Source organism: Actinomadura craniellae, assembly GCF_003289645.1.
Taxonomy (GTDB): domain Bacteria; phylum Actinomycetota; class Actinomycetes; order Streptosporangiales; family Streptosporangiaceae; genus Actinomadura_D; species Actinomadura_D craniellae.
This window is the reverse complement of sequence record NZ_QLYX01000008.1, coordinates 1-55,901: the sequence shown is the minus strand read 5'-3', so window position 1 is coordinate 55,901 and position 55,901 is coordinate 1. Positions and strand designations below refer to the sequence as shown.

General features: G+C 71.4%; 59 protein-coding genes (1 of these 59 running past the window's edge). 37 read left to right on the top strand and 22 right to left on the bottom strand.

Annotation, left to right across the window (positions count from 1 at the left end; translation table 11 throughout):
* The 4 genes from DPM19_RS18235 to DPM19_RS18220 form a co-directional block, all read right to left on the bottom strand.
* Positions 1-978, bottom strand: partial view of an SRPBCC family protein gene (locus DPM19_RS18235; protein WP_111869157.1) — the 5' portion only. Its footprint begins 294 nt before the window's first position; only the first 978 of its 1,272 coding nucleotides appear in the window; the start codon lies at positions 976-978; the stop codon falls past the left edge of the window.
* 3 nt (positions 979-981) lie between these two features.
* Positions 982-1,596, bottom strand: a complete 615-nt coding sequence (locus DPM19_RS18230; protein WP_146778907.1) for a hypothetical protein — start codon at positions 1,594-1,596, stop codon at positions 982-984.
* 233 nt (positions 1,597-1,829) lie between these two features.
* The gene (locus DPM19_RS18225; protein WP_111869155.1) at positions 1,830-2,438 is read right to left on the bottom strand and encodes a rhomboid family intramembrane serine protease; all 609 of its coding nucleotides are present in this window, start codon (positions 2,436-2,438) and stop codon (positions 1,830-1,832) included.
* A 215-nt stretch (positions 2,439-2,653) separates the two neighbouring features.
* Positions 2,654-2,914 (bottom strand): WhiB family transcriptional regulator, encoded by a 261-nt coding sequence (locus tag DPM19_RS18220; protein ID WP_111869154.1) that lies wholly within the window; start codon positions 2,912-2,914, stop codon positions 2,654-2,656.
* Positions 2,915-3,041: 127 nt separating this feature from the next.
* Between DPM19_RS18220 and DPM19_RS18215 the strand changes: the two genes are divergently transcribed.
* The gene (locus DPM19_RS18215; protein WP_111869153.1) at positions 3,042-3,500 is read left to right on the top strand and encodes a GNAT family N-acetyltransferase; all 459 of its coding nucleotides are present in this window, start codon (positions 3,042-3,044) and stop codon (positions 3,498-3,500) included.
* A gap of 42 nt (positions 3,501-3,542) precedes the next feature.
* Here DPM19_RS18215 and DPM19_RS18210 read toward each other — a convergent pair whose 3' ends face one another.
* Positions 3,543-4,943 (bottom strand): tyrosine-type recombinase/integrase, encoded by a 1,401-nt coding sequence (locus DPM19_RS18210; protein ID WP_111869152.1) that lies wholly within the window; start codon positions 4,941-4,943, stop codon positions 3,543-3,545.
* Positions 4,943-5,389, bottom strand: coding sequence for a helix-turn-helix transcriptional regulator (locus DPM19_RS18205; protein WP_111869151.1), 447 nt, complete (start codon positions 5,387-5,389; stop codon positions 4,943-4,945). The genes DPM19_RS18210 and DPM19_RS18205 overlap by 1 nt, the downstream gene beginning before the upstream one ends.
* Before the next feature lie 177 nt (positions 5,390-5,566).
* On the opposite strand from DPM19_RS18205, the gene DPM19_RS18200 reads away from it, so the two are divergent.
* The 10 genes from DPM19_RS18200 (at position 5,567) to DPM19_RS18155 (ending at position 14,735) form a co-directional block, all read left to right on the top strand.
* Positions 5,567-5,797: a helix-turn-helix transcriptional regulator gene (locus DPM19_RS18200; protein WP_233510380.1), complete on the top strand. Its 231-nt coding sequence runs from the start codon at positions 5,567-5,569 to the stop codon at positions 5,795-5,797.
* Positions 5,798-5,948: 151 nt separating this feature from the next.
* Positions 5,949-6,314, top strand: a complete 366-nt coding sequence (locus tag DPM19_RS18195) for a hypothetical protein (protein ID WP_111869149.1) — start codon at positions 5,949-5,951, stop codon at positions 6,312-6,314.
* A complete protein-coding gene (locus DPM19_RS18190) occupies positions 6,311-8,959 on the top strand; it encodes a YfjI family protein (protein ID WP_111869148.1) in 2,649 nt (882 codons plus the stop codon). Before DPM19_RS18195 ends, DPM19_RS18190 begins: the two co-directional genes overlap by 4 nt.
* A gap of 439 nt (positions 8,960-9,398) precedes the next feature.
* Positions 9,399-9,851, top strand: coding sequence for a hypothetical protein (locus DPM19_RS18185; RefSeq protein WP_111869147.1), 453 nt, complete (start codon positions 9,399-9,401; stop codon positions 9,849-9,851).
* A 94-nt stretch (positions 9,852-9,945) separates the two neighbouring features.
* A complete protein-coding gene (locus tag DPM19_RS18180) occupies positions 9,946-10,317 on the top strand; it encodes a hypothetical protein (protein ID WP_111869146.1) in 372 nt (123 codons plus the stop codon).
* A gap of 232 nt (positions 10,318-10,549) precedes the next feature.
* Positions 10,550-10,897: a MerR family transcriptional regulator gene (locus DPM19_RS18175; protein WP_111869145.1), complete on the top strand. Its 348-nt coding sequence runs from the start codon at positions 10,550-10,552 to the stop codon at positions 10,895-10,897.
* A gap of 6 nt (positions 10,898-10,903) precedes the next feature.
* Positions 10,904-11,833, top strand: coding sequence for a hypothetical protein (locus DPM19_RS18170; protein ID WP_111869144.1), 930 nt, complete (start codon positions 10,904-10,906; stop codon positions 11,831-11,833).
* A complete protein-coding gene (locus DPM19_RS18165; protein WP_111869143.1) occupies positions 11,830-12,225 on the top strand; it encodes a hypothetical protein in 396 nt (131 codons plus the stop codon). Before DPM19_RS18170 ends, DPM19_RS18165 begins: the two co-directional genes overlap by 4 nt.
* Positions 12,225-12,581: a hypothetical protein gene (locus DPM19_RS18160; protein WP_111869142.1), complete on the top strand. Its 357-nt coding sequence runs from the start codon at positions 12,225-12,227 to the stop codon at positions 12,579-12,581. Before DPM19_RS18165 ends, DPM19_RS18160 begins: the two co-directional genes overlap by 1 nt.
* A 3-nt stretch (positions 12,582-12,584) precedes the next feature.
* On the top strand, positions 12,585-14,735 hold the full coding sequence (locus DPM19_RS18155; protein ID WP_111869141.1) for a phage tail protein: 2,151 nt from the start codon (positions 12,585-12,587) through the stop codon (positions 14,733-14,735).
* A 181-nt stretch (positions 14,736-14,916) separates the two neighbouring features.
* On the opposite strand, the gene DPM19_RS18150 is transcribed toward DPM19_RS18155, so the two are convergent.
* Together DPM19_RS18150 and DPM19_RS18145 are read right to left on the bottom strand one after the other, a co-directional pair.
* Positions 14,917-15,111, bottom strand: coding sequence for a hypothetical protein (locus DPM19_RS18150; protein WP_146778905.1), 195 nt, complete (start codon positions 15,109-15,111; stop codon positions 14,917-14,919).
* On the bottom strand, positions 15,108-15,377 hold the full coding sequence (locus DPM19_RS18145; protein WP_111869139.1) for a hypothetical protein: 270 nt from the start codon (positions 15,375-15,377) through the stop codon (positions 15,108-15,110). Before DPM19_RS18145 ends, DPM19_RS18150 begins: the two co-directional genes overlap by 4 nt.
* A gap of 144 nt (positions 15,378-15,521) precedes the next feature.
* On the opposite strand from DPM19_RS18145, the gene DPM19_RS18140 reads away from it, so the two are divergent.
* On the top strand, positions 15,522-16,745 hold the full coding sequence (locus DPM19_RS18140) for a helix-turn-helix transcriptional regulator (RefSeq protein ID WP_111869138.1): 1,224 nt from the start codon (positions 15,522-15,524) through the stop codon (positions 16,743-16,745).
* Positions 16,746-16,813: 68 nt separating this feature from the next.
* Here DPM19_RS18140 and DPM19_RS18135 read toward each other — a convergent pair whose 3' ends face one another.
* The gene (locus DPM19_RS18135; protein ID WP_158566812.1) at positions 16,814-17,200 is read right to left on the bottom strand and encodes a hypothetical protein; all 387 of its coding nucleotides are present in this window, start codon (positions 17,198-17,200) and stop codon (positions 16,814-16,816) included.
* Positions 17,197-18,144: a hypothetical protein gene (locus DPM19_RS18130; protein ID WP_111869136.1), complete on the bottom strand. Its 948-nt coding sequence runs from the start codon at positions 18,142-18,144 to the stop codon at positions 17,197-17,199. The genes DPM19_RS18135 and DPM19_RS18130 overlap by 4 nt, the downstream gene beginning before the upstream one ends.
* 191 nt (positions 18,145-18,335) lie before the next feature.
* On the opposite strand from DPM19_RS18130, the gene DPM19_RS35300 reads away from it, so the two are divergent.
* Positions 18,336-18,503, top strand: coding sequence for a hypothetical protein (locus DPM19_RS35300; RefSeq protein WP_158566811.1), 168 nt, complete (start codon positions 18,336-18,338; stop codon positions 18,501-18,503).
* Positions 18,504-18,573: 70 nt separating this feature from the next.
* Here DPM19_RS35300 and DPM19_RS18125 read toward each other — a convergent pair whose 3' ends face one another.
* From DPM19_RS18125 to DPM19_RS18115, 3 genes are all read right to left on the bottom strand, one after another.
* Entirely contained in the window at positions 18,574-19,419 is an 846-nt protein-coding gene (locus tag DPM19_RS18125; RefSeq protein WP_111869135.1) for a DUF2637 domain-containing protein, read from the bottom strand.
* Between the two features lie 270 nt (positions 19,420-19,689).
* Entirely contained in the window at positions 19,690-20,718 is a 1,029-nt protein-coding gene (locus DPM19_RS18120; RefSeq protein ID WP_111869134.1) for a hypothetical protein, read from the bottom strand.
* 3 nt (positions 20,719-20,721) lie between these two features.
* Positions 20,722-21,957 carry a hypothetical protein gene (locus tag DPM19_RS18115; RefSeq protein WP_111869133.1) on the bottom strand — a complete coding sequence of 412 codons (1,236 nt, stop codon included), beginning with the start codon at positions 21,955-21,957 and terminating at the stop codon, positions 20,722-20,724.
* A 233-nt stretch (positions 21,958-22,190) separates the two neighbouring features.
* Here DPM19_RS18115 and DPM19_RS18110 point away from each other — a divergent pair, with 233 nt between their 5' ends.
* Positions 22,191-22,574 carry a hypothetical protein gene (locus DPM19_RS18110; protein ID WP_111869132.1) on the top strand — a complete coding sequence of 128 codons (384 nt, stop codon included), beginning with the start codon at positions 22,191-22,193 and terminating at the stop codon, positions 22,572-22,574.
* Positions 22,575-22,787: 213 nt separating this feature from the next.
* The gene (locus DPM19_RS18105) at positions 22,788-24,266 is read left to right on the top strand and encodes a CYTH and CHAD domain-containing protein (protein WP_146778904.1); all 1,479 of its coding nucleotides are present in this window, start codon (positions 22,788-22,790) and stop codon (positions 24,264-24,266) included.
* Here DPM19_RS18105 and DPM19_RS18100 read toward each other — a convergent pair.
* Both DPM19_RS18100 and DPM19_RS18095 read right to left on the bottom strand, forming a co-directional pair.
* The gene (locus DPM19_RS18100; protein ID WP_111869130.1) at positions 24,253-24,513 is read right to left on the bottom strand and encodes a Rossmann-fold NAD(P)-binding domain-containing protein; all 261 of its coding nucleotides are present in this window, start codon (positions 24,511-24,513) and stop codon (positions 24,253-24,255) included. The genes DPM19_RS18105 and DPM19_RS18100 overlap by 14 nt on opposite strands.
* A 52-nt stretch (positions 24,514-24,565) precedes the next feature.
* On the bottom strand, positions 24,566-25,042 hold the full coding sequence (locus DPM19_RS18095) for an ATP-binding protein (RefSeq protein ID WP_111869129.1): 477 nt from the start codon (positions 25,040-25,042) through the stop codon (positions 24,566-24,568).
* A gap of 183 nt (positions 25,043-25,225) precedes the next feature.
* Here DPM19_RS18095 and DPM19_RS18090 point away from each other — a divergent pair, with 183 nt between their 5' ends.
* Together DPM19_RS18090 and DPM19_RS18085 are read left to right on the top strand one after the other, a co-directional pair.
* Positions 25,226-26,011 carry a helix-turn-helix domain-containing protein gene (locus tag DPM19_RS18090; RefSeq protein WP_111869128.1) on the top strand — a complete coding sequence of 262 codons (786 nt, stop codon included), beginning with the start codon at positions 25,226-25,228 and terminating at the stop codon, positions 26,009-26,011.
* Positions 26,002-26,280 carry a DUF397 domain-containing protein gene (locus DPM19_RS18085; protein WP_111869127.1) on the top strand — a complete coding sequence of 93 codons (279 nt, stop codon included), beginning with the start codon at positions 26,002-26,004 and terminating at the stop codon, positions 26,278-26,280. The genes DPM19_RS18090 and DPM19_RS18085 overlap by 10 nt, the downstream gene beginning before the upstream one ends.
* Before the next feature lie 249 nt (positions 26,281-26,529).
* Here the strand turns inward: DPM19_RS18085 and DPM19_RS18080 are convergent, their stop codons facing one another.
* Positions 26,530-27,252: a hypothetical protein gene (locus DPM19_RS18080; RefSeq protein ID WP_233510363.1), complete on the bottom strand. Its 723-nt coding sequence runs from the start codon at positions 27,250-27,252 to the stop codon at positions 26,530-26,532.
* A gap of 331 nt (positions 27,253-27,583) precedes the next feature.
* On the opposite strand from DPM19_RS18080, the gene DPM19_RS18075 reads away from it, so the two are divergent.
* From DPM19_RS18075 to DPM19_RS18055, 5 genes are all read left to right on the top strand, one after another.
* Positions 27,584-28,246, top strand: coding sequence for a hypothetical protein (locus DPM19_RS18075; RefSeq protein ID WP_111869126.1), 663 nt, complete (start codon positions 27,584-27,586; stop codon positions 28,244-28,246).
* Positions 28,247-28,460: 214 nt separating this feature from the next.
* Positions 28,461-29,060 (top strand): Uma2 family endonuclease, encoded by a 600-nt coding sequence (locus DPM19_RS18070; protein ID WP_111869125.1) that lies wholly within the window; start codon positions 28,461-28,463, stop codon positions 29,058-29,060.
* A gap of 63 nt (positions 29,061-29,123) precedes the next feature.
* Positions 29,124-29,837, top strand: coding sequence for a hypothetical protein (locus DPM19_RS18065; RefSeq protein ID WP_146778903.1), 714 nt, complete (start codon positions 29,124-29,126; stop codon positions 29,835-29,837).
* 221 nt (positions 29,838-30,058) lie between these two features.
* On the top strand, positions 30,059-30,421 hold the full coding sequence (locus DPM19_RS18060) for a DUF488 domain-containing protein (RefSeq protein ID WP_111869123.1): 363 nt from the start codon (positions 30,059-30,061) through the stop codon (positions 30,419-30,421).
* 110 nt (positions 30,422-30,531) lie between these two features.
* Positions 30,532-31,446, top strand: coding sequence for an SDR family oxidoreductase (locus DPM19_RS18055; RefSeq protein WP_111869122.1), 915 nt, complete (start codon positions 30,532-30,534; stop codon positions 31,444-31,446).
* A gap of 277 nt (positions 31,447-31,723) precedes the next feature.
* On the opposite strand, the gene DPM19_RS18050 is transcribed toward DPM19_RS18055, so the two are convergent.
* On the bottom strand, positions 31,724-32,695 hold the full coding sequence (locus tag DPM19_RS18050; RefSeq protein ID WP_111869121.1) for a helix-turn-helix transcriptional regulator: 972 nt from the start codon (positions 32,693-32,695) through the stop codon (positions 31,724-31,726).
* Between the two features lie 29 nt (positions 32,696-32,724).
* Between DPM19_RS18050 and DPM19_RS18045 the strand changes: the two genes are divergently transcribed.
* The 5 genes from DPM19_RS18045 to DPM19_RS18025 all read left to right on the top strand — a co-directional run bounded on the left by DPM19_RS18045 (position 32,725) and on the right by DPM19_RS18025 (position 39,500).
* Entirely contained in the window at positions 32,725-33,843 is a 1,119-nt protein-coding gene (locus DPM19_RS18045; RefSeq protein WP_111869120.1) for an epoxide hydrolase family protein, read from the top strand.
* A 574-nt stretch (positions 33,844-34,417) separates the two neighbouring features.
* A complete protein-coding gene (locus tag DPM19_RS18040) occupies positions 34,418-35,485 on the top strand; it encodes an RNA ligase (ATP) (protein WP_111869119.1) in 1,068 nt (355 codons plus the stop codon).
* Positions 35,486-35,544: 59 nt separating this feature from the next.
* On the top strand, positions 35,545-37,137 hold the full coding sequence (locus DPM19_RS18035) for an alkaline phosphatase D family protein (RefSeq protein ID WP_111869118.1): 1,593 nt from the start codon (positions 35,545-35,547) through the stop codon (positions 37,135-37,137).
* A 415-nt stretch (positions 37,138-37,552) separates the two neighbouring features.
* Positions 37,553-38,869 carry an NYN domain-containing protein gene (locus DPM19_RS18030; protein WP_111869117.1) on the top strand — a complete coding sequence of 439 codons (1,317 nt, stop codon included), beginning with the start codon at positions 37,553-37,555 and terminating at the stop codon, positions 38,867-38,869.
* A 58-nt stretch (positions 38,870-38,927) separates the two neighbouring features.
* Positions 38,928-39,500 carry a tetratricopeptide repeat protein gene (locus DPM19_RS18025; RefSeq protein WP_233510335.1) on the top strand — a complete coding sequence of 191 codons (573 nt, stop codon included), beginning with the start codon at positions 38,928-38,930 and terminating at the stop codon, positions 39,498-39,500.
* Positions 39,501-39,507: 7 nt separating this feature from the next.
* Here the strand turns inward: DPM19_RS18025 and DPM19_RS18020 are convergent, their stop codons facing one another.
* The gene (locus DPM19_RS18020; RefSeq protein ID WP_111869115.1) at positions 39,508-40,032 is read right to left on the bottom strand and encodes a hypothetical protein; all 525 of its coding nucleotides are present in this window, start codon (positions 40,030-40,032) and stop codon (positions 39,508-39,510) included.
* Between the two features lie 83 nt (positions 40,033-40,115).
* Here DPM19_RS18020 and pyrE point away from each other — a divergent pair, with 83 nt between their 5' ends.
* Positions 40,116-40,649, top strand: coding sequence for an orotate phosphoribosyltransferase (gene pyrE, locus DPM19_RS18015; RefSeq protein ID WP_111869114.1), 534 nt, complete (start codon positions 40,116-40,118; stop codon positions 40,647-40,649).
* Between the two features lie 53 nt (positions 40,650-40,702).
* On the opposite strand, the gene DPM19_RS18010 is transcribed toward pyrE, so the two are convergent.
* Together DPM19_RS18010 and DPM19_RS18005 are read right to left on the bottom strand one after the other, a co-directional pair.
* A complete protein-coding gene (locus tag DPM19_RS18010) occupies positions 40,703-41,101 on the bottom strand; it encodes a RodZ domain-containing protein (RefSeq protein WP_233510334.1) in 399 nt (132 codons plus the stop codon).
* A 78-nt stretch (positions 41,102-41,179) separates the two neighbouring features.
* On the bottom strand, positions 41,180-41,902 hold the full coding sequence (locus DPM19_RS18005) for a DedA family protein (RefSeq protein WP_111869112.1): 723 nt from the start codon (positions 41,900-41,902) through the stop codon (positions 41,180-41,182).
* A 220-nt stretch (positions 41,903-42,122) separates the two neighbouring features.
* Between DPM19_RS18005 and fbaA the strand changes: the two genes are divergently transcribed.
* The 4 genes from fbaA (at position 42,123) to DPM19_RS17985 (ending at position 46,212) form a co-directional block, all read left to right on the top strand.
* Positions 42,123-43,145, top strand: a complete 1,023-nt coding sequence (gene fbaA / locus DPM19_RS18000; protein WP_111869111.1) for a class II fructose-bisphosphate aldolase — start codon at positions 42,123-42,125, stop codon at positions 43,143-43,145.
* A gap of 80 nt (positions 43,146-43,225) precedes the next feature.
* Positions 43,226-43,636: a DUF3151 domain-containing protein gene (locus DPM19_RS17995; RefSeq protein ID WP_111869110.1), complete on the top strand. Its 411-nt coding sequence runs from the start codon at positions 43,226-43,228 to the stop codon at positions 43,634-43,636.
* A 180-nt stretch (positions 43,637-43,816) separates the two neighbouring features.
* Positions 43,817-45,100, top strand: a complete 1,284-nt coding sequence (locus tag DPM19_RS17990; RefSeq protein ID WP_111869109.1) for an adenylosuccinate synthase — start codon at positions 43,817-43,819, stop codon at positions 45,098-45,100.
* 182 nt (positions 45,101-45,282) lie between these two features.
* Positions 45,283-46,212, top strand: coding sequence for a glycerophosphodiester phosphodiesterase family protein (locus DPM19_RS17985; RefSeq protein ID WP_111869108.1), 930 nt, complete (start codon positions 45,283-45,285; stop codon positions 46,210-46,212).
* A 97-nt stretch (positions 46,213-46,309) separates the two neighbouring features.
* Here DPM19_RS17985 and DPM19_RS17980 read toward each other — a convergent pair whose 3' ends face one another.
* Positions 46,310-47,968, bottom strand: coding sequence for a penicillin-binding transpeptidase domain-containing protein (locus DPM19_RS17980; protein ID WP_233510326.1), 1,659 nt, complete (start codon positions 47,966-47,968; stop codon positions 46,310-46,312).
* A 139-nt stretch (positions 47,969-48,107) separates the two neighbouring features.
* Positions 48,108-49,244, bottom strand: coding sequence for a magnesium and cobalt transport protein CorA (locus DPM19_RS17975; RefSeq protein ID WP_111869107.1), 1,137 nt, complete (start codon positions 49,242-49,244; stop codon positions 48,108-48,110).
* A gap of 357 nt (positions 49,245-49,601) precedes the next feature.
* On the opposite strand from DPM19_RS17975, the gene purD reads away from it, so the two are divergent.
* From purD to murA, 5 genes are all read left to right on the top strand, one after another.
* On the top strand, positions 49,602-50,861 hold the full coding sequence (gene purD, locus DPM19_RS17970; RefSeq protein WP_111869106.1) for a phosphoribosylamine--glycine ligase: 1,260 nt from the start codon (positions 49,602-49,604) through the stop codon (positions 50,859-50,861).
* Between the two features lie 41 nt (positions 50,862-50,902).
* On the top strand, positions 50,903-52,213 hold the full coding sequence (gene purB, locus DPM19_RS17965; protein WP_111869105.1) for an adenylosuccinate lyase: 1,311 nt from the start codon (positions 50,903-50,905) through the stop codon (positions 52,211-52,213).
* Positions 52,210-52,992, top strand: a complete 783-nt coding sequence (locus DPM19_RS17960) for an MOSC domain-containing protein (RefSeq protein ID WP_111869104.1) — start codon at positions 52,210-52,212, stop codon at positions 52,990-52,992. The genes purB and DPM19_RS17960 overlap by 4 nt, the downstream gene beginning before the upstream one ends.
* Positions 52,989-53,846 carry a phosphoribosylaminoimidazolesuccinocarboxamide synthase gene (locus DPM19_RS17955; protein ID WP_111869103.1) on the top strand — a complete coding sequence of 286 codons (858 nt, stop codon included), beginning with the start codon at positions 52,989-52,991 and terminating at the stop codon, positions 53,844-53,846. The genes DPM19_RS17960 and DPM19_RS17955 overlap by 4 nt, the downstream gene beginning before the upstream one ends.
* 300 nt (positions 53,847-54,146) lie before the next feature.
* Positions 54,147-55,439 carry a UDP-N-acetylglucosamine 1-carboxyvinyltransferase gene (murA, locus tag DPM19_RS17950; RefSeq protein ID WP_111869102.1) on the top strand — a complete coding sequence of 431 codons (1,293 nt, stop codon included), beginning with the start codon at positions 54,147-54,149 and terminating at the stop codon, positions 55,437-55,439.
* Positions 55,440-55,901 lie beyond the last annotated feature (462 nt).

The window sequence follows — 55,901 nt, the reverse complement described above, 5'->3', positions numbered from 1 at the left end:
AGCGGCGGCCTCGCGCCCCTCGGCCTCCTCCTCTTCGGCCGCGGGCTCGCGTCCCTCGGCCCCCTCTTCGGCGGCCTCACGCTCCTCACGCATCGCGGTCTCTTGATCCTTGACGACCTTGCTGTCGCGGATCTCACCGCGCCAGCCCTCGACCTCGTCCTGCTTCAGGAGGGAGTTGACCATCACGTGCCGCCGGAAGTGCTTGAGTTCCAGCCGCGCCCGCCGGCCCTGGGCCCGCCAGATGTTGCCGGTGTGCTCGAAGAGTCCCTTGGGGTGGTACTCCAGGACCAGCACGATGCGGGTGAGCTCGGGAGCGAGCTCGTGGAACGTCACGGCCCCGTCGACGTGCCCCTTGGCCCCGGTGGAGCGCCACACGATCCGGGTGTCCGGGATCTGCTCGATGATCGTCGCGTCCCACCGGCGGTGCGACCAGAAGACCTGCGCCTGCCAGGCGAGCTTCTCGTCGGACTCCTGGTTGACGTTCTCGACCTTCTTCATGAAGCTCGGGAACTCCTGGAACAGGGTCCACTGATCGTAGGTCAGCCGCAGCGGAGCACCGACGTCGATCGTCTCGATGATGTTGGTGACCTTCAGCTTGCCGCCCTTGCGCCCACCGCCGCCGAGCTTGCCGCCGAACATGCCCTTGACCAGGTTCTTGGCCGCGCCGAAGCCGGCGCCCAGCAGCTTGCCGCCCATCTTCTGCTTCAGCGAGGGGCCGCCGTCACCGCCCTGGGCCACGGCTCCGGTCAGCGCGGACATCAGGCCCGAGCCACCGCCCCCCTCGGCGTAGTCCGTCAGCCGGTCGGTGGCCGATTCGACCTTGTCGGCCACGGACGACAGCGCCCGCTTCCCCAGGACGCCGACGAGGTTCTGGGCTTCTCCCACCAGCCGGTCGGTGTGCAGCTCGTCGGTGAGTCCCCCCACCGGGGTCTTCTGTGCGACGTCCTCCAGCTTTCCGGTAATCGCTTGCTTCACCATGGCTCACCCCCGCTTCCCTAGAGCGGACGCTTCCTTGACGCTGTCAGCGGCCTTGGTCTTGGCAGCGGCCTTGGTCCTGCCTGCGGCCTTGGACTTGGCAGCGGTCTTGGTCCTGTCAGCGGCCTTGGTCCTGCCGGCAGCCTTGGTACCCGTGGCGGCGGGCTTCCGCACCTTCCGCGGTTCCTCGGCGGGTTCCTCGGCGGCGTGCAGGTTGCCGCGGCCCCGCGGTTTCGGCCGTTCCTCCCGTGTCCGGGCGGGCTTGTCGCCGGTCTCCTTCCCGGCGGCCGTCTTCTCCGGCCCGGCCGGGCGGCTCATGGCCTCGGCGCGCTCGCGCAGCTTCGTGCTCAGCGCGTCCATCTGGTTGTTCACCGCGGCGACGGCCGCGGCCCGGCCCGCCTCGGACAGGCTGCCCCGGACGTTCTCGGCGAGCGCCTTCAGCTCCGGCGAGGAGCCGAGCAGTTGCGTTCCCTGCGCGACCAGCTCCCCGGCCGGGCCCTTGGGCAGTTTGCGGGACGACGCTCCGACCCCGGCGAGGGCGAGCGCCCACCGCAGCTTGCGGGTCCGGCCCAGGCAGTAGCCCGCGCCGACGGCCAGGGCCATCTGCACCTTACGTTCCACGATCTCCCCCTTGGCTGCGCGGGCAAATGGGATCCCGATCCCGACCCACCGCCACGGCCCGGTAACCCCAGGGCCTGCAAGCAGAGGTGGACGAGAATCCACATCTGCTGAATTGGGATATTTGCCAGTGATATGTCCGCGAGCAGGGCTTGCACTACCCGAAGCAATGTTCGCGAAACTCGCCTGACCAGGGCGAACAGACCGGCCAGCCGGTCATGCGGGGAATGTCGTGTTCAGCCCCGGCGGCGGCGCAGCACCCAGGCGGCGACGATGCCGCCGACCAGTCCGAACAGGTGACCCTGCCAGGAGATGCCCTGATCGCCGGGGACCAGGCCGAGCAGCATGGTGGTGCCGTACAGCACGACGACCACGAGCGCGATCGCGATGTCGGCGAGGTGCCGTTCGAAGAGGCCGCGGCCCACCAGGTAGCCGAAGTAGCCGAACACCAGGATGCTCGCGCCGAGCGTCTCGCTGCCGGGCGGGGCGATGAACCAGATGCCCAGCCCGCCCACCACGATGATGAGCAGGTTGGCCGCCACGAACTTGGCGAACCCGCGCACCGCGGCCAGGAAGCCGAGCACGGCGAACGGCACCGTGTTCGCCATCAGGTGCCCGAAGCCGCCGTGCAGGAACGGCGCGCTGAAGATCTGCGGCAGGTCGTCAACGTTGCGGGCCTGGATGCCGTAGTGGTCCAGTTCACCGCTCATCATGTAGTCGGCGAACTCCAGCCCCCACATGACCACGATCAGCACACCGATCGTGAAGGCCGCCGAGACCGCCCGGCCGGCCTGGGTGACCAGCCCCTCGCTGAGACGGGTGTCAGGGACCCTCGAATCGTTCATGCCGCCACCGTCGCACTCGCCTCGGATGCCGTTAGGACAAACGAATCAGTGCTGCCCAGAGTGCCGTAAATCATGCTCGTTCGGAACGGATCTCAATAAAGGATCAGCCCGACCGGTGATCGAACCCGGTCAGGCTGTGTCGGTTATCGCCTTCGCCTCGTCGCGCGCTCCGCGGGCCGCTCGTCCCTCACGGACCGCTCCGCGCACTCCGCCGCTCAGGCGGCGGCGATGCGGCGGCGGAGGTAGCGGCGTTCCTCCGGCGTGGTGCCGCCCCAGATGCCGTCGGGCTCGCCGGCCCGCAGCGCCCAGTCGAGGCACTCGGCGCGGACGGAGCAGCCGCCGCAGACGGCCTTGGCCTGGGCTTCCTGGTGCTTGAACACCTCGGCCGCGTATCCGATCGGGTAGAACAACTCGGGATCGACGCCCCTGCATGCGGCGTCGTCGGTCCAGTGCTCGTCGTCGTTGTGATCGATCATGAGGATGCTCCGAAAGGGTGGCGGGAGTTCCACGATTCACTGTAGTACTACAAGCCGTAGTACTACAAGCCATCCTGAAACCGCGCCGAAGGCCCGGGATACCCTGACCCGTGTGCGGGATCCAGAGGTGTCTTTCCGGGAAGCACGGCGTGAAGATCTACCCGGGATCGTCGGCCTGCTCGCCGACGACCCCCTCGGCAGCACTCGCGAGGAACCCGGCACCGACCTGCCGGAGGCCTACTGGAAGGCGTTCGACGCCATCGAGAAGGACGCCAACAACGCGATCATCGTGGCCGAGATCGACGGCGCCATCGCGGGCACCTTCCAGCTCACCTACATCCCGAGCATCAGCCACACCGGCGGCGAGCGCGCGCAGATCGAGGGCATCCGGGTGGCCCCCGAACACCGGGGCCGGGGCATCGGCCAAATCATGATCGACTGGGCCATCGAGCAGGCCCGGGCCCGCGGCTGCCGGGTCGTCCAGCTCACCGCCGACCGCCAGCGCACGAACGCCATCCGCTTCTACCAGAAGATCGGCTTCCGCCCGTCCCACATGGGCCTGAAATACCCCCTGATCGAAAGCTGAGCCCGATCACGCCCCTGACCTGGTCAGCACGGGCGAGCAGGGTCACGCGGTACCCGCCTGTTCCGCCACTGTTCCGTCAGAGTGTTGATCTTGAACGGCGCGGAGACGGAACAGAGACCGGTCGATCGCGTTCCGCGCGGCCTCGAAAGTCTCCTCGGTCGTGTGCCCGTACACCCCGAGCGTGACCGGCAGCCCCTTCCGGCTGTGCCCCATGAAGTCCATGACCCCGTTCAGCGGCACCCCGGCATCGAGCAGCGTCGTTGAGAACCAGTGCCGTAGAGCGTGCGGGCCGTGCTCGCGGGCCGCCTCGAACGAGTAGGCGCTCCACTGGTTCTTGACCGCCGGGCCGATGATCCCGGCCGCCGCGATCGCCGGTTTCCACACCTTCTCGTTGAACGACGACGTCTGAAGGTTCTGGCCCTCCGACCGCATCTTCGCGCCCCGGCCGCGCCGCCGCGGCTCCCCCTCCGCCGGCTGGTGGTTCGGGAGGAACTCCCCGCCACGCCACACGAACAGCAGCATGGCCGTGTGCTCGTCGTCGACCTCGCCGTCCTCGCCCATCCACGGCAGGGAGCACCGGACCGGCGGGTAGGCGTCGATGTGCGCGCGGGCCGTCGCGGCGACCCCCGGCGACAGCGGGACGTCGCGGGTCTTGCCGCCCTTGGGCAGCTTGAACACGATGCGCTTGCCGACCCTGATGAGCTGCCGGCCGATGTGGACCTTCCCGGCGTCGAAGTCGAAGTCGTCGACGGCCAGGCCGAACGCCTCACCCTGGCGGACCCCGCACCCGGCCGACACGATCGGGATCGCCCTGTAGGGGTCCGGGTGGTGGTCGATGACCGTCCACACCTGGCCGACGTCCCACGGCTCTCGTTCCTTGGTGTCTCGGCGCGGGACGGGGACGATCGGGGACCGGACCGGGTTGTCCTTGCGCATCCCGTCGGCGACGGCCATGTCGAAGATGCTCCGCAGGATCCAGTGTGCGAGTTCCACCGTGGATTCCCCACGCGCCTTGCTCAGCGCGCGTTGCCATTCGAGGACTTCCGACGGCAGCACCGCCGACACCCGCCGCTCAGCGAACGTCGGTTCAACGTGCAGGCGGAGCGCGGTCTCGTAGCGGAGGTACGCGTTCCCGCCGACGTCGCACAGCCGTAGCCACTTGCGCCCGAGCGGCCCGAGCAGGTTCTTGCCGGCGTCCGGGTCGATGTACTCCCCGCGGTCGACGTCGGCTTCCATCCGGCCCGCGTGCGTCTTCGCGTCGACCTGCTTCTTGAACGCCCTGGACTTCTCCTTGCCGTCCGGGTCGACCCACACCGCGAGCCAGCGCTTCGCGTCCTTGCTACCGCCGTTGTCCGGGTGCCGCTTCGTCTTCCGCTTGATCCTCTTCTTCGGGTTAGCCGGGTCGGAGACCTCGGAGAACCACAGATCTTTCACACGGGCCATCAGTCATGCCCCCATCTGAGTTCGGCGGCTTCCTCCTCCGCGGCTTCAAGGTCACAGGCTTCGCGGAAGGCGTGGCGGGCAGCCTCGCGTCGTCGCTCCAGGTCGCGGAGGAGTTCGACGCTCTCCTCGTGTTCTTGCGCGGCCCGTTCGGCGCGGCGTTTCGCTTCGACCGCGCGAAGCTCCGCGTGCGCCGTCAACGACTGGGTGATCCGATAGGCGGACTCCGCCTTGGAAACGTGCTCTGACCCTGGCGTGTTGCCGAGCATGTCGTCGACGGTCAGGCCAAAGAAGTAGGCGAGCGCTACGGCCTCGTTCAGTCGGACGGGCCTCGCCCCCGCCTCAGTCTTGGCCACGGTCGTCTGCCGCCAGGAGAAGCCGGCCGCCGTCATCATCTGGGCGACGTCCTCTTGTGAGAGCCCCCGGGCGGTGCGCATCCCCCGGAGCACGACCCCTAGCTGCGCTTCTGGGCTCGCCCCGTCTCCCCACAGCCCCCCGCCCTCTTGCGTTGGCTCGCGTTTATTCTCCACGGGAATACACGGTACAGACCGGTTGAGGTTGACACTAGCCTCATGCGGCGATCATCCTTGCTGGGAATAACCAACGCATCCCGGAAGAGGATGGCCGTGATCGACTCTCGAACACCCCTCGCGACCGAACCGCAGGCAGACCCGTTCCTCACCACCAACGAGGTGGCCGCCCGCTACCGGACGGCCCCGGGCACCGTCCGCTACTGGCGGCACGCGGGCACCGGCCCCCGGTCCTTCAAAGTCGGCAAGCGCGTGCTCTACCGCGAATCCGAACTCATCCGATGGGAGCAGGAGCGCGACGCCGAACAGAACGGCACCGGCCAGTGACCCCGGACATGCGAACGGGCGAGCCCGCCAGCTCGCCCGCCGCCCTCATGCCCGCCCCAACCACCACGTAAGGGACTCCTCCCATCATGCCCGCCACCGCGACCGGTCGCGACCGGTCGTCAACATCGGTCGAACCCACCCCGGGGCAGCAGTGAGCGCCCGTCGAGCCCGCCAGCAGCGGGCCGCAGCCAACGCGCGCATACAGCGCACCCTCGACCAGGCCGCCGCCGCAACACCCCAGTTCGCCGAGTCACTCGGCCCCATCTTCGAGGCGTGGCAGGTCGGGCCGATGCTGCTGGTCATCCCGGCGTTGCGCGACGACTACCCGCCCGAGGTCAAGGCCGCGTTCGACCGGCGACGCCGCGCCACCCTCACCGGCCGGTGCGACTGCGGCGGCACCCGGGCCGCCCGCCGCGGCCGGGTCGTCCACGAACACGAGCTCGACTGCCCCGCCCGGGATGAGGCGTTCGGAGAGATCTGCCGCCGCCACGCCGGGCTGTGGAAGGGGAGCCTGTGACCGACGACCTCGTGTTCGACCAGGAAGCCGCCGCCCTCTACTGCGACACGATGTGGCAGCGGCGGGAAGGGTTCGCGGCCCTGGCGTTCGGTCGCGACGGACGGTGGAACGCCGCCGGCAAGTACGAGTTCCCCCGGGGCAACTGGACTGAGGCCGCTTACCGCTGGCCGGACGAGCGCAACCTCCTCTTGAAGGACGTCGCGGCGGAACTGGCGGTCGGGTCGGTCGACGTCTACGTCTGCCCGCTGCTCCGGCAGACCGACAAGCGAGCAAGAGGTAACGCCGCTCACCGCACCGTGGTGTGGGCCGACGCCGACGGCATCGACGGCCCGGCCGTCGTCAATCTCGGCGCCCTCATCGTCGGATCCGGCGGCCCCGGGCACGCACACGTCTATGTGCAGCTCGACCGGGAGGTGCCCGAAGATGTGCGGGAGGCGCTCGCCCGTGGCCTCATGGCCCGATCGGGCAACGCCGACCCGAAGGTCGCCGATAACGACGTGCTCCGACTACCGGGGACGCTCAACCACAAGACCAGCCCGCCCAGCCCCGTCCCCTGGATGATCCCGCCCGGTCACGACCTGGCGCGAGTATGGGCCCCTGACGACCTCACCCAGGCGCTCGGTATCGCGCCGCCCCTCCCCGCCGCCGCGCCGACGTCAGCGCCCACGATGACGGCCCCCACGGCGCTGCCGTTGCCGAGTCCGGACGTCGAGCAGGCACTCGGCAGGGACACCGGCAACCGGTCCGACGACTTCGCCGCGGCCGTCTGGGCGTGCTACCGGGCCGGGTGGACGCGCGAGCAGACCATCGGCATCCTCCGCGCCCGCCACCACCCCGGGGCGGTCAAGTACGGAGCGCGCCTCGCCGCCGAAGTCGACCGGGTGTGGCTGAAAGCCAACGACGAGGAACGCCGGTTGCAGCTCTGGCCGCCCACCGCCGTGCAGCCGACGCCCCCGCCGCCGGCCGTGCCCGCCGTCCCCGACGGCGTGCCAACACCGGCCGTCCCGCCCGCGGCCACCGTGCGGCACGCGCTCGCCCACGCCCCGCACGCCGACATCATCCGCGGAGTCTTCCCCGACCGGGCCGCCCTCGCCGCGCTGCCCTGGCCCGCCCCGGGAGACGACGACCAGGACCACGAGCAAGGGCCCCTGCCCGACTTCCCCGTCGACGCACTCCCCGGCGACCTCGGCAAGTACGTGGCCGCGCTCGCCGAGTACAACCAGATCAGCGCCGACATCGCCGCCCTCGTCGTCCTCGGCACCCTGGCCGTGATCGCGGGCGGGTACGCCACCGTCACCGGGCAATGGACCGAGAAGACCCTGAATCTGTACGTCGCGCCCATGGCCGAATCCGGGGAGGGCAAATCCCCGCTGGTCTCCGCGATCGCCGCGCCCGTGCTGGCCCTTGAGCGGGAGCTCCGCGCCGAGTACGACGCCGAGTTCGGCGAGAAACGCGACCGGTACGAAATCGCACAGAAGACCCGCGACCGGCTGATTGCGAAGATCGCGGACGCCCCAACCAAGGAACGCCGCGACGAGCTCACCGCCGACTTGGAAGTGACCAACAAGGAGATCGAGGAGAACCGGCCGCCGCCGCGCCCCCAGCTCCTCGCCGGCGACGCCACCCCCGAATCACTCGGCCGCATCATGACCGGCACCTGCAGCCACATCGGGATGATCGCCGACGAGGGCGGGTTCCTCGGGACGCTGGCCGGCCGGTACACCAAAGGCAACGTCGCCAACATCGACCTCGTCCTCCTCGCGTTCGACGCCGCCATGCCCTACCGGGTCGACCGGATCGGCCGTGAATCATTCGAGATCGAACGGCCGTCGCTGTCCATGGCGCTGTGCGTCCAACCCGCCATCATGCGGGAGGCCATCGCCTCACCCGCACTCGTCGACCGAGGGTTCATCAACCGGTTCCTCGTCGCGCTGCCCGAGTCGCGGGCCGGCCGCCGCGACAAACGCCCCCCGAAAGTCCCCGGGCACCTCTCGCACGCATGGCGTGAATGCGTGCGCACGGTGTTCTACGCGCTGCTGCCGGACGGCACCGCGTGGGACAAGGAGGAGCAGGAACCCAAGCCGCCGGAACCGATGACGGTCGGCGAGGCCGCCGAAGATCTGCACTACGAATGGCGCGTCATCCTCGAACGGCGCGTCGACCCCGACGACGGCGACCTCGCCATCATCAAGGGCTGGACCAAGAAGCTCGAAGGCGCCGCCTACCGGATCGCCGCCCTGCTCCACCTGGCCGCTGGCGCCGACCCCGAGCAGCCGATCGGCGCGCACACGATGGCCGACGCGATCCGGATCGGAGAATGGGCCATCCCTCACGCCCTGGCCGTCCTCGGAGCCGCAGACGGCGACCAGGACGGCGACCAGGGCGACGCCGCCGGCGAGCGTAAGAACGTGCTCGACTGGATCCGCCGTAAGGGCCGTGCCGAGTTCACCATCCGCGACGTCTACCAGGGACTCAAGGGCCGCAAATGGGTCCGCTCAGGAGGCGCTGAGGCCGTCCGTGACGTCCTGGTCGACCTGACCCGCCGGGGCTACCTGGCCACCGTCGCCCGCACGTCCGGGGACGGCCGGCCGCTGCCCGACGCCCTGTTCGTCGCGCACCCCGACGCCGTGAACGGCCCCCGATGACCGGTCACGCGCCGCACACAGGTGTTGGGGATGTTGGGGATGTCGGATATCGCCACATCCCCAGCCCGCGCACCCGTGTGACCTGCACCGTTACCCCGATTGGGGATGTTGGGGATGTTGGGGATGTCCTCGCGTTCCCGTTCCCCGCTTCGTCTGCGGCATTGACGGGCGAAGTCACAACCGGTGACGTCCCCACGACATCCCCACGCATCCCCAATCGGTGCCCGAACATCCCCAACACCCCAGCTAGCGAGGGATGTAGGGGCGATGGCAGCTATAAGAGAGACCAAGATCAAACTACTCTCTGTATAGAGAAATCCCCCCGCCCTCACCTTGTGTCGACCACTCCGCCGACGTCCCGCGCGGCGCATCCCCAACATCCCCAACGTCCCCAACAGTCACTCAGAGTCAACGCCCACCCTGTGGAAGGACCACCGCCATGGCCCCGACAAACCCCACCGCTCTCGCAGACCAGCTCAGCGCAGCCACCCGCCACGCCCGAGCAACCGTCACTGCCGTAGCCGACCAAATCCCCGGTGGCGCCCTCACCGACGGCGCGCTCATCCCGTGGATCCGGGAGCAGATCGAAGCGCTCCTCACCGCGCTCTTCGCCGGGGCCGGCCACGTCTGCCCTCACCTCAACCATCTCGGCAGCGCCCCCCAACCAGCCATCGCCGCCGCATGGGCACCCGAACGACTCACCTGCAACACCTGCGCCCCAACCCTGCTAGCCGCGCCCGGCGACACCACCTGCGACCGATGCTCGCGCCCCACCCCCGCACTACACGTCGGGGCAGTCGCCGCCGGGCTGATCATCTTCCACTTCGCGCTGTGCCCCGACTGCGCCACAGAGATCGGCATTCCCACCCCAGCCGCCCCAGACCGCCCGTGACCGCCGACCGCCCGCCCCAGCTCGATTCGACCGCGCCCGCGACCGGTCGTCCGCCTGGCCGCGCGCAGGCGCACATGCATGTGAGGAACCCCCGGTGAACGACACCCCGCCGCGGCGCGAGAAGGTCCGCTCCGGCTATGAGGGCAAGTTGGAGCTCGGTGTGGCCGATGACCGGTTGCGCCGCGCCCTGTCCCGCCTCGCCCGCGACAAGGACCCGGCCGCGCGCACCGCCGGGGTTCGGATCGCGGGCGAGGCCGCCACGCTGCTGCACCGCCTAGCCGCCGACGCGGAAGAAGCCAGTTCGGCGACGAAAGCCCAGCGGGAGCGGATGCGCGCCCACCTGCGCCGCGCCGAGGAGAAGTTGCGCGAGACGTACGCCCGCCGCGGCCTACAACCCCCGGAACTACGGCTCTCCGGGGCGTTGGACGGCCCGGAGAAGGCCGATGACGGCGGCCCGAAGCCATGACCCGACCGCGACCGGTTCGCACGTACGGAGGGCCCTCACGCGGGAGGCGCCCGTGGCGCCGTTTGACCGGTCAACGGGGTCCCACGCGGAAGAGCCGCCGCCCGGTTGTCGCGTGACAACGCCAAAAAAGGGCGACGCCCGGACGGCCCCGGCTCGGACGTCAACAGCCCCTCCACACGAGGGCTCCCCGGCGCCGGTTCGACCGGTCGAACCACAAAAAGAGGCGCCCGCCGTGGTGGTCCCGGCCGCCCTCGTCGGCCCGCTGCTGCGCGTCCTCGTCCGCGCCCTGGCCCGGGAAGCGCGGGAGGGCGGCGGCGGGGTCATCCCGCCCGGCATCGCCGAGTTCCTCCGCGCGTTGCACGAGGCGACCGACCCGCCCCCCGTTGCCGACGGCGGCAACACCGAGGACCCCCCGGACAGCATCGAGGGGATGGCCATGGTGACGGTCGCCCAGCTCGCCGCCTCGTCCGGGTTCCCCTCGCGGACGTTGCGGTACTGGGCGGCCGCCGGCCGGGTCCGCGCGGTGCGGGCCGGCAACACCTGGCTGATCGACCCCGAGTCGCTCAAGCACAGGAGATGAACCCCGATGGGGAAGACCACCACCCCGCCCGCCGACCCGCCGGGCGACACCCCGCCCCGGCCGCGCGCCGTCGTCGCCGACACCCCCGAGAAGGTCGCCGCGCTCCTCGCCGCCGATGAGGTCACCGCCCCGGCCACCCCCGCCGACGTCGCCCAGGCGGAGCAGGAAGCCGACGAGGCCGCCGCCCTGGTCGACGCCCTTGAGCGGCGCGTCGTCGACGGCGATGAGGACATCACCCCCGAGGAGATCGCGAACGCCGAGCAACTCGGCCGGTTCGCCCGCCTGCGCGCGAAGGCCACTCAGGTCAGGGCGGAGAGGACCGCCCGGGCGAACCGGCTCCGCGCCTGCGATGAGCTCCGCGCCGAGATCCTCGCCTACGCCGACACCTCCGGTCCCCGCTTCACCGGCCTGCTGCGCGACGTCGAGCAGGCCGTCAACGCGTTCACCACGGCCGTGAACGAACGCAACGCCATCACCCGCGGCTGGTATCAGCGGATGAGGGAACTGTCCGTCCCCGACCACCTCAACCCCCTCCCGGTGCCGCCCGCCGAACACGGGCAACTCGGCCTCGTCCCCGGCACCGGCACCTTCCAGGAGCAGGGGCGGGCCCTGGCCGCCGGCCGCCGCCGCGTCCCCGTCCGCGTGGACGCGGGCGGGTTCCTGACCCGCCTCATGGACGCCCTGAAGGTCGAGCGGCCCCGGGTCCGGGAGGAGCAGCTCACCCGCCTTTATGAGGCGCTTGGGACGCTCGACCGGCACGCCCCCGACATCGACCCGGGCATCCGGTATTTCCGCGGCTCGGGTGGCTCGGTCTTCCAGGTCGGTGCCGAGCAGCTCGCCGCGATCCCCGAGGGCCACCACGAGAACCAATGGCAACGACAGATCAAGACCGGTGAGCTCGTCGAGATCACCCGGCGGGAGGCGTTCGGCCAATGAACCCCGCCCAGCGCGACGACGCATGGCTCAAGGCCGCCACGCCCGCGCAGATCGCCCAGGCTCACGACGCCGGGGAGCTCGTCGCCCTCATGGGCGGCCACGTCCCCGACATCCCCGCCGAGGGGCAGTTGACGCATGAGCACGTCACCCAGATGACGCCCGCCCAGATCACCCAGGCGTTGCACGCGGGCCGCCTGACCGACGTCCTCACCACCGCCCCCTCCCCGCCGCCGCGGGTGACGGCGCCTCCCGGGCAGCTCACCGACAGCGCGGTGTCCGGGATGCGCCCCGACGAGGTCACCGAAGCCATGGCCGCGGGGAAGCTCGACTTCCTCATGGGCCGGGTGCCAGGGGTTCCGTACGTGGAGACCCCGAGGTCGGGTGAGTTCTGATGCCCCGCCGCAAGCGAGGCCCGACCCCGCGCCGCCGCCCGACCGCGCCCCGCCCGCCGGACGGGGTTGACGTCGCCGACCGGGCCGCCGCCGCAGCCGTCGCCCTCATCACCGCCCGCCGCGACCCCGCCACCACCGATGAGGAGTTCGGCGCGCTGGTCGGCTCGACGGTCGGCGCCATGATGGACGCCCACCCGGGCGGGGAGTTCGAAGCGGTCGGGTACTTCACCGCCCAACTGGCCGCCATGGCGGCCGCGGCGTGCGCCGGGTGGGACAACGCCGCCGGCAACGGGTCGCCGTCCGCCGACATGCTCGCCGCGGCCGGTCTCCAGGCCGCCGCAGGAACCGGGGGGTGACCCGTGGCCCTGTCGGTTGGTGAGTTGGTTGCGTTCATCCGCGCGGACGACCGCGGGTTCCGCCGCACCCTCGACCGGTCCGAGCAGCACATGCAGCAGTTCCAACGCGACACCAACGGCCGGTTGCGCGACATGCGGGGCCGGTTCGTCGCCGAGGGCGAGGCCGCCGGGGAAGGGTACGGCGGTGGGCTCATCGGGGCGGTCCGGGCCGCAATCTCCGCCGGGCTACGCGGGGCGGGGGCCGTCCTCGCCCCACTGGCCGCCCTGCCCCTGAAGGTCGCCGCGATCGCGGCGACTGCGGTCGCTGCCGCGCCGTTGCTGGCGGCCCTCGGGGCGAAGCTGCTCGCGTTGGGTCAGGCCGCGCTCGCCGTCGCGCCGATGCTGCTCAGCTTCGCGGCGGCCGGGCTGTTCGTGAAGGCCACCCTGAAGCAGATCTTCGCTGAGGGCAGCGCGGCCAGGAAGGCGTTGCAGCCCATCGGCGACGCGTTCACGGCCGCGGGAAAGGCGGCGTCTGAGGCCGCCGCCCGCGGTATCCGCCCGCTCGCCCAGGCGTTCACGCGGGTTGCGTTCCCGCACGTCCGCCGCACGATGGTCGCGATCGGGCAGGCAACCAACCAGGTCATGCGGGAATTCCTGGCCTGGGGGAAGTCGACGGCCGGGGTCAAGGCGCTGCGCGGCATCCTCGACCCGATCTCGAAATCCGTGCGCGAGCTCGCGCCGCACGTCTCCCGGCTCGCCATCTCGTTCGTCAGCATGTTGGGCCGGATCTCTGGTGTCTCCATGGCGGTCGGCTCCCGCGGCCTGGCCGGCGCCCTCGATTGGCTGGCCGACCGGCTCGACCGCATCACCGCGGCGTCGGTGTCCGCCGGGCTCGACAAGCTCAAGAGCGCCTTCCAGGCCGTCTCCACCGTCGTCGGAACGCTGTCCGGGTGGGTCCGCACGCTGGTCGACGCGTACCGCACCTACACCGCCCAGTTCCGCGCCCTGGCCGACGTGGTGTCGGTGCTCGCGATCGTGTTCGGTGGTCCGGTCACCGCCGTCATCGCCGCCGCCGGCCTGGTCATCCGCCACTTCGACGAGGTCAAGGCCGCTTACGAGCGGATCAAGCAGGGCTTCTCGTCGCCGATCGCGGGCGACTTCATGGCGAACGTGCGGTCGGCGGTCACCGAGGTGTTGCCGTCCCTGAAGAAGGTCTTCGCCGACATCAAAGCCGTGGTGATCCCCGCCCTACAGGAGATCTGGACCAAGGTCACGACCCAGCTCATCCCGGCGTTCGGGCAGTTCCTCGCGGCCGCCGCCCCGGTGGTGTCGTGGCTGGTCGGGGTGTTCGGCCCGATGGTCGTGGCGGTGTTCCGGTCCGTGATGGCCAACATTTCCGGGGCGATCAGCATCATCACCGGCATCCTCAAGGTCTTCACTGGCATCCTCACCGGCGACTGGGGGAAGGCGTGGGACGGCGTCAAGGCCATCGCCGCCGGGGCGTGGCAGATCATCACCGGCATCATCCGCATCGGCCTGTCCGGGGTCATGGCGTTGTTCAAACTCCACATCGGCCTCATCAGGGGCGTCATGACCCGGATGAACGAGGCCGCCCTCGACGGGGCGCGCGCGATCGGCCGCAGCATCATGGGCGCCCTGCGCGCCGCGTGGGGCGGCATCCGCTCCGCCGCCAACGGCATCAAAAACACCATCGTCGGTGTGTTCCGCGGCGCCGGGTCATGGCTGGTCAGCGCCGGTAGGGCCATCCTCGACGGCCTCATCTCGGGCATCCGGGGGGCGATCGGCCGCGTGCGGGACATCCTGTCGTCCGTGACCGGGATGATCCCCTCGTGGAAGGGCCCCATGGCGGTTGACCTGAAGCTGTTGGAGCCGTCTGGGGCGGCGATCATGTCGGGGTTGATGGACGGCATCACCGGCGCGTTGCCGGCTCTGCGGTCGACGCTGGGCCAGGTGACGGACGGTATCGCCGGTGCGGTGTCCGGGCCCGACATCGCCCCGGCCGGGGCCGCCGGGTTCGGCCGGGACCGGCAGGTCGTGGACGTGCGCGTCACGGTCGACGCCACCGGCGGAGACGACCACTTCCTCCGCTGGTTGCGACGCACCATCCGCGTTGAGGGCGGCGGGAACGTGCAACAGGTCCTCGGGAAAGGGTGAGCAGGGGGCGGCGGCCGGCCGGGACCGCCGACCTGACCGGCCGCCCTCCCCCCTCATCCCCGGGCCTGAACCGTCCCCGGGGGAACCGCGGCCCCGGACCCTGCCAAGGGTTTCCTTCCGGGGCCGCGGCGTACGGTGCGGGCACGGCGGCAGCGGTCAGGAAGCGCCGTGCCCGCGGTCTCTACCTGACCGGCGGCCACGGCCAGGCCGCCGGCGCCCGCATCGCCCGCCCAAGCTCGCCCGGCGACACAGCTTCGACGAGGCGCCCGCCGGCCAGCGCCCACCAACTACGGGTGCGCCACCCGTACCAGATCCATGGCGTGCCGTGCCGTTTCCGTAGCGCGGCCTGCACCTGGTAGATCTCCGCGTCGTTCACGTCCACGTCACCCCATCGGCGGTGACCCGGGCGTGCGCGACCTGGTGTCCGTGCTGGTACCCGACCCCGCCGCCGGCGTAGTGCGCCCGGTGCACGCTCCCCGACGCCCCCGGGGCCGCGTTGGCGAGGGCTTCGGCGAGGTGCTCGACGGCCCGGTCCGGGTCGTCGGTGACACCGGTCGCGCCCTGGTCGTCGCCGAGACGGGCGGTCCATTCGAACAGGCGTGGCGGGCCGCCGTGATAGTTCGGCGGGGCGGCGTGCACCATGCGCCCGGCCTCCTTCGTGGGGTAGCGGTTCGGTGACTCCAAGCGAACTGCTGCGATGGGGCGCATACCAGAGGCACACTGGCGATGAAGGACCCGATGACGCCGTAGTGATCGGGTATTCGGACCGGCGAATTGGTGCGCGCCATGACCGAACGATCCCGCCCTGCGTGGGCTGCCCGCCTCCAAACCGAACGCGAAGACCGCCGCTGGTCGAAAGCCGAACTCGGCCGCCGGCTCCGAGCTGAGACCGGCTCACACCGCGCCCTGGAGTCCCTGACGTCCCAGATCCGCGCGTGGGAACGCGGGGACCACTTCCCCCGCGACTACGTCGACACCCTCGCCGCCGTCTTCGGCCTCGACCCGGACGACCTGTTCCCGCCCTCTGAACGACCGTTGTGGGGGCCGGCCGGGGCCGCCGATGCGGGGATCACCCCCGACGACGAGGAACGCCTCGTCATGGCCGCACGGCACCCGGCCCGGTTGGATACTGCCGTGGTAGAGGGGCTGTCGGCCACGCTCGCAAACCAGCGGCGCATTGAGGACATGATCGGATCGGGGGCGGTCATCGGCCCGGCGACCGCTCACATGCGGCTCACGCTGCGGCTGCTGAAGGAAGCGCGCGGGCCGGTCGCCGACCGGCTCACCGCGACCGCTTCTGAAGCGTCCCAGTTCGCCGGGTGGCTGCACACCGCGATCGGCGCCCACGATGCCGCAAGCCCCTTGTACGACCAGGCGCTACGACTCGGGATGCAAGCCGGCGACCCGGACCTGACCGCGACCGCCCTGTCGATGCACGGGCACCTGGCGTGGGTCACCGGCGACATCGCTTCCATGGCCACGCTGTCGCGGGCCGCCGCCGAGCAGGCCACCGCGACCGGTACCCGCACCGTGGCCATCCAGCAGGGCGGGCGGGCCCTGGCCATCCTCGGGGACCGGCAAGGCGCCCTGCGCGCCATCGGCCACGCCGAGGAAGCGTTGTCGAGCGCGGGGGGAGGCGACCCGGACTCGTTGTACTTCTACGGCCCGGCGATGCTCACGATGCAGCGCGGCCTGATCCTGGCCTACCTCGCCGACACCCCGGCCGAGCACACCGCCGCCGCCGACGTCATCACCGCGGGCATCGAGGCGTTGCCGCCGACCGTGCGCGATTCGGAGTGGGTGGCTTGGTACCGGGTGCAGGCCGCCATTGAGCGAGCCGCCGGCGGGCAGGTCGAGCAGTCGGTGTCCGCCCTGCGGGTGGCGTTGGGCATCGTGTCGGCCACCGGCGGCGGGAAGACCCGCGCCACCATCGCCCAGACCTACCGGTCGATGGCCGCCCGCTGGCCGGACCATTCAGCCGTCGTCGAGCTGGGCGAGGCTCTACGCTGAGAGGTGCGTGCACCAACGCCGAACGCCCCACCGGCCTCGTCCCGGCGGGGCGTTCGTACGCCCGGGGGTCATCCCGTGTAGTCGACCGGCGGCGGCCGGACCTCCGCGTACCCGCGGCACCACGCCGAGAACACCGCCCGGCCCAGCGCGGTGCCGGCGCGCGGGTCGTGCGGGCACGAGGTGGCCGGTTCCCCGGCGGCGGCGGTTTCCCGCCCGTCGAGCCAGGCGTCCCAGATGAGCACCATCACCCCGGCCTCCCCGTCGCGTAGCGCTTGGTCGCACAGGTCGGGGCGGTGCCTGGCGTAGGTGCGCACCCAGATGAACCGCAACGCCCGTTCCCGGTTGGTGGTGGGTTCCCACCACGGGCACGACTCGATGGGGATGGACCGGCGGGCCGCGACCCGGGCGGATCGGGTGGCGGCCCGCCGGTCCTCCTCCAACGACCTCCCGGTCACCGGGCCTCGCCGGTCGTGTCGTGTCGGGCCGCGCGGCGGGCCCGCAGTTCCTCCACCACCGCCCGGGCGACCGCGCCGGCGACCGCTTCCTCAGCGTTGCCCAGGTCCATCGCGCGGAGCGCCTCGACCGCCTCGTCCGGCGCCGTGAGCGGGACCGTGAACCGCTCGCCGCCCCCGCCGCGGGTGGTTCCGGCCGTCGGCTGTTCGGGGGTGTCGGCGCGGATCAGGGCCACCGATATCGAGGCCTCGCCGGCGGGCCGGTCGGCGTCGCCCTGGCCGTCGTCGAGCTGCTGCTCCCGCCCCTCCGGGTCGAGCACCTCCCGCTGCTCCCGCTCCCCGGCCGGGGCGGGGATCACACGCCGCAACACCGCCACCCCGTCCGCGACGAGGCCGGCCAACTCGCCGTGCCCGAGGGTGTCGAGCAGAGCGGCCAGGCCGGGGGCGTCGCCGATGTCGACGAACGTCGACGGGTGGTCGGTGGCGATGCCGCCCCCCAGCAGGTGAACGCCGATGGTGCGGTCGTCGTCGCCGACCGGGCCGCTCGCGGAGATGTCGACGTAGGCGCGGTCACCGTCGCCGATGGTGGTCTCGCCGATGCCGCTGATGTGCAGCGGCCGGGCCCCGCCCTCGTGGTCGCGGGTGCACCACGGGACGGAGCACACGAACCCGGGGGCGGGCCGCTCGTTGACGACCTGCTCGTCCTCGCCGCCCTGGCCGTCGTCGAGCTGCTGCTCGTCGCCGGGGACGCACGGGGCGCACGCGAACACCTGCCCACCGCCGACCGCGCCGACGGGGACGGACGGGCCGGTGTACGTCAGGTGCGAGATGCCGCAGACGACGCACGCGAGGCCGTCGCGCTGCTGGTCGGTCAGGGCGGCCGGGCCGAACACGACCGGGCCGGCCGGGGGCACGTCGTCGATGGTGAGCTGGGGCGCGGACGGCATCCCAGCGAAGGGAAGCTGACCGGGCGTAGGGTGGTTCGCCATGGGGCCGATCTCCTGATCCGAGGTTGATCCCTAGGCCCCGTCCGGTGTTGCAGTCACCGAGATGGGGCCGCTTTTCTGTTACAACAGAAAAGATACTCATGCCTGACTGGCCATGGCAAGGTTTCCCCACGTAGTTCTAAGATTCTGTTGTGACAGAAAAGAAGCGGGGACGGCCCGCCACGGGCGAAACCAAGATCCGCGGTGTCCGCGTGCCTGATGCGGTGTGGGAAGAGGCCAAGCGGAAAGCCGCCGAAGAGGGCAAGACCGTCTCCGACGTCGTCAACGAACTCCTCCGCAAGTACAACGCCAAGAAGTAGCCGGCCACCCCGCGGACACGACGAGAGCCCCCGCCAGGACCACCCCGGCGAGGGCTCTCGCGACCACCCCTCACCCGGTCGCGACCACCCCGGGAGCGCGCTCCCGCCCGGCCAGAGCAGCGCGCACCCGCACCGCCCGCGGATGCCCGATCCGCAGTTCCTGCCGCAACGCCCGCACCGACGGGAGACCCCCTGTCGCGAGCACCCCGGCGAACCGGTCACAGGCGGTCGCGATCACCGGGTCAAGGTCGGGAGAGGCGCTCCCGTCGCCCTCGTCGACCGCCTCGTCGTCGAGCAGCGCGGCGAGGCGGGCCGCCGCCCGGTCGAGCACCTCCCCGCCGGGCGACTCCACCACCGGCCGGACGGCGGGCCGCTCGTCGACGGGCATCACGAGTTCGTTCTCCACCCCGGCCGCCGCGCCGTGGTCGAGCTGGGCCACGACGAGCACCTCGTCAACGTCGGCCGTCGTCGCGCTGACCCGGCCGCGCCGGATCATCCCCATCAGCAACTCGACCACCAACACGAGGGTGACCGCCGGCCACGCCGCCACCACCGCCCCCACCGGGCCCCGCTCGATGCCGTGCAGCACGTTCACCGCCACCGTCGCCCCCACCCCCAACGCCAGCGCCACCCGCGCCAGGGCGGGCGGACGGTCCCCGCGCCGCGCCGCGTCGAGCAGCACCATGGAGGCGGTGAAGACGAGGCCGTCAATGGTGAGCGGGGTCAAGTAGCCGGTGACGCCGTCCTCGCCGTGTGCCTGAACCACGGCCAGGGCGTGACGGAAGCTGACGACGGCGGCGATACCGCCGATGCCGACCACCGCGACCGTTGTGCTGGCGCGGATCAGCCCGTCGCCGACGGCTGAGTGAGGTCTTTCGGAGACCTCGGTGGACGGGAGGGTTCTACGATCTTCCATGGGTCAGGACCTCGGCTCCTGATCAAGGCCCCGGCCGGTGCTCCAACACCGCGCCCGGGGCCGTCCTACTTCCGACGGCTTGCCCCCGAGGTAGGGCATGGCGGGGCGCGTGCCAGTTCCGCCCCTGTTCCGTCAGACACCCGAATAAGCCCAACGGAAGCCAACGCCAGCAAGCGGTTAAGTAGCAGGTCAGAGACCATCCGGAGGACATAACGCCAGGTCAGCGATTTACGGGTGTGACAAATACCCCCTGATCGAGCGCTGACCGGTTCAGTCCTCGGGCAGGGTCGCCAGGCGCGCGCGCATCATGTGCCCCTCGGGTTCCGGGAGCCCGGCGACGACGGCGTGCAGCGCCTCCCGCGACCGGCCGTCGCCGCCGTTCCGCACCGCCGCCTCCAGTACCAGGGCGAGCGGGTAGCGCTGCTCCGGCCCTGGCGCCACGCCGGGGTCGTGTTCGTGGTGGTCCAGCAGGCGGGCCGCGCGGGAAGGGGTGCACTCGCCCGGGCTTCCGGACAGCAGCCAGCAGGCGATCTCGAACCGTGGTGGCGAGGGGGCCGCCGCCAGCCACTCCAGCGCGGTCTCCGCGGCGACGGGCCCGTGCTCGTGCGACAGGGCGTTCGCGACGGAGCTCAGCCGGTCGAGGTCGTGCTCCGGGTACTCCCGGGCGAACTCCTCGCACACGTCTTCGGTGAAGACCGCCGCCGCCGTCTCCCCCAGCCCGTGCGGCCCGGCGTCGCGGTCGCCCTGGTGCAACCGGTCCAGCGCGTCCCGGTCGGCGCGGGTCAGCCACCGCTCGCCGGTGCCGAGGAGCGAGCGGAGCCGGTCCCGCAGCGCGCCGCGCAGTTCCTCGGTGTCGGCCAGGAACGCGGGCCGCAGCGGCTCGGGGCGCGCACCGCACCCCGCCGCGCGCAGCAGGACCAGGGCATGCCGGTAACGGCCTCCAGCGCCCGGGCCGGCCGGGTCGCGCACCGCCAGCAGCCGGGTCACCCGCTCGTCGGTGCACTGGCCGGTGCCGGCGCAGAACCACAGCCCGCGCAGCAACCCGCACACGATCTCGAACCGCCCCGGTGACGGGGCCGCCTCGATCCAGTCCAGGACGGCCCCGGCGGCGGTGGGGTGGGACGCCGTGGACAGCATGATCCCAACGGCGACCAGCTCGTCGTCGCCGTACCCGGGGAGGTCGAACGCGAGGTGGTCGCAGAGCTCCCGGACGCGGCGGTCGGTCTCGGCGGGACCGGCCTCGCGCAGTACCGGCCAGTCGCCGGCCCGGTAGAGCCGTGGCGCGTTCGCGGCGGGCACCGGTCACCTCCTGGGGCCGTACCTCGGCTCGAGCACGAGCTTCGAGGTGTCCGTTCCGGTGGCTTTCAGCAGGTCCCCGACCGCGTAGAGGCTGTCCGGCTGCAGGGCCCTGCCGTCCATCCGGGTGCTGGAGTAAGCGTAGGACGAGTTCAGGTCCATGACCCACCGCCCCGTGGGCCTCCCGTCCGGGCCCCGCTCCGCCACCAGCTCCCCGGCCGCCCGGCCCGGCGGCCGCATCCCGTACGGGACGACGTGGCCGGGCGGGATGGCCCCGGCCGCCAGGTCGGCGTGCTTGAGCTGGTTGCCGGGGCGCTTGGGGTAGAGGGCGGCGTACTCCGGGCTCTCCTCGGGGGCGAGCCGGAGGTTGCCGTCCGTGTCGACGAGCCAGAGGTACCTGCTGTTCGGATCCAGGGTGCCGAAGTCCAGCGGGCCGGGCGCGCCGAACACCCGCACCGTCGGCGGTGACGTGTAGGGCAGTTCGTAGCCCCGGCGCGGCACGAACACCTGGACCGGTTGGCCGATCCGATCCGCGATCCGTCTCAGGTGTTCGGGGTCCACGATCGGTCTGCGCGGCGGGGTGTCGGCCGGGGTGCCGCGGCTGCCGGGAAGCTTGCCCAGCTTGCTGAGCTTGTTGAGCCCCTTGGCGCCGAGGATGGAGCCGATGATCCCGGTGGCGCACCGGGCGACCTGCTCGTTGCTCCACTCGCGGCACTGCTTGGTCATCTCGTCCCACAGCACCGGCAGCGTTTCCGCGGGGTTGGTGGTGACCAGGGTCTTCAGGCCGCCCCAGTTCTCCTTGAACGCGTCGTGGCTGCAGAGGTGGACCAGGCAGCCGACGAAGGTCACGCCGTCCCAGGCCCCGGTCACGGTGTCCCACAGCCCCAGCCCGATGCCCTTGAAGGTCATGCCGGTGGGCTCGATGACGTCGTCCCACACCGCGTCGCCCACATCGCTGAAGAAGCCGCCGGTGTGGCACAGCCCCTTTTGGAAGATGTTGCCCCGGCACTCGCCGTCGTCCTCGTCCTCGTTCTCGGTCGGGGCGGGCCGGTCCTGTGGCGGGGCGCCCTCCTGCCGTGGCGGGCTCGGTGCCGGGGTGGGGGTCGCGGGGGTCTGTCCGGCGGGCTCGCAGTTCTCGTCGGAGGTGACCTGGCAGATCGCGCTGCCGATGCCGCCGCCGATCCTGGCTCCGATCCCGGAGGGGACGAGCACGGCGATCATCGCGGCCACCAACATGATCACCGCGATGTGGTTGACCGTGCCCTCTCCTGAGTCGGAAGGCGGTCGGTATCCCCTCTGTGACCCTTCGTCCACGCGGAAAGAGTAAGATCAACTTCGCGGATCCACCATGGCATTAAGCTCCAAATCGGGATGTAGTCACCGAATCCCTCTTTTGTGGGGAGCCAAGGCCCTTCCCGCATCCACCGGAGACCACCGGCTCCGGACCACGAGTCCGGCGGGCGACGAGGAGTGCGATGAGCGGCAGGAGCGTCGCGGCGATGCCCACCTCGCTGCTGGCCGCGCGGATGCTCATGTACGCCGTCGCGGCACTGTCCGCGCTGTGGTGCGTGGCCTTCCTCTCCGGCTACGGCCTGACCTCGGAAAATCTCGGCAGCGCCGTGGTCCAGTTGGCGCCCGGGGTGGCGAGCCTGATCCTCGCCCGCAAGGCCGGCCGCGGCGGCGGCCGCAACGTCCGGCGCTGGATCATCGGATTGCAGGCCGTGTGGATCTTGTTCGCCCTGGGGCGCATCGGCCAGGACGACATGACCGGCATCTTCGGCTTCGTCCTCCCGATCGTCGTCCTGGTCCTGGTGACCCGCCCGAGCAGCCGCGAGTACTTCGCCCACACCTCCCGCTGACCCGCCGCCTCCCGGCGGGCGACCACGTACGGAAGCCACACGCCCCGCGGATCCGGACGGCTGGACCCGCCCGCCGCCCGCCCGGCCGAGGCACTTCCGGGTCGCGCGGTCGTAGGCGCCGGGCGACCAGGGAGAAAGCGCCGCGGAGGTTTGTTCACCTTCCCGTGTAATGCTGGACATCTTGACGTAGCCACTTCGTTATCGAGGAGCACGGTGGCCGAGAAGCATCTGGAGATCGAACGCAAGTACGACGCCGCCCCCGACTTCACCCTCCCCGACCTCACCGGGCTGCCGGGCGTCATCGCCGTGAGCGGCACCGAGCGCCATACCCTCTCGGCGAACTACTTCGACACCGCGGACCTCCGCCTCGCCGCGCACGGCATCACGCTGCGCCGGCGACGCGGCGGCGAGGACGCCGGCTGGCACCTGAAGATGCCGGCCGGCCCCGACAGCAAGCAGGAGCTGCGCGCCCCGCTGGGCCGGGCCCAGGTCGTCCCCGCCCGGCTCGCCACCCTGGTCACCGCCTACGCCCGCGGATCCGAACTGGGCCGGGTGGCCGTGCTGGACACCGAGCGCACCACCGTCCGGCTGCTCGGCGAGGACGGCGCGGTGCTGGCCGAGATCGCCGACGACGCGGTCTCCGGACGGGTCGAGGGCGCCGAGTCCGCGGACACCTGGCGCGAGATCGAGGTCGAGCTGGTCTCCGGCGACCGCGCCCTGCTCAAGGCGGCCGACAAGGCGCTGCGGAAGGCGGGCGCCGAGCCGGGGAGCTCGGCGTCCAAGCTGGGCCGGGTACTCGGCGACGCGGTCACCCGGCGGGCCGTCGCGCGGACACACCCCGGCTCCGCCGCGGAGGCCGTGCTCGACTACCTGTCGGCACAGGTCACCGCGATCGTCACCGGCGACCCCAAGGCCCGGCTGGCCGAGGACGACGCGGTGCACAAGATGCGGGTCGCCGTGCGCCGCACCCGCAGCACGCTCAAGAGCTGCCGCCGGGTCCTCGACCGGGAGCGCACCGACCCGCTGCAACCGGAGCTGAAGTGGCTGGCGGACGCACTCGGCGAGGTCCGCGACCTGGAGGTGCTGCGGATGCGCTTCGCCGACCGGATCGCCGGCCTCGACGAGCTCACCGGCGAGGCCGAGGAGGCCGGGCGGCACCTGCTGGACAGGCTGACCGGCGACGAACAGGCCGCGTACCGGCGGCTGGACGCGGCACTCAAGGAGCCCCGCTACTACGCGCTGCTGGACGCGCTGGAAGGGCTGGTCGCCGAACCTCCGCTGGCCGGCAAGGCCGGCCGTCCCGCCGACGACGAGTTGCCTCGCATGCTCGACCGCGAGTGGCGCCGGGTCGAAAAGGCGTACGCCGCGATCGCGGACGCCGACGATCCGGACGAGGCCCGCCACGACACCCGCAAGGTCGCCAAACGCGCCCGGTACGCCGCCGAGCTGGCCCGCCCGGTGGTCGGCTCCTCCGCCAAGCAGATGGTGGCCGACGCCAAGCGCATCCAGGAGGTGTTCGGCGGCTACCAGGACGGCGTGATCGCCATGGAGCACCTGCACGACGCCGCCCGCCGGGCCGAGACCCCGGCGGAGGCGTTCGTGCTGGGCGTCCTTTACGGGGTGGAACGCACGGAGGCGTACACCTCGCGCGACCACGTCGAGGAGACCTGGGAGCAGATCACCGGGTCCTGAACGCCGCGGCGTGCTCGGCGACCCACTGCGCGAAGGTGCGGGGCGGGCGGCCGGTGACCTGTTCGACGGTCGGGACGACCGTGTAAGCGCTCTCGGGCGGGTTCGCGTGCCAGCCGAGAACGAAGTCGGCCACGTCGTCCGCCACGCCCCTCGCCCGCATCCGCTCGCGCGCCTGGCCCGCGGTGAGCTCGACGAAGCGCAGCTCGCGGCCGACCGCCGCCCCGATGGCGCGAACCCGGTCGGGCACGGAACATCCTTGAACCTCGACAAAAGTTGAGGTCAATGCCCCCGGCGCCGGATCAGCGGGCGAAGCGGGCCCAGACGGTCTTGCCCCGCGGCGAGTGCGGCTCGTAGCCGCAGCGCTGGGCGAGCGTCGAGACGATCAGCAGCCCCCGGCCGCCGTCGTCCTCGGGCCCGCCGAGGTCCAGCGCGGCCAGGCTCGGCTCGACCACCGGTCGCTGGACGGGTGGGGCGTTGCTCAGGTCCCGGACGGTGAGCAGCACCCCCGCCGCCTCCCGGACGAGCCGGACCGTGACCTCCCGCCCCGGCGCGGCCTTGACTGCGTTCGTCACGAGCTCGGTGGAGCAGAGCGCGAGATCGTCCACCAGGTGGCCCAGCCCCCACCGCCGCAGCGCCCGCCCGACCCGATCCCGGACGAGCCCCGCCACGGCCGGGCAGCCCGGCACGCTCATCCGCAGTTCGTCCGCCGGGACCGGCTTCGGCTCGACCAGGGGCGGGGTGTCATGGGGCGCCCTCCGGCGCCGCTCGTCATGCATGAGAACTCCCGTTATCCACAATTTCGTGTTCGGGTACTCAGCCTGACGTGGCCGGATTACCGTGAGTACGCGATTGGCCACCCGTCACGGAATGCGAGAACTTCCGGAAGGTTCTCGAACCCTTCTTGAAGTCGGACATCCGGCATATTCCAGGCGCACGACCGGCGAGCGAGGAGTCACGCCATGCACGACCCCTACAGCCCCCAGGCCATCTGGGGCAGAGAACTGCGCCACTACCGCCGCGCGGCCGGCCTGACCCAGGCGCAACTGGCCGCCCTGATCAACTATTCCGAGTCCCTGATCAGCAATATCGAGACCGGCCAGGTCCCCGCGGTCCCCGAATTCGCCGCGGCCTGCGACGAAGCCCTCAACACCGGCGGCGCGCTCCTGCGCCAACTCGACTGGCGCAAGGCCGAACGCTTCCCCGCATGGTTCGGCGAATGGCCCGTCATCGAGACCAAGGCCACCGTCCTGCGCACCTTCGAACTGGCCGTCGTCCCCGGCCTGCTCCAGACCCCCGCCTACGCCGGTGCCCTGCTCGACGGCGACGAGTCCGCGGTGGAGGCCCGCATGGAACGGCAACAGATCCTGTTCCGGGAAGACCCCCCACCGCCCAAACTCCGCTGCGTACTCGACGAGGCGGTCCTGCTCCGCCCGGTCGGCAGCCCGGAAATCATGCACGAACAACTCGAACACCTGCTCAAGATGGCAGAGTCACCCCGCATCACCCTCCAGGTGGTGCCCTTCGGCGTGCACCCTGGGCTTCAGGGCTCCTTCTGGCTCGCCTCCCTCGGGCCAGGAAATAGCGAGGTAGGGTACGTGGAAACGGCCGTACGCGGACAGATAGCGCGCAACCCCGAAGACCTGGAGATCCTCGCGGATTTGTGGGATTCCATCCAGGCCCACGCTCTTCCCCAGAACGCGTCTCTCGACCTGATCAGAAGAACGGTGAACGAACGATGGACCTGACAGGCGCCATCTGGCGCAAGAGCACCCGCAGCGGCACCAACGGCGGCGCCTGCATCGAAGTAGCCAACCTCACCGGCACCATCGCCGCCAACTGGCACAAGAGCACTCACAGCGGCACCAACGGCGGCAACTGCGTCGAGGTGGCCGACCTTCCCGGCACCATCGCCGTACGCGACAGCAAGGACCCCCACGGCCCCCACCTCACCCTCACCCCCGCCGCCTTCTCCGCCCTCGTGCACCAGATCAAGCACAACGAACCCACCTGCTGAAGGCATAGGTGACTCGGACGGCCAAGATCTGAACCGTTCCTCAGGGCAGACCCCGCCTTGAGAACGGCGGCGGCTCCGAGACACTGAAGATCAGGGCTGGTCGCCACACCACCGGGTTCAGGCCAACGCACCGGTAGGCGGTCGCCGCCGTGTCCCAGACGGTGATGGGGGTCAGCCCGTAGAGCCTGCCAACGCCCCGGTAGGCGGTTGCCTGCCGGCCCGGCCTTACGGCGATGATCCCCGGGGCGTTCAGGAGGCCAGTGCGGCGGACACCCGGGACAGGCGGGCGGGCGGCAGGGCGAAGCGGTTGGCGGGGTTGCGGAAGGAGTACTCGCCGTCGTTGATCTGGACGCCGCTCCCTGTCGTGGTCCAGCGCGTGGAGCCGGTTTGTCCCTGGTCTTCCAGGAGAGCGACGGCTAGCCGTTCGGGTGCTTCGACGCCGGTGCGGGCGCGTAGCGCGGCCGCCAGGCGGTCGGCGGCGTCGCCGGGTACGGCGTCGTCGCCGAAGGCGGGCAGCAGGAGCAGCAGGCGGGCGTGGGGGTCGGTGACGGTGCCGCCGGGCAAGGCACCGTCCGCGGCGGCGACCAGCTCCGTCCACGACAGGCCCGGCCCCATGAAGTGCCCGTCGTCCTGGGCGATGAGTTCGGCCCGCTCCCAGCCGGGGTGGTGCAGGAGGAAGTCGATGCCCTCGTCGTCCTCGAAGGTGCGGTAGACGACGTGGAGGCGGTGGCCGCCGGCGAGCGGGACGGTGAAAACGGGCCAGTCGGCACGTTCCCACAACCGGTGCTGGAAGTCCCCGGCGGCCTCGTCATCGGCGCCGAACAGCAGTTCCTGGGCCTCCTCCCCGTCCACACAGCGGCCGAGGTGCCCCAGCCAGAACAGGTGTTCCTCCAGCAGCTCCGGCCGGTGGCCGAACGGGCCGCCGTCGTAACCCGGTATCTGGACGGGAGGCAGGTCCACGCTGTTCGTCATGGAGGTCATCATGCAGCCGGAGCGAGACCAGGACACGATCTTCACGGGATCTCCCGGCCGGCTTCGCCGGGGGTGCGGGCGGGGCGAAGGCAGGCATCCGATACGGCACCGCCCTCTGACACCCATTTTCAGGCCAAACCATCCCAAATCATTTGATTATTAACAAAAGCCCCGTCAATCATCTTTAGGACAAAGAGCCCTTACCTCGCAGCACCCTTACGGAGCGTCATCTTTATAGAAAAAGCAAAGCCGATGGACACGCCCGAAAAGAACAGCAAGATTCACGGGCATGGTCGAACCAGGAACGGAAGCCCCCGCGCCGGAATCGGAATTGAGCACCGGCTGCGCGATCTCCGTGTGCGTCGCGACCCTCGTGGTCCTCGGCCTCCTGGGGTGGGGCGGCTTCCTCCTGGTCCGATCGTTCCTCCAGTACGAACCCCCGATCAGGTACGACGCCGCCAAAACCCAGGAGGTCACCGCTCCGGCCAGGCCCTGCTACGAGATGACGATCCCCGACCTGCCCGAGAGCAAGAAGCTGAACGTCAAGGCCCAGCTCGAACACCAGGTACTGGACGAAGTCGTGGAATCGACCTGCGACACGAACGTCAAGGTCGACTGCTCCGGCACCTGCACCGCCGAGTACGGGGACGAAAAGGTCGTCTTCGACCTCAGCACCACCAGTTGCATGGACCTCGGCAGGATCCGCAACTGCTCCTACAGGATCAAGCCCAGAAACCGCCTCCTGTCCCAGCGCCACCTGCACGCGGAGTTCTGGAGATACGCCGAAAGGGCACGCGAGGAAAGGCACGTCATGCGGTGCGACACCATCCCGGGCGGAGCCGATCTGCTCCCTCCGGCTTCGGACGGCCCGGTGTCCTCGACCCGAACGAAATACCGCTGCTACACCCGCAAACCCGGGCGGAGCACCTACACCTACACGATCACCGTGGGCAAAGGCCACAACCTCATCTTCGAAGAGGACCCGGACCGATGACGCCGCTCGGCACACCGCCCGGCACCCCACCGCCGCTCGAAGCCCCCGGGTTCCCCGGACCACCATCGTTCTCGCCGCACCACCGATTCGCGGCGGCGGCCTCACCGCAAGGATCCCAGCGCGCACAGTGACCGACGGTTACGCTGCGAAGAAGCCATTACCGGCGTTGTTAGGCTGTGGGGTACTACGTGCGCACCGCGTTGGAGGAGACGAGATGAGCGTCGCCTATGACGATCGGGACCACTCGTATCACCACGGGCCCTATTCGATCACCGACCTCGATCGCATGCCCAGGGACGCGCGGTACGAGCTCGTCAATGGATGGATCATCATGTCGCCTTGGCCGAGCACGTTGCACGACCATGTGGTGCGGAATCTACGCAGGCTGTTCGAGGACGAGGCCGCTCGCGCGGGAGCCGACCTCTACGTGAACGGACCGGTCGACGTGTTCACGCACACCGGGATCCGCGTTCCCGACGTCGGGGTCATCGACGGACCGGCGGCACGGGCCGCTGTGGCCCGGAACGAGCGGGCCTACCAGGGCCCGGACGTCCGGCTGGTCATCGAGGTCATCTCGCGTGAGAGTGGCAGCGAGCGCACCGACCGGTACGAGAAGCCCAGCGAATACGCGGCCGCCGGCATCCCGCAGTACTGGGCCGTCGACCTGGAGCCCAAGCCGAACATCACGGTCTGGAACCTCGTCCCCGGCCATGCCGTGTACCGGCGCAGCGAACGGGTCTTCGCCGGCCAGCTCCTCACCGTCACCGAACCGCTGAAACTCGACCTGGACCCCGCCACTCTCACCGCCATCTAGCCTGGCTCCACACCACCGGGTCAGGCGAAAGCGCGAGATTAGACTCCCGGGGTGGTCGAGCATATGAGCGCAGAGGTCGAAAGGCTCTACGAGGTGTTCGGGCGGGTTCCTCGGCCGCTGAAGATGGAGGGCTGCGCGCATTGCGTGGCACCTGACGAGGATCGGCCGCTACTCGAAGGGCCGGTGCGGAGTCTCGGCGTGGACGTGCTCCGGCGGTACGCCACGGACGCGCTGCTCTTGTGGGGTGACGTGCCGGAGTTCCGGTACTTCCTGCCCCGGTTGCTGGAACTGGCCGCGGACAACGAGTTCGACTGGCCCGATCCGGAGATCGTGTTCAGCAAGCTCGGCCGCGGCCGGTGGACGGAGTGGGCCGCCGACGAGCGCGCCGTCATCAGCGCTTTCCTGACCCGCTGGTGGGAGACCAGGGTCGACGACGACTGCCCGTGGCCCGACATCGGGACGGTGCTGTGCAGCCTGGGGCTCACCGGGATCGAACTCGTGCCGTTCCTCGACCGGTGGGGACGGCTGGGGACGACCGGCGCGATCATCAACCTGCACGAGTTCGTCACGACGGGCGTGACGTGGCGGACGACCGGCCCCGACCTGCGAAACCCCTTCTGGGACAAGGAGACCCCGGGCTACCAGAACGTCATCGCCTGGCTGGCGGACGGAAGCGCGCTCGCCGCGGTCGAGCACGGCTTCCACAACGAAACACGCGAAGAAATGCTCGCGCTACTGGACGAGACCCACTCGCTCCTCGGCGCCCATGATCGTTGAGGATGGGTGGTGCCCTGGCACCACCCATCCTCAACGATCACGTTCCGGGGTAGGGGTGGGCCGGCAAACGTTGCTGGACACCGCACTTCAGGATCCGGTGCGCCATGGCGCCCGCAAAGCTGAAGGATCATGGTGCAGGGGTGGGCGCGAGTCGCGGTTCGGGTCGCCGGGTGGATGGTCGCCGCCTGGGTAGGGGCGTCGAATCCGGGAGGAGGCGAGCGATGGCACGGGATGTGCGGCTGCGCAGGGTGTACGAGCCTGTCTCGGCCGAGGACGGGACGCGGGTGCTGGTGGATCGGGTGTGGCCGCGCGGGCTGTCCAAGGACGCCGCCCGGCTGGACCGGTGGGAGAAGGACGTCGCGCCCTCGACCGGGCTGCGCCGGTGGTACGGCCACCGCACGGACAGGTTCCCCGAGTTCCGGCGACGTTACGACGCCGAACTGGCCGAGCCCGAGCGCGAGACCGCGCTGGAACGGCTGCGGTCGCTCGCCGAGCGGGGCACCGTGACCCTGCTGACCTCGACCAGGGACATCGAGCACAGCCAGGCCGCGGTACTCGCGGAACACCTGGAAGAGACCGGCTGAGAGCTCCACCCGCCGAGCCGCCGAGCCGCCGAGCCGCCGAGCCGCCGAGCCGCCGAGCCGCCGAAAAAGACTGACATGAGGTGTCAGGTACTGGTGCCAGCATTGAGGTCATGAGCGATGCACTGCAGGGAAAGGTCGCGCTGGTGGCCGGCGCGACGCGTGGAGCGGGCCGCGGGGTCGCGGTGGAGCTGGGCGCCCAGGGGGCGACCGTGTACGTGACCGGGCGGACGACCCGCGAGCGGCGGTCGGAGATGGACCGGCCCGAGACGATCGAGGAGACCGCCGAGCTGGTCACCGCGGCAGGCGGGCACGGGATCGCCGTCCCGACGGACCACCTGGAGCGGGAGCAGGTGCGCGAGTTGGTCGAGCGCATCGACCGCGAGCAGGGCCGGCTGGACGTGCTGGTCAACGACATCTGGGGCGCCGACCCGCTGACCAGGTGGCACACGCCGGTCTGGGAGCACCCGCTGGACGCGGGGCTGCACACCCTGCGGCTGGCGATCGACACCCACCTCATCACCAGCCACTACGCGCTGCCGCTGCTGATCAGGAACCCGGGCGGGCTGCTCGTCGAGATGACCGACGGCACCCTGGAGTACAACCTGGCCAACTACCGGCTCACCGTCTACTACGACCTCGCCAAGATCGCGGTGAACCGGCTGGCGTACTCCCAGGCCGAGGAGTTGCGCCCGCACGGGGCGACCGCGGTCTCCGTCACCCCGGGCTGGCTGCGCTCGGAGATGATGCTGGACGGCTTCGGCGTCACCGAGGAGAACTGGCGCGACGCCCTGGACAAGCACCCGCACTTCGCGATCTCCGAGTCGCCCGCCTTCGTGGGACGCGCGGTGGCGGCGCTGGCCGCCGACCCGGACCGGCACCGCTGGACCGGCCGCACCACCTCCAGCGGCGAACTCGCCCAGGTCTACGACTTCACCGACCGCGACGGCAGCCGCCCCGACGCCTGGCGCTACATGGTCGAGGTCGACCAGGAAAGCGAGGTCGCGAACGTCACCGGCTACCGCTGAGCCGGAGCGGTACGCGGAGCCGGCCGGACGGGGAAGCCCGGCGGCCGGTCCGCGACCGTCCGGGACGGGCGCGGACCGGGATCAGCCGCGGTAAAGCGCGGCCATCCGCGGCGCCAAGGCAGGCGCGTAGTTCCGGGACGTCCAGCACCTCGGCACCCCGGACGGACGCCAGCCGATGTCAGCCGCGACAGAGCGCGGCCAGCCGGGCGGCGCCAAGGCAGGCACGCAGTTCCGGGACGTCCAGCACCTCGGCACCCCGGACGGACGCCAGCCGATGTCAGCCGCGGTAGAGCGCGGCCATCCGGGTCGCGGCGTCGGCGAGGCGGGCGCGCAGTTCGGGCGGGTCCAGCACCTCGGCGTCGGGGCCGAGGCGGAGCAGCACCCCGTACGCGACCTCCATGGACTCCACCGGCAGGCGGGTGACGACCCGGCCCCGCTCGTCGGGTTCGCCCGCCGCCTCCCGGGCGGCGCGCGCCGCCAGGGGCTCGGCGGCGTACCGCAGGGCGCGCAGCCCGTCGGGGGTGAGGCGTACCGTGACGTGGTCGGCCAGCAGCGAGGCGGCGAACTCGTTCGCCCGGGCGGCCCAGAACCCGGGCAGGTCGAAGTCCTCGTCCCGGGCGAACGGCTCGCCCGTCGGCTCCACCGCGACGACCCGGTCGACCCGGTAGGTGCGGTGGTCGGCGCCGACCCGGCCGACCAGGTACCAGACCCCGCCCTTGAGGACGAGCCCGTAGGGCAGCACGGTCCGGGTCACCTCCCGGTCCCGGCCGCGCCGGTACCGCAGTTCGACCGTTTCGTCCCGCCAGACGGCGTCCGCCAGCGCGGCGAGCAGCGGGGGCGTGTCGGCATCGGCGAACCAGCCGGGCACGTCCAGGTGGAACCGCTGGCCGGCCCGGGTCGAGGCGTCGCGCAGCCCGGCGGGGAGCGCGGCGAGCACCTTCAGCCGCGCGGTCGCCACCACGTCGGCCAGCCCCATCTCCGCGGCCGGGCCGGGCAGCCCGGACAGGAACAGCGCCTCGGCCTCGGCCCGGCTCAGCCCGGTCAGCCGCGTCCGGTAGCCGGCCACCAGCCGGTACCCGCCGCCGCGGCCGTGGTCGGCGTACACCGGCACCCCGGCGGCGGACAGGGCCAGCACGTCCCGGTAGACCGTCCGCTCCGAAACCTCCAGCTCGCGCGCCAGTTCCGCCGCCGTCATCGTTTCCCGCGCCTGCAACAGCAACACCAGGGAGATCAATCGCGCCGCCCGCATGTCCCCATATTCGCCCTAACGTGCTAGGCATGGAGAACATCAGCCCGTTCCGCATCGACATCCCGCAAGCCGAGCTGGACGACCTCAGGGCGCGGCTGGCCCGCACCCGCTGGCCCGACGAGATCCCCGGCAGTGCCTGGGAACTCGGCATTTCGCTGGAGTACGTCAAGGACCTGGCCGCCTACTGGGCGGACGGCTACGACTGGCGGGCGCACGAGGCCGAACTCAACGGGTACCCGCAGTTCACCACCGAAATCGACGGGCAGCGGATCCACTTCCTGCACGTTCGCAGCCCCGAACCGGACGCCCTCCCGCTGGTCCTCACGCACGGCTGGCCCGGATCCGTCGTGGAGTTCCTGGACGTCATCGGCCCCCTCACCGACCCGAAGGCGCACGGCGGCGACCCCGCCGACGCCTTCCACCTGGTCATCCCCTCGATGCCCGGCTACGGTTTCTCCGGGCCGACCGCCGAACGCGGCTGGGACATGCGGCGGATCGCCCGCGCCTGGGCGGAGCTGATGCGCCGGCTGGGCTACGACCGTTACGGCGCCCAGGGTGGCGACTGGGGTTCGGGGGTCTCCCGCGACCTGGGCGTCATCGACGCCGAGCACGTGGCGGGCGTCCACCTGAACTTCCTGATCACCGTGCCGTCCGGTGAGCTGACCGAGGAGGAGCAGCAGCGGCTGGCCGTCCTGCTGCGGTACGACCAGGAACTCTCGGGCTACATGCGCATCCAGAGCACCCGCCCGCAGACGCTGGGCTTCGGGCTGGCCGACTCGCCGGTCGGGCAGCTCGCCTGGATCGCGGAGAAGTTCCGGGAGTGGACGGACGGCCCGGACGTGCCGGTCTCCCGCGACCGCCTGCTGACCAACGTGATGCTCTACTGGCTCACCAACACCGCGACTTCCTCGGCCCGGCTGTACGCCGAGGCGGGGGCGGCGGCGTTCCTGTCGCCGGACCGGCTCACCGTGCCCCTGGGGGTGGCCGTCTTCCCCGCCGAGATCGCGCCGCCGATCCGGAGCGTCGCCGAACGCGCCTACACCATCACGCGCTGGACGGAGTTCGACCGGGGCGGGCACTTCGCCGCCCTGGAGGAGCCGGAACTGCTGACCGGTGACATCCGAGCATTCTTCCGCCCGCTGCGCTGACTGGAGCTGACCGGGGCCCGTGTCCGGCGGTCCGCGCCTGGCCGCCGGACACGCGCCTCAGATGACCGCGGTGCCGTCCCCCGCGCCGGGACCGGCACCGCGGCCACGCCTCAACCTTCGATCCCCCGGGACCGTTCCACCAGGTGCGCGCGTATTTCGGGTATCACCATTTCGTGCACGGGCCACCGGATTGCCGACCGGCCCGCGAATTCCGGAAGTCCACCCGCCGAGCACGGCGGGCAGGAGCGAAAAACCGGGCGTTCCCGAAACGGGCGCGGCCGGGACTGCACGAGCATCGGACCGTGCATGCGCTTCCCCTCCCACCCTGCGGATCGGCGCGGATCACCGGGCGTGCCCGGTGGCGTACAGCGATTGCCCGCAATGTAGCGCAGTTTTTTCACCAGTGCTATTCGCCACAGGGACCTTACTAGCGAGTAAGATTCGTTGGCAATTTGCATTTCGGCGGTAAATCCCTACCGGTATCCGGCCGGCCGCGTCGGAAAACCCGTTGCCCGGCCACACCCCGGCGCCCCACCCTGAGCGGCAGACAGACCTCACGAAAGGCACTTCCCCGATGTCCACGCTGCGCGTGACCGCCGAGCGGCTGACCATCCACCCCCACGACAACGCCGACGCCCTCGAACTCGCCCAGGTCGGGCTGTACCGGGCCGTCGTCGCCAAGGGGACGTACCGCACCGGGGACTGGGCCCTCTACATCCCGGAGGGCGCCCTGCTCCCCCCGGAACTGATCGACGAACTGGGCCTCACCGGCAAGCTCGCCGGCTCCGCCAGGAACCGCGTCAAGGCCGTCCGGCTGCGCGGCGAGCTGTCCCAGGGGATCGTGTGCAGCCCCAAGGCCGTGGCGGACGTCGACCTGGCGACCGCCCACGCCGCGGACCGCGACTTCGCGGCCGACCTGGGCGTCACCAAGTGGGTGCCGGAGATCCCCGTGCACATGGCCGGAGAGATGGTCCCCGCCGAGGACCTGATCCCCTGGATCGAGATCGAGGACGTCAAGCGCCACCCCACGATCTTCGAGCCCGGCGAACCCGTGGTCGCCACCGAGAAGGTGCACGGCACCGCATGCCTGTTCACCCTCGCCGGCGAGCAGGCGTACGTCACCTCCAAGGGGTTCGGCACCAAGCGGCTGGCGATCCTGCACAGCGAGACCAACCTGTACTGGCGGGCCGTCGAGGCCCACGGGGTGGTGGCGGCCGCGGCGCGCATCGCCCAGCGGTACGGCGCCGACCGGGTCGGTGTGTTCGGCGAGGTCTACGGCAAGGGCGTCCAGGACCTGGCGTACGGCACCGACGGGCGGGGCCCGGGCTACGCGGCCTTCGACGTGGCGGTGGTCGACGCCGGCGGCCGGCGCTGGCTCGACCCCGACGAGCTGGCCGGGGTGCTGGCCGAGGTCGGGCTCCCCGCGGTGCCCCGGCTGTACGCCGGCCCCTACGACCAGGCCGCGCTGCTGGAACTGGCCGGCGGCCGCGAGACCGTGTCCGGCCGCGCGGCGCACCTGCGTGAGGGCTTGGTGGTCCGGCCGGCCGCCGAGCGGTACAGCCCGGTGACCGGCGGCCGGGCGATTGCGAAGTTCGTTTCCCCCGCATACCTCACCCGGAAGGGCGGAACGGAATACGAGTGAGTCACGGTCCTGCGGAGTTCGGTGGACGCGAGCCGCGCCGGTCGGCTAGAGATTCCGGTATGACCGCCTTGCTAGTCGGCCCGCTGCTCCGCCACGTGGACCGATCCTCCGCCACCGTGTGGGTGGAGACCGACCGGCCGTGCGAGGTCCGGGTGCTCGACCGCACCGCCCGCACCTTCACCGTCCACGGCCACCACTACGCCCTCGTCGAGATCGACGGGCTGGAGCCCGGCTCCGCGACCGAATACGAGGTGGCCCTGGACGGCGAGACCGTCTGGCCCGAGCCGGAGAGCCCGTTCCCGCCGAGCGTCATCCGCACGCTCGGCGGGGACGGCCCGCTGAAGATCTCGTTCGGGTCCTGCCGCCGCTCGCCCGACCGGGCCGGCGCGCACGGGCACGACGCGCTGTCGGCGTACGCCCACCGGCTGAGCGCCGGCGCCGACCGGCCCAGCATGCTGCTGCTGGTCGGCGACCAGGTGTACGCCGACGAGCTCGGCCCGGAGATGCGGGCGATCATCCGGGAGCGCCGCGAGCCGGGCGACGAGCCGCAGGACGAGATCGCCGACTTCGAGGAGTACACGCACCTCTACCGGCTGGCCTGGGCCGAGGACCCGGCCGTGCGGTGGCTGCTCTCCACCGTGCCGAGCCTCATGGTCTTCGACGACCACGACGTCCGCGACGACTGGAACACCTCCCACGCCTGGCGGGAGCAGGTGGCCGCGCTGCCCTGGTGGCACCGGCGCATCGTCGGCGGGCTCGGCTCGTACTGGATCTACCAGCACCTCGGCAACCTCTCCTCCCGGGAGCGGGCCGAGGACTCGCTGTACCAGGCGGTGCAGAAGGCGTCGCCTGAGGACGCCTCGAAGATGCTCGACGACTTCGCCGAGCGCGCCGACAAGGAGCCCGCCACCACCCGGTGGAGCTACGCGCACGACTTCGGCGGCACCCGGCTGGTGGTGGTCGACAGCCGGTGCTCCCGGGTGCTCGAACCCGGGAGGCGGGCGATGTTCGACGAGCCCGAGCAGCGCTGGCTGGACGAGCGGTGCACCGGTGATGTCGATCACCTGCTGATCGCCAGTTCGCTGCCGTACCTGCTGCCGCGCGCCATCCACCACGGCGAGGCGTGGAACGAGGCGCTGGCGAACGGGGCGTGGGGCCGCCGCGCCGCCCGGTTCGGCGAGAAGCTGCGGCAGTTCGCCGACCTGGAGCACTGGGCGGCGTTCGACGGCTCGTTCCGCCGGCTGGCCGAGGACGTCCTCGCGGTGTCCCGCGGCGAGCGCGGCGCGGCCCCGGCGAGCATCGCGTTCCTGTCCGGCGACGTGCACTATTCCTACCTGGCGCGGGTGACCCGGGGGGCGGGCCGGACGCCGATCTCGCAGGTGGTCTGCTCGCCGCTGCGCAACCCGCTGATCGGCAAGTTCCGCTGGGCCAACATCATCGCCTGCGTGCGCGGCCCCGCCCCGCTGGCCCGGGCGGTGGCCGCCCTCGCCCGGGCGCCCCGGCCGCCGCTGAACTGGCGGGTGACCGACGGTCCCTGGTTCGACAACGCGATCGCCACCGTGGAGATCGAGGGCCGTACCGCCGCCGTCCGCTGGGAGCGCGTCACCGGCGCCACCGGCCTCGCCGAGATCGCCCGCGCCGAGCTCTCCTGAGGTTCCGTCGGTCAAGCCTGGGCAGATCCCCGGCCACGGTTCGCCTGATCCGGTCGTGGCGTGCCTGCTCGGCATGACTGCCTGGGAGAGTGGCCCGATGGCGCCCTGACCCACCGCCGAGCCGCCCGTAAAGATTTTGAAAGGAACATTACGGGCAGGCCAGAACTGCTGGTAGCGTCCGCGCTGGTGGAACCCGGGATGGATGCGGGCCGCGCGCCGCCGTGAAAGAGTTGGCGAATCGCCGTATTCGCTTACGACGTATCAGGACTTCACTACGCTATGGGTGCCCGTGTCCCTCGCCGGCCGCACCCGCCGAGAAAGAGAGGTGACGGCATGCCGACCATCCGCCCTCTCCACCTCTGGACGCGTAGCCGGATCACCGTGAAGATCTCGTGCTGAGGAAAGGCGGTGCCGCGTGGATCGCTGCGCGCTGTTCGTAGACGCCGGCTACCTGCTGGCAGACGGCGCCATGGCGGTGCACGGAACCCGCCATCGGGAGACCGTCTCCTGGGACTTCTCCGGCCTGCTGCAACTACTGGGCAACCTGGGCCGCGAACGCACCGGCCTCCCGTTGCTGCGGTGCTACTGGTACGAGGCCACCGTCGAGGGCAGGCGCGCGCCCGAGCACGAGGCGCTGGCCGACCTGCCCGGCCTGAAGCTACGGCTGGGCCGCATCCGGCCGGGCCGCCGCGAGGGAGTCGACAGCGAGATCCACCGCGACCTGATGACGCTGGCCCGCAACGGCGCGATCGCGGACGCGATCCTGGTCAGCGGCGACGAAGACCTCGCCCAGGTCATCACCGACGCCCAGGACCTGGGTGTCCGGGTGACCGTGGTGCACGTCGCGGCCGACGGCAACTGGACGATCTCGCGGGTGCTGCGCCAGGAGTGCGACGACCTGATCGAGATCGGCTCCGGGCACCTGCGGCCCTACGTGAACCTGCTGGCCGGTCGCGACTCCGGCGGCTCCCCGGGCCCGCTGTCCAACGGGCACGCCGGCGGCCCCGGCGGTTCGGTGGCGCCCCTGCAGACCACCCCGCACTCCAGCCCGCCGCCCGGCTCGCCGATCACCGGCTCGCCGCAGTTGCCCGCCCCGGCGAGCATCGGCGGGGGCCTCGGTTCCTCGTCGCTGGGCACGCAGTCGCTGGGTTCCCTGGGCACCCAGTCGAGTCCCTCGCCGCAGTTCGGCTCCAACCTCGGCTCCTCCTCGTCGCCGGGCGGCTTCGGCTCCGGGTTCGGTGGCGGTGGCGGCACGACCACCACGGGCGGGCATTCGCTGCCGGCCCTGCCGTCCTCCCTCCAGGTCCCGCCGCCCACCCCGCCACAGGTCCAGCCGTCGCCCGTCACCGGCCCGCAGTACCTCTCCCAACCACAGGCCCAGCCGCAGCCGCAGGCCCCGATGCCGCAGCCGCCGGCCGTGCCGCAGCAGCCCAGCCCGTACACCGGGCCCCAGCCGATCACCCCGGCCGTCACGCAGCCGGCCGCTCCCTCGTTGGCCGACGCGGTCAAGGCGGCCCACCAGGAGGGCCAGGACTTCGGCGAGTCCGTCGCCCGCGACGCGCCGGCGCTCTGGCTGGAGGCGGTGCTCGCCCGTAAGCCCCGGATGCCCTCCGATCTGGAGGCGCGGCTGTTGCAGGGATCTTCCCTGCCCATCGACTTCCTGCTGCACGACGAGGTGCGGCACGCGCTGCGCCGTGGCTTCTGGGACGCGCTGGAGAGATCCCGAAGGTAATTCGGGATCTCCGCGAATCACCCGCTTCAGTGGGCGGTCGCCGGGTAGCGTCTAATTCGTGACGCATGTGACGGAAGACGATCTCGACGATCTGGAGTTCGACACCCTTCGCACCGGCGATCACATCTCGGCGGCGCAACGGCTGGCCGACCTGGCCGAGTCCGTCTCCGGCGGGGTGTCCCGGGCGAACGTCCTGATAAGAGCAGGCGAGCAGTGGCAGCACGCCGGCGTCCACGACAAGGCCGCCGAGTTCTATCGCAGGGCGCTGGAGGACGGTGGCGACACCTACGGAGACCCGCGCGCCTACCTGGCCGACGCGCTCTTCGAGCTGGGCGACCACGACCAGGCCCGGACGCTGGTGGAGCAGATCCGCGCCGACGCGCCGCGCGACCCCGAGGTCTACCGGACGGTCGCCGAGGTGCTGTACGCCCAGGGCGACGCCGTCGGCACCCACGAGTGGGCCACGGCGGGCGCCGACGTGGTGCTCGCGCTGCGCGACCGCGGCGAGGTGGAGGCGATCGACAGCCTGGAAGCGCTGCTCCGGCTGCGCTACCGCGCCCGCAACGACCTCGGCCAGCCCGAGGACGAGTACGACTCCCTGCTCGACGATCTGCTGAAGAACACGACCTGACCCGAGGTCACAGGGCGCTGATGAGCTCCCGAAGCGGCCGGCAGATCCGTCCCGGGACGCTCACCGGAGCCTGCTGCCGGGTCACCGGCCAGCCGCGCAGCTCCGCCTGCCGCGCCTCCTGCTCGTACCGGTCGGCGGTGCGCAGGTACCCGCAGGGCGCCTCCGGCCAGTCGGCCGGCACCTGTGGCTCCTGCTCCACCCCCGGAACGTGGTCGTGCCCCCGCCGCGGCCGGGGCAGTTCCGCGTCGAAGAAGACGTAGGCGCCCACCTGCCGGTGCGCGGCCCGCTGCGCCGCCGCCACCGCGGGCAGCAGCGGCCCGGCCCCGCCCCGCCCGACGAGCACCAGGGGTGGGGTGGGCGCGGTGGCCGCGATCACCAGTGCGGCCCGCCCCACGTACCGGATCCCGCTGCCGTCCCGCACGTCGGGCGCCACCACGTCGAGCCCCTGGTCGCGCAGCAGCTCCGGCAACTCGCCCCAGGCCGCCGCCGTGGCGTAGGGGGCGTGCAGCAGCACCAGCGTTCCTGGCGTCATGCGAGCACCTCTCCTGGACATCCCGCCCGGTATGCCTGGATCGCCCGCATGGGGAGGGAACGGGGCCGCGTAGGGTTCCGTACGTGAGCGATCGAGAAGACCTGCTGAAAGAGATCAGGACCAAGGCCGTCGTGCACGGTGACTTCGTGCTGTCGTCGGGTGAGCGCGCCTCCTGGTACGTCGACCTGCGCCGGGTCACGCTGGACGGCCGGGCGGCGCCGCTGGTCGGGCGGGTCATGCTGGATCTGACCGAGGACCTCGGCTACGACGCCGTGGGCGGGCTGACCCTGGGCGCCGACCCGGTGGCCGCCGCCATGCTGCACGCCGCGGCGGCGCGCGGCCGGCACCTGGACGCGTTCGTGGTCCGCAAGGCCGGCAAGGCGCACGGGCTGCAACGCCGGGTGGAGGGCCCCGAGGTGGCCGGCCGCCGGGTGCTCGCCGTGGAGGACACCTCCACCACCGGCGGGTCGGTGCTCACCGCGGTGGAGGCGCTGCGCGCCGAGGGGGCTGAAGTGGTCGGGGTGGCGACCATCGTCGAGCGCGGGGCCGCCGACCGCATCGCCGCGGCGGGACTGGCGTACCGCTCCGCCTACACGACCGCCGATCTGGGCGTCTGACACACCGCCGGGCCCGGCCGGAACTCCGGCCGGGCAGCGGCGAGGCGGGTGCCTCACTGCTCGGGGACGAACCATCCGCCGCGCTGGTTCGCCGGTTTGGCGGCCTGCACCTTGCCGTAGATCGTGACCTGGAGCGCCGCCCCGTTGGCCGCGACCACGTCGAGCGGGGTCTGCGAGTACTGCCGTACGTCGCCGGGGGCCAGCACGCCGCTGTACAGGATCTCGCCCGAGTCGGCGACCTTGACCAGCACCGTCGTCGTGGCCAGAACCCTGATCCGCAGCGGCAGGTCGTTCCCCACGGGTTCACCGCCGGGCGACGGGGCGGGGGCCGGGGTCGCCGGCCTGCTCGGCGACGGACTGCTGACCGGTGTCGGGCTCTGGCTCACCTGCGCCGGGCCGGAGGTCAGCGCGCTGACAAGCGCCGTCCCGCCCACGAGGAGAAGCGTGAGCACCGCGGCTACGGCGAGTACCGCGATCAATATGCGCGCTAGACCTCGAGGGTCCGACCGATGACGTCCCACATGGGGAGGTTAGCGAGAACTATCACCGCTGAGCGACGGACGTGACTCGTCAGAGCCATTCTTATTCGTACCGTTGCCTGGCTCGCGCTTTCCCTGGCGGCGACCCTTGAGCACCTCGCGGAGGATCGGGATGACCGAGAGGACGATGATGACGGCCACACCAGGCAGGATGTAGCGGTCGATGTGCGGCACGCTCTCGCCGAGGAAGTGGCCCAGCAGGAACAGGCCGTCGGTCCACAAGATGCCGCCGATGACGTTCCACATGAAGAACTTCTTGGCGGGCATGCCGAGCATCCCGGCCAGCGGGTTGAGGAACGTCCGCACGATCGGGATGAACCTGGCGATGACCACGGCCCGGGCCGGGCCGAAGGTGTTGAAGTAGTGCTCGGCCTTCTCGACCCACTCCTGGCGGAAGATTCGTGAATCGGGGCGGTCGAACAGTCTTCGCCCGTATTTCGCGCCCAGCCAGTGCCCGAGCTGGGCGCCGCTGATCGCGGCGATCGGCCCGCCGATGAGCAGCGCCGGCAGCGACAGCTCCTGGAACTCCACCCCGTTGATCTCATTGACCGTGGTGAGGATCCCCGCGGTGAACAGCAGGGAGTCGCCGGGCAGGATCACTCCGAAGAGCAGCCCTGTCTCGGCAAAGATGATCAGTAGCACCCCGATCGTCGCGAAAGCTCCGAAAATCTGAAGCCAGGCGGTCGGGTCAATGGGGTTGAACGCGAGATCCACCCGTCGAGCGTACCGGGCTGCGATGGAGCTTTCCGCCTGTTACGCCTTGTTGGGCGATACCGGAACACAGCGGGGGGCGCGATGACCCGCCATGGATTTTCGAGATAACTTGTGGTGGGCGGCACATTGCGCCCGGCCACGCGTCCGCCGGCATCCGCCGGGGGCGACATCGTGCCGGAAGCCCGCACGGCACAGCGACGCGCACGAAAGGACATTAGAGATGCCCATCGCGACCCCAGAGGCCTATGCGGAGATGCTCGACCGTGCGAAGCGTGCAGGTTTCGCCTACCCAGCCATCAATGTGACGTCAAGCCAGACCCTCAACGCGGCGCTGCGCGGCTTCGCCGAGGCCGAGAGCGACGGCATCGTCCAGGTCTCCACCGGCGGCGCCGACTACCTGTCCGGTTCCACGGTGAAGGACATGGTCGTGGGCTCGGTGGCGCTCGCCGAGTACGCCCGGGTGGTGGCCGCCGAGTACCCGGTGAACATCGCGCTGCACACCGACCACTGCCCCAAGGACAAGCTGGACGGCTTCATGCGCCCGCTGGTCAAGATCTCCCAGGAGCGGGTGGCGCGCGGCGAGGAGCCGCTGTTCCAGTCCCACATGTGGGACGGCTCGGCGGTTCCGCTGGACGAGAACCTGGCCATCGCGGCCGAGCTCATCGAGGAGTGCGCCAAGGCCCGCGTGATCATGGAGATGGAGATCGGCGTGGTCGGCGGCGAGGAAGACGGCGTCGCCCACGAGATCAACGAGAAGCTGTACACCACGTCCGAGGACGCCCTGGCCACCGCCGAGGCCGTCGGGCTGGGTGAGAAGGGCCGCTACATCCTGGCGGCGACCTTCGGCAACGTGCACGGCGTCTACAAGCCGGGCGCGGTCAAGCTGCGGCCCGAGGTGCTCAAGGAGATCCAGGACGCGGTGGGCGCCAAGTACGGCAAGGAGCGCCCGTTCGACCTGGTCTTCCACGGCGGCTCCGGCTCCTCCCAGGAGGAGATCCGCGAGGCCATCTCGTACGGCGTCATCAAGATGAACGTCGACACCGACACCCAGTACGCCTTCACCCGCCCGATCGCCGAGCACATGTTCCGCAACTACGACGGCGTGCTCAAGGTCGACGGCGAGGTCGGCAACAAGAAGCAGTACGACCCGCGCTCCTACGGCAAGGCCGCCGAGACCGCGATGGCCGCCCGCGTCGTGACCGCGTGCGAGGACCTGATGTCGGCCGGCAAGCGCCTCGGCTGAGTTCGTCCGGCAGCCCCCTTCCCAGGCCGGGAAGGGGGCTTGTCCGTACCCGCCGGGGTGCGCCCGCCTACCATGACCCCATGACCCAGAACCTGCTCGGCGGCCCGCCTCCCACTGAACTGCCCGACAACGCCGAGGCCCGCGCGGCCCTGGACCGGGGAGTGCCGCCCGAGGAGGTCGCCGCCCGGCACCCGGAGTACCCGGCCGCCTGGGCCGCGCTCGCCGACCGCGCGTTCACCGCCGGCAACGTGATCGAGTCGTACGCCTACGCGCGCACCGGCTACCACCGGGGTCTGGACGCGCTGCGCCGGGCGGGCTGGAAGGGTCACGGCCCGGTGCCCTGGGAGCACGAGGCCAACCAGGGCTTCCTGCGCGCGCTGCACGCCCTGGGGCGCGCCGCCGCGGCGATCGGGGAGGACGCCGAGGCCGAGCGCTGCAGGACGTTCCTGCGTGACAGCAGCGCCACCGCGGCCGACGAGCTCGGCGCCTGACCGCTTTCTTACCGAAGAAGGCGTTTTATCTAAGACGAGCCATTTGTCTTCGGTTTCTACCGGCCCCAGGTCCGGGTACTATTCGACCGCAAGAGGCCCCTGTCGCGCTTGCGATCAGGGGTCTTTCGGCGTGTGCGGGACACCCCCGGCCACGCGAGCGAGTCAAAGGGAGACCGTCTGATGCCGGCCATCGTGCTTGTCGGGGCTCAGTGGGGAGACGAGGGCAAGGGAAAGGCCACCGACCTGCTCGGGGGCGATGTCGACTACGTGGTGCGCTACCAGGGCGGTAACAACGCCGGGCACACCGTGGTCATCGGCGACCAGAGCTACGCCCTGCACCTGCTGCCCTCGGGAGTGCTGTCACCCGACGTCGTGCCCGTGATCGGCAACGGGGTGGTGATCGACCCCAAGGTGCTGCTGGACGAGATCGACGGGCTGAAGGAGCGCGGCGTCTCCTGTGAACGCCTGCTGATCTCGGCCGACGCGCACCTGATCATGCCCCACCACCGGGCCCTCGACAAGGTCACCGAGCGGTACCTGGGCAAGGCGCGGATCGGCACCACCGGGCGCGGCATCGGCCCCGCCTACGCCGACAAGATCACCCGAATGGGCGTCCGGGTCCAGGACCTGTTCGACCGCAACATCCTGGCCCAGAAGCTGGAACTCGCGCTCCGCGACAAGAACCAGATCCTCACCAAGGTCTACAACCGGCGCCGCATCGAGGCCTCCCCGATCGTGCAGGAGTACGTCGAGTACGGCGAGCGGCTCAGGCCGTACGTCGCCGACACCACGCTGGTGCTCAACCGGGCGCTCGACGACGGCAAGGTGGTGCTGCTGGAGGGCGCCCAGGGCACCCTGCTCGACGTCGACCACGGCACCTACCCCTTCGTGACGTCCTCCAGCCCCACGGCGGGCGGGGCCTGCTCCGGCTCGGGCGTCGGCCCCACCAAGGTCACCCGGGTGCTCGGCATCCTGAAGGCGTACACCACCCGGGTCGGCTCGGGGCCGTTCCCGACCGAGCTGCTCGACGAGATGGGCGAGTACCTGCGCACCACCGGCGGCGAGTACGGCGTGACCACCGGGCGCGACCGCCGCTGCGGCTGGTTCGACGCGGTGATCGCGCGGTACGCCACCCGGGTCAACGGCGTCACCGACTACTTCCTGACCAAGCTGGACGTGCTGTCGGGCCTGGAGAAGGTGCCGGTCTGCGTGGCGTACGAGGTCGACGGCGTCCGGCACGACGAGATGCCCGCCTCGCAGACCGACTTCCACCACGCCAAGCCGGTGCTGGAGCACCTCGACGGCTGGAAGGAGGACATCTCCGGCGCCCGGACCTTCGACGACCTGCCCAAGAACGCGCAGGCGTACGTGCGGCGGCTGGAGGAGATGTCCGGGGCGCGGATCTCGGCGATCGGCGTCGGTCCGGGCCGCGACCAGACCCTCACCCTGCGCCCGCTCATCTGAGAAACCCGACACGGACGGTGATGGGGTGCCCCGAGTGTGCCTCTCGCCACATGGACCGGTCTATCGGGGTTCCCCGGTCGTGATCAGCGACGACCAGTGTCTACTGTGGCGTAGGTGACCGTTGTGATGGCCGTAACCGGCCGCTCGGGGGAGGTTTCATCACTCCCCGTAATGTCCCGCCCATGGTGAGCAGGATCGGCCGGGTCGAGGTGCACGGCCATCGAGGAGCGCGCGGCCTCCGTCCGGAGAACACCCTGCCCGGGTTCGCCCACGCGCTGGAGATCGGCGTCGACGCCCTCGAACTCGACGTCGGCATCACCGCGGACGGCGCCGTGGTGGTCCACCACGACCAGGAACTGTCGGCCGTGACGACCACCGACACCGGGCCCGCCCGGCCCGGCGACCCGGGCTACCCCTACGTGGGCCGGCCGATCCGCGACCTGACGCTGGACCAGATCCGCACGGTGGACGCGGGGGTGCGGCGCGCCGACGACGCCGACCCCTTCCTCCTCACCCAGCTTCCGCTACCGGGCACCGGGCTGCCGCTGCTGTCGGAGGTCTGCGCGCTGGTGGAGCGGCACGACACCGGCCGGGTCCGGCTGGCCGTGGAACTCAAGACCGACCCGGGCTGGAGCGGCGCCGAGATCGACCGTTTCGTGGCGGCGGTCGCCGAGGTGCTGGACCCGGCCGGCTGGTCCTGGCGGGCCCGGCTGCTCGCCTTCGACTGGCGGGTGCTGGTCGCGGCCCGCCGGTACGCCCCCGGGGTCGAGCGCGTCGCCCTGGTCGAGCGGAAGACCCTGGCCGAGGGTTCCGCCTGGCTGGCCGGCCACCGTCCCGCCGACTACCTGGCGGGAGCGGTCGAGCTCGGCGCCACGGTGCTCTCGCCGCACCACCCGCTGGTCACCGCGGAACTGGTCCGCGACGCGCGGTTGCGGGAGCTACCGGTCGCCGTCTGGACGGTCAACGACACCGCCGACATGGCCCGCTTCATCGACCACGGCGTGGACGCGATCGTCACCGACTACCCCGACCGGCTGCACCACGTGCTGGCCGCGCACGGCCTGCCCGTCCCGGCCGCCAGCCCCGCCCGCCGGCCCGCCACCGCCCCCTGAGCGGTACGGCGCACGGGAGGCGGCTTCCGGCAACGCCGATCATCCACCCAGGACGATCGGGCGGCGGCGGCCGTCCCGGCTCTTCCGGAGGCGAGCGTCACAGCGCGCGCAGGAAGCGGGCCGCGACGGGGGCCGCGGCCCCGGCCCCGGTGCCGCCGCCCTCCACCACCACGGCGAAGGCCAGGTCGCCCCGGTAGCCGATGAACCACGCGTGGGTCGGCGGGTCGTCGCCGGACCCGTACTCGGCGGTGCCGGTCTTGCCGGCCGTGCCGCTCGGGAAGTCGACGTCGGCGGCGGTGCCCTCGCTGACCACCGCCGGCATGAGGGTGCGCAGTGCCCGTGCGACGGCCGGCTCCAGCCGGTGCGGCGGTTCGGGTTTGCGGCCCTTGGCGTCCAGGGCCCGCGCCGCCAGAGCGGCATCGACCAGGCGGGGCGAGCGCCAGGTTCCGGACGCGGCCGCCGCCGCCACGCTCGCCATGTTCAGCGGGCTGGTCAGCACCTTCCCCTGGCCGAACGAGGCGGCCGCGAGGGCGGTGGCGTCCGCGGTCCGCGGGAACTCGGCGCGCGCCGCGGGCAGCCCGGCGACGATCGGGGCGTTGAAGCCGAACTGGGCGGCCACCTGGGTGAGCCTCCGCTCGCCCAGCCGGTCCACGGCGAGCCGGGCGAAGGTGGTGTTGCACGAGTGCGCGAACGCCTCCCGGAACGGGACGGAGCCGAAGTCCTCGAACTTGTAGTTCTTGAAGACGCGCCCCCCGATGTTGGCCCGGGCCGGGCAGGCGACGCGGGTCGTCGGGGCCATCCCGTCGGCGACCAGCGCCGCGGCGGTGATCACCTTGAAGGTCGAGCCGGGCGGGTACTGGCCCATGAACGCCCGGTTGTAGTCACCGGGCTTGTAGGCGACGGCGAGGACTTCGCCGGTGGAGGGGCGCAGGGCGACCAGCGAGGCGGGTTCCGCCAGCGTGGTGAGGGCCTGCCCGGCCGCCTGCTGCGTCTTCGGGTCGATGGTCGTCCGCAGCGGCTTCCCCGCGGCCCCGCCGAAGCGTTGCAGGGTCTTCACGACGGTCCCGTCGGGCGCGAACACCTGGACCGCGAGCGCCGGGGTGCCGGCCAGTTGCCGCTCGTACTGGCGTTCCAGGCCGTCGGTCCCCACCCGGTTGCCCACCTGGTAGGGCGCGCCGAACGCGCTCACGGCGTCGTCGTCCGCCGAACCGACCGTCCCGGCGAGTTGCCGGGCCGAGCCGGAGGGCGAGGTGCGCAGGTCGCTGCCGTCGGCGGCCTCGATCCCGGCGCGGTCGGGCCAGGCCCGGGCCACCCGCAGCCGCCGGCCCTCCTGCAGGTCGGGGTGCAGGGTCTGCGGTGACCAGGCCACCAGCCACTTCCCGTCCCGCTCGGTGAAGGCCAGCCTCCCCTGGTAGGACCAGGTCCGGTTGCCGGCCAGCGTGAGGTCGGCGCCGTAGGATCCGCCGGCCCGGCCGTCCTCGGCGTCGCCGACCGAGATGACCCGGTAGCGCTGCCCGACGGCGCCGAGGTCGTCGCGCAGCCGCCGCAGCCGCGACTCCAGGTCGGCGGGCGGGTCGGCGGTCAGGGTGCGCATCGCGGCGAAGTCGCCGCGCTGCCATGCGGCCACGTACCGCTGCGCGGTGTCCTCGGGCCCCTCGCCGCGGTTCAGGAACCACACGGCGCCCGCCCCCACGAGCGCGATGGCGACCATGCCGGCCCCCAGGACCGCCACGGCTTCCTTCACGGATCGGCGCATCAGTCAGCTCCCCTGGGTCAGGACCGGGCCGGGTTCCTGACAGGAGACCAGCCGGAGCGCCGAAAGTCCAAGTTCGTCGCCAGTATCGGCCACGCCGGTGCCGGTGCCACGGCTGTCAAGCCCCGCGGGGGGCGGCGGGTCAGAGCCAGCCGCTGCGGCGGAACCCGCGGTGCAGGAAGAGGCAGGAGAAGACGATGGCCATGAAGACGAGCGGGAAGCCGAGCTCCGACCGCAGCCCCGGCATGCCCTCGAAGTTCATGCCGTAGATGCCCGCGATGGCGGTCGGCAGCATCAGGATCGCGCCCCAGGCGGAGATCTTGCGCATGTCCTGGTTGTCGGCGACGGTGACCGCGGTCAGGTGCGCCTGGAGGATCGGGTTGAGCAGTTCCTCACAGGAGTCGACCTGCTCGCGTACCCGGGTCAGGTGATCTTCCACATCGCGCAGGTACTCCCGGATCTCCCCGGGCACGAACCGGCGGTTGGCCAGCGTGTGCAGCGGCCCGGCCAGCGGCCCGACGGCCCGCTTGAGGTGGATGACCTCGCGCTTGAGCCGGTAGATGCGCCCCGCCTCGTTGCTGCGCCCCGGCGAGAAGACGGCCTCCTCGACCTCGTCGATGTCCTCCTGGACCGCGCCGGCCACCGACACGTAGCCGTCGACCACCCGGTCGGCGACCGCGTGCAGCACGGCCGCGGGGCCGAGCATCAACCGCTCGGGGTCGGCCTCCAGCGCCGCGCGCACCGACCCCAGCTCGCCGTGCGCGCCGTGCCGCACGGTCACCACGAAGTCGGACCCACAGAAGATCATTACTTCGCCGGTCTCGACGACCTCGGCGCCGTCCGGGCCACGCTCGACGTAGCCGACGGTCTTCATCACCAGGAACTGGACGCCGTCGTACCGTTCGAGCTTGGGCCGCTGGTGGGCGTGCACGGCGTCCTCGACCGCCAACGGGTGCAGGCCGAACACTTCGGCCAACCGCTCCAGTTCGGCCGCGTCGGGCTCGTGCAGGCCGACCCAGACGAAGCCGGCGCTCTGCTCGTCGCCGGCCTCCGGGCGGGGGCCGGTGCGGGCGCCGTTGGTGGTGAGCTCGCCGTCGCGGACCAGCCGCACGGCGTCGGAGACGCTGCCGGTGCAGATGCGGTGTCCGTCGATGTAGACAGCCCAGTCGATCACCGCCGAGCGGGGCGGGCCCGGGTCGGGAACCGGCCGTACGGGGCGGCCCAGCGGCTTCAGCAATGCCATCGCCCCGCGACCGGGGCGCACACGTGTCATGGCCATCGTGGACTCCTTAACCGCCGGCCATGCCGCGGCCTCCGGATCAACGGGCCGAAGCGACCCGGATCAGCGGGAGGAGCGCGCGGGCGAGGTGGCCGGACGCCGAGTTGGGGCGGACGGAAGAGCTGTCCGCTCGGGACTATGCGGGATCTCGGCGGTACTGCAAGGATCACCAGAACTCATCTCCGACCACCTCCTTCACTCGCAGGACGTCAGGCATCGGCTCTCGCCAGGCTATCAGCCGTACTTGAAGACGCTCCGGGCATCGAGGAGGTTTACCTCACCCCCGGAACCCCCCGGACGCGGCCGCCTCGCGCGACCAACCGCGACTTTCCGCCTGGCACGCTAGGCTCCCGTCACGTGCGAGTTCTCCTCCTCGGATCAGGTGGCCGCGAGCACGCGCTCGCCCGCGCCCTGCACCGCGACCCGGCCGTCACCATGCTCCACTGCGCCCCGGGCAACCCGGGCACCGCGGAGATCGCCGACAACCACGTCCTCGACCCCACCGACCCGGTGGCCACCGCCGAGCTGGCGCAGCGGCTCAGCCCCGAGCTGGTGGTGATCGGTCCCGAGGCGCCGCTGGTCGCCGGGGTCGCCGACGAGCTGCGCCGGCGGGGCGTGCCCGTCTTCGGCCCCGACCGTGAGGCCGCCCGCATCGAGGGCTCCAAGGCGTTCGCCAAGGAGGTCATGGCCGCCGCCGGGGTGCCCACCGCCGCCGCCCGCGTCTGCGAGTCCGGCGCCGAGGTCGAGGCGGCCCTGGACGAGTTCGGCCCGCCCTACGTGGTCAAGGACGACGGGCTGGCCGGCGGCAAGGGCGTCGTCGTCACCTCCGACCGCGCCGCCGCGGTCGAGCACGCCCGCGGCTGCGACCGGGTGGTCGTCGAGGAGTACCTCGACGGGCCCGAGGTGTCGCTGTTCGCGCTGAGCGACGGCGCGCACGCCGTCCCGCTGCTGCCCGCCCAGGACTTCAAGCGCGCCTACGACGGCGACGCGGGCCCCAACACCGGCGGCATGGGCGCCTACACCACCTCGGCCGGGCTGCCCTGGGCCCCGCCCGGCCTGGTCGACGAGGTGATGGAGACGGTCGTCCGGCCCACCATCGCGGAGCTGCGGGCACGGCAGACCCCCTATGTGGGGGTGCTGTACGCGGGGCTGGCGCTGACCTCCCGGGGCGTCCGGGTGGTCGAGTTCAACGCCCGGTTCGGCGACCCCGAGACCCAGGTGGTGCTCGACCGGCTGGCCACCCCGCTGGCCGGCCTGCTCCAGGCGTGTGCGGTCGGCAACCTCGACCCGGCGACCGAGCTGGAGTGGCACCCGGGCGCGGCGGTGACCGTGGTCGTCGCGGCCGAGGGCTACCCGGAGGGCCCGGTCAAGGGCGACGTGGTCGCCGGGCTGCCCGAGGCCGCCGCGGTGCCGGGGGCGTACGTTCTGCAGGCCGGTACGGCGCTGGACCTCGACGAGGGCCTGCTGGTGAGCGCCGGCGGCCGGGTGGTCAACGTGGTCGGCACCGGCGCCGACCTCACCGCGGCCCGCGCCGCCGCGTACGCGGCGGTCGAGCAGGTCCGGCTGCGCGGCTCGCACCACCGCACCGACATCGCGCTGCGCGCCGCCGCGGGCTGAGGGTCGCCGAAGCACCGGTCGCGACCTGGGAGAATCAGGCTGTGATCGAGCGCTATACCCTCCCGGAGATGGGACGCGTCTGGAGCGACGCGCACAAGTACGAGCTCTGGTGCCAGGTGGAGACCCTGGTGGTCGAGGCGCACGCCGCGGCGGGCACCATCCCGGCCGAGGTGGTCGAGCCGGTCCGCAAGGCGCCGCCGCCCACTCCGGAGCGGGTGGACGAGATCGAGGCGGTCACCCAGCACGACGTGATCGCGTTCCTGTCCGCCTGGGCCGACAACACCGAGCCCCGCGAGGCGGCGGCGTACGTCCACTTCGGGATGACCTCCTCGGACCTGCTCGACACCGCGCTGGCCGTCCAGCTCGTCGAGGCCACCGACATCCTGCTGGACAAGGCCGACACGCTGGTCGGCACGCTGCGCGACCACGCCCTGGAGCACCGCGGCACGCTGCGGGTCGGCCGCACGCACGGCATCCACGGCGAGCCGGACGTGTGGGGGCACCGGGTGGCCGACTTCGCGTTCGCGATGGCCCGCTCCCGTGACCGGCTGCGCCGGGCGCGCGAGGCCGTCGGCGTGATGGCGATCTCCGGGGCGGTCGGCACCTACTCCAACATCGACCCCGCGGTGGAGCGGCACGTCGCCGACCGGCTGGGGCTGCGGGCCGCCGACGTCTCCACCCAGGTGGTGATCCGTGATGGCATCAGCGAGTGGGTTTCGGCGCTGGCGATCGTCGCCACGGTGTGCGAGGCGATCGCGCTGGAGGTGCGGCACGGCCAGCGCACCGAGGTCCGCGAGCTGTCGGAGGCGTTCGGCAAGGGCCAGAAGGGCTCCTCGGCCATGCCGCACAAGAAGAACCCGATCCTGTCGGAGCGCATCTGCGGCATGGCCCGCATCGTCCGGGGGCAGATCGTCCCGGTGATGGAGGGCATCCCGCTCTGGCACGAGCGCGACATCTCGCACTCCTCGGTGGAGCGGATCGCGCTGCCCGACGCGGCCGTCGCCACCGACTACCTGCTGCACCTGACGAACCGGCTGATGTCCGGGCTGGTCGTCGATGCCGCGCGGATGCGCGCCAACCTCGACTCCACCGGCGGGCTGATCTACACCTCGACCGTGCTGCTGGAGCTGGTCGAGGCGGGCATGTCCCGCGACGACCAGGCGTACCCGCTGGTCCAGCGGGCCGCGATGGACACCTGGCGGACCGGCGTCCCGTTCCGCGAGACGCTGCGGTCGCACGCCGCCGAGGCCGGGCAGCGGCTGGACGAGGACCGGCTGGACGAGGTGTGCCGGCCCGAACGGTTCGTCGAGCGGCTGGGCCCGGTGTTCGACCGGCTGTCCGCCCTGCGATGAACGGCGTGCTGCGCGAGCTGACCGCCTTCCCGCTGAAGGGGGGACGGGGCGTCGCGCACGACCGGGCCGACCTGCTGGCGACCGGTCTGCGGCACGACCGGGAGTTCATGCTCGTCACCCCGGAGGGCCGGTTCCTCTCGCAGCGCGACCTGCCGGGGATGGCGCTGCTGCACCCGGCCTACGACGGGGCGGAGCTGACCGTCGGCGCCCCGGACGTCGAGCCGCTGGCGCACACGGCGACCGACGGCGGCCCGGTGCTGGACGTCTACGTGCACCGCTCGACCTGCCGGGGGGTGGACCAGGGCGACGCCGCGGCCGGCTGGTTCGAAGCCGTGCTGGGCGTCGGGTGCCGGCTGGTCCGGTTCACCGGGCACCGGCCGACCCGCCGGGGCGGCGGCGAGGTGGCGTTCGCCGACGGCTACCCGCTGCTGGTGATCTCGGCCGAGTCGCTGGCCGACCTCAACGCGCGGCTGGACGCGCCCCTGCCGATGAACCGGTTCCGGCCCAACCTGGTGGTGGCGGGGCTGGGCGCGTACGGCGAGGACGGGGTGCGGCTGCTGCGGATCGGCGCGGCGGTGATCGAGATGGTCAGGTCGTGCACCCGGTGCGTCGTCACCACCACCGACCAGGACACCGGCGTGCGCGGCCGCGAACCGCTGCGCACCCTGGCGACGTACCGCTCCTTCGACCGGGGCATCAGGTTCGGCCAGAACGCGGTGGTCCGCATTCCCGGCCCGCTCCGGGCCGGGGATCCCGTCGAAGTCCTGGAGTACCAGTGAAACACCTGCACAGCGGCAAGGTCCGGGACCTGTACGAGCTGCCCGGCGGCGACCTGCTCATGGTCGCCCGCGACACGATCTCGGCGTACGACCACGTGCTCGACACCCCGATCCCGGACAAGGGGCGGGTCCTCACCCAGCTGTCGCTGTGGTGGTTCGAGCGGCTCGCGGACGTGCTGCCCAACCATGTGGTCTCCACCGAGCCGCCGCCGGGGGCGCCCGCGGAGTGGGCCGGCCGGGCCGTGGTCGTGCGGCGGCTGGAGATGGTCCCGGTGGAGTGCGTGGCGCGCGGCTACCTGACCGGCTCCGGGCTGGCCGAGTACCGCCGCGCCGGGTCGGTGTGCGGGGTCGGGCTGCCCCCGGGGCTGGTGGACGGGTCCGAGCTGCCCGAACCGATCTTCACTCCCACCACCAAGGCGGCGGTGGGCGCGCACGACGAGCCGATGACCTTCGCCGAGGTCGAGGCGGCGGTGGGGGCCGATCTCGCCGCCCGGCTCCGCGACATCACGCTGGAGGTCTACCGCCGGGGCGCGGCGCTGGCCCAGGAGCGCGGCATCATCGTCGCCGACACCAAGATCGAGCTGGGCCGGGCGCCGGACGGTGAGCTGATCCTCGCCGACGAGGTGCTGACCCCCGACTCCTCCCGGTTCTGGCCGGTGGACGGGTGGCGGCCGGGGCAAAGCCAGCCGTCCTTCGACAAGCAGTTCGTGCGTGACTGGCTGGTCTCGCCGGAGTCCGGTTGGGACCGGAACTCGGGCGAGGCGCCGCCGCCGCTGCCCGCGGAGATCGTCGGGCAGACCCGGGCGAAGTACGTCGAGGCGTACGAGCGGATCACCGGCCGGCGCTTCACCTGATACGCGGCGCGCGTCAGGGGGCCGTCCGCGGGAAGTATCTAGTTCGAGGTTCTCTGACAACAGAAACGTCCAAGGATGCGACGCGTCTCACACGATCGCCGTGCGGAAACGGCGAACCTTTACGGGGCGATTCAGCTCTAACCAGTCGAGACGCAGGCGCAAGGGGGACGAACCGGTCACCTCACCGACCTCCCGGTGTGATACTGGGTGACCGGGCGCGCCTCACTCGTGACCCGCCGCGGAGAACGGGCGGGTATCAGGCAGACCGATATTCACCCGCATCCAAAGGAGCAAGGCGGCATGAGCATGGGCGACGAGGTTCGTTACCGCGTGCGTGGGGGCAACCGACTGCAGGGCACCGTCTTCGTCCAGGGCGCCAAAAACGCCGTCCTGCCGATGATCGGAGCCTCGCTGATGGCCTCGAAGGGCCGTACGGTGCTGCGGAACGTCCCGATCATCGAAGATGTGCGACGGGCGGTCGAGCTGGCCCGGGCGATCGGCGCCAAGGCCGAACTGCACGAGGCCGAGCGCACCCTGGTGATCGATGCGTCGACGCTGAGCAGCCCCGTGCTGCCGGCCGACATCGCCTCCCGGTTCCGCGGCTCGTTCCTGTTCGTCCCGGCCCTGCTGCACCGGCTCGGCGAGGCGGTCATCGAGGGCGTCGGCGGGTGCAACCTGGGCAGTCGCAACCTCGACTTCCACTACAACGGTTTCAAGCGCATGGGCGCGACCGTCACCGAGCACGTGGCCGACAACGGCGACGGCCTGATCCACATCAAGGCGGGCGACCTGCGCGGCGCCACGCTCTACTGCGACACCCCGTCGCACACCGGCACCGAGAACCTGATCATGGCGGCGGCGCTCGCCCAGGGCACCACGCTGATCAAGAACTGCGCGCTCGAGCCCGAGGTGCTGGACAACATCGAGATCCTGCAGCGGATGGGCGCGCAGATCAAGGGCGGCGGCACCGGCTTCATCACCGTCGAGGGTGTCGACGAGCTGCACGCCGTCGAGCACACGGTCATGCCCGACCGGATCGACGCGGGCGTGTTCGTGATGGCCGCCGCGATCACCGGTGGCGAGATGGGCCTGGTCGGCGCCTCGCTGGAGCACCTGGGGGTGGCGGCCGACAAGCTGGAGCAGATGGGCGTGGAGTTCCACCAGGAGGGCGCCGTGCTCCAGGTCCGGCGCGACCGCCCGCTGCGGCCGATCAACGTCATCACCGATGAGTACCCGGGCTTCGCCACCGACCTGCAGTCGCCGATCATGGCGCTCTCCTGCCTGGCGGACGGGCCCAGCTACATCTACGAGCGCATCTTCGACGGCCGGTTCAAGCTGGCCGAGGAGCTGACCAAAATGGGCGCCTCGATCGAGGTCGACGGCAACCGGGCCAAGGTGAACGGCTCGACCCCGCTGCGCGGCGCCGAAGTGGTCGCCCACGACCTGCGCACCGGCAGCGCGCTAGTGCTGGCCGGGCTGGCCGCCAGCGACGAGACCGTGATCACCTCGGCGTACTACCTGGACCGGGGGCACGCTCACATCGCCGAGCGGCTGTCGATGATGGGAGCCGACATCACCCGCGAAGCCGCCTGACCGAAATCGGACAGGAATCGGCTGACAACCTTCCGCTATCGCTGCGCGTCCCGCCGGGACGGTTCCTACGACGCAAACCGCGTTCCAGGGCCGTCCCGGTAGCGTTTTCGGACAAAACAACTAGGCTTCGGACGACCGAAGATGCATAATCATGGCTGACCGTATGGTGACAAGTTACTGACCCCCGGGTCTCGTAGGTTACTTTTTCGCCGCACTCTTGATTCGATTTCGCCTCTGGGCGTCACATCTCGTCGCCCTGACGCGATCCGCCTAACGAGGAAGAAAAAAATCGCACGGGAACTGCGGTGCTAGGTCAAAAGGCAGGGGCGGCTAGCTGTACTGCTCATGGACGTTGGTGACGGCGACACGGGCCGGATGTTGTTGAAATAGGGAGGACCTCCCAGGTGTGGTGTGGAGCTACCACACAGCCACTCCGCACCCGTAGGAGGTCCTCGTGCCCCA

What these genes read in the sequence shown, in the direction of transcription:
- DPM19_RS18225 (WP_111869155.1), bottom strand. Translation starts at nt 2,438, where the DNA reads ATGAACGATTCGAGGGTCCCTGACACCCGTCTCAGCGAGGGGCTGGTC.
- DPM19_RS18220 (WP_111869154.1), bottom strand. Translation starts at nt 2,914, where the DNA reads ATGATCGATCACAACGACGACGAGCACTGGACCGACGACGCCGCATGC.
- DPM19_RS18210 (WP_111869152.1), bottom strand. Translation starts at nt 4,943, where the DNA reads ATGGCCCGTGTGAAAGATCTGTGGTTCTCCGAGGTCTCCGACCCGGCT.
- DPM19_RS18185 (WP_111869147.1), top strand. Translation starts at nt 9,399, where the DNA reads ATGGCCCCGACAAACCCCACCGCTCTCGCAGACCAGCTCAGCGCAGCC.
- DPM19_RS18170 (WP_111869144.1), top strand. Translation starts at nt 10,904, where the DNA reads ATGGGGAAGACCACCACCCCGCCCGCCGACCCGCCGGGCGACACCCCG.
- DPM19_RS18165 (WP_111869143.1), top strand. Translation starts at nt 11,830, where the DNA reads ATGAACCCCGCCCAGCGCGACGACGCATGGCTCAAGGCCGCCACGCCC.
- DPM19_RS18160 (WP_111869142.1), top strand. Translation starts at nt 12,225, where the DNA reads ATGCCCCGCCGCAAGCGAGGCCCGACCCCGCGCCGCCGCCCGACCGCG.
- DPM19_RS18145 (WP_111869139.1), bottom strand. Translation starts at nt 15,377, where the DNA reads ATGGTGCACGCCGCCCCGCCGAACTATCACGGCGGCCCGCCACGCCTG.
- DPM19_RS18140 (WP_111869138.1), top strand. Translation starts at nt 15,522, where the DNA reads ATGACCGAACGATCCCGCCCTGCGTGGGCTGCCCGCCTCCAAACCGAA.
- DPM19_RS18130 (WP_111869136.1), bottom strand. Translation starts at nt 18,144, where the DNA reads ATGCCGTCCGCGCCCCAGCTCACCATCGACGACGTGCCCCCGGCCGGC.
- DPM19_RS18125 (WP_111869135.1), bottom strand. Translation starts at nt 19,419, where the DNA reads ATGGAAGATCGTAGAACCCTCCCGTCCACCGAGGTCTCCGAAAGACCT.
- DPM19_RS18110 (WP_111869132.1), top strand. Translation starts at nt 22,191, where the DNA reads ATGAGCGGCAGGAGCGTCGCGGCGATGCCCACCTCGCTGCTGGCCGCG.
- DPM19_RS18095 (WP_111869129.1), bottom strand. Translation starts at nt 25,042, where the DNA reads ATGCATGACGAGCGGCGCCGGAGGGCGCCCCATGACACCCCGCCCCTG.
- DPM19_RS18090 (WP_111869128.1), top strand. Translation starts at nt 25,226, where the DNA reads ATGCACGACCCCTACAGCCCCCAGGCCATCTGGGGCAGAGAACTGCGC.
- DPM19_RS18085 (WP_111869127.1), top strand. Translation starts at nt 26,002, where the DNA reads ATGGACCTGACAGGCGCCATCTGGCGCAAGAGCACCCGCAGCGGCACC.
- DPM19_RS18080 (WP_233510363.1), bottom strand. Translation starts at nt 27,252, where the DNA reads ATGACGAACAGCGTGGACCTGCCTCCCGTCCAGATACCGGGTTACGAC.
- DPM19_RS18070 (WP_111869125.1), top strand. Translation starts at nt 28,461, where the DNA reads ATGAGCGTCGCCTATGACGATCGGGACCACTCGTATCACCACGGGCCC.
- DPM19_RS18065 (WP_146778903.1), top strand. Translation starts at nt 29,124, where the DNA reads ATGAGCGCAGAGGTCGAAAGGCTCTACGAGGTGTTCGGGCGGGTTCCT.
- DPM19_RS18060 (WP_111869123.1), top strand. Translation starts at nt 30,059, where the DNA reads ATGGCACGGGATGTGCGGCTGCGCAGGGTGTACGAGCCTGTCTCGGCC.
- DPM19_RS18055 (WP_111869122.1), top strand. Translation starts at nt 30,532, where the DNA reads ATGAGCGATGCACTGCAGGGAAAGGTCGCGCTGGTGGCCGGCGCGACG.
- DPM19_RS18050 (WP_111869121.1), bottom strand. Translation starts at nt 32,695, where the DNA reads ATGCGGGCGGCGCGATTGATCTCCCTGGTGTTGCTGTTGCAGGCGCGG.
- DPM19_RS18045 (WP_111869120.1), top strand. Translation starts at nt 32,725, where the DNA reads ATGGAGAACATCAGCCCGTTCCGCATCGACATCCCGCAAGCCGAGCTG.
- DPM19_RS18040 (WP_111869119.1), top strand. Translation starts at nt 34,418, where the DNA reads ATGTCCACGCTGCGCGTGACCGCCGAGCGGCTGACCATCCACCCCCAC.
- DPM19_RS18035 (WP_111869118.1), top strand. Translation starts at nt 35,545, where the DNA reads ATGACCGCCTTGCTAGTCGGCCCGCTGCTCCGCCACGTGGACCGATCC.
- DPM19_RS18020 (WP_111869115.1), bottom strand. Translation starts at nt 40,032, where the DNA reads ATGACGCCAGGAACGCTGGTGCTGCTGCACGCCCCCTACGCCACGGCG.
- fbaA (WP_111869111.1), top strand. Translation starts at nt 42,123, where the DNA reads ATGCCCATCGCGACCCCAGAGGCCTATGCGGAGATGCTCGACCGTGCG.
- DPM19_RS17995 (WP_111869110.1), top strand. Translation starts at nt 43,226, where the DNA reads ATGACCCAGAACCTGCTCGGCGGCCCGCCTCCCACTGAACTGCCCGAC.
- DPM19_RS17990 (WP_111869109.1), top strand. Translation starts at nt 43,817, where the DNA reads ATGCCGGCCATCGTGCTTGTCGGGGCTCAGTGGGGAGACGAGGGCAAG.
- DPM19_RS17985 (WP_111869108.1), top strand. Translation starts at nt 45,283, where the DNA reads ATGGTGAGCAGGATCGGCCGGGTCGAGGTGCACGGCCATCGAGGAGCG.
- DPM19_RS17980 (WP_233510326.1), bottom strand. Translation starts at nt 47,968, where the DNA reads ATGCGCCGATCCGTGAAGGAAGCCGTGGCGGTCCTGGGGGCCGGCATG.
- DPM19_RS17975 (WP_111869107.1), bottom strand. Translation starts at nt 49,244, where the DNA reads ATGGCCATGACACGTGTGCGCCCCGGTCGCGGGGCGATGGCATTGCTG.
- DPM19_RS17960 (WP_111869104.1), top strand. Translation starts at nt 52,210, where the DNA reads ATGAACGGCGTGCTGCGCGAGCTGACCGCCTTCCCGCTGAAGGGGGGA.
- murA (WP_111869102.1), top strand. Translation starts at nt 54,147, where the DNA reads ATGAGCATGGGCGACGAGGTTCGTTACCGCGTGCGTGGGGGCAACCGA.